41 protein-coding genes (1 of these 41 only partly in view) are annotated in these 40933 nt (G+C 69.4%); 30 read left to right on the forward strand and 11 right to left on the reverse strand.

Annotated features, from left to right (window positions below; genetic code table 11):
• From egtC to B1A74_RS04945, 7 genes are all read left to right on the forward strand, one after another.
• Positions 1-241, forward strand: partial view of an ergothioneine biosynthesis protein EgtC gene (gene egtC / locus B1A74_RS04915; protein WP_077243939.1) — the final stretch only. Its footprint begins 542 nt before the window's first position; only the last 241 of its 783 coding nucleotides appear in the window; its start codon lies beyond the left edge, outside the window; it ends in the stop codon at positions 239-241.
• Between the two features lie 15 nt (positions 242-256).
• A complete protein-coding gene (locus B1A74_RS04920; RefSeq protein ID WP_077243940.1) occupies positions 257-1438 on the forward strand; it encodes an SUMF1/EgtB/PvdO family nonheme iron enzyme in 1182 nt (393 codons plus the stop codon).
• 34 nt (positions 1439-1472) lie between these two features.
• Positions 1473-2219, forward strand: a complete 747-nt coding sequence (locus B1A74_RS04925; protein WP_077243941.1) for an SIMPL domain-containing protein — start codon at positions 1473-1475, stop codon at positions 2217-2219.
• 24 nt (positions 2220-2243) lie between these two features.
• On the forward strand, positions 2244-2564 hold the full coding sequence (locus B1A74_RS04930) for a rhodanese-like domain-containing protein (protein ID WP_024329357.1): 321 nt from the start codon (positions 2244-2246) through the stop codon (positions 2562-2564).
• Positions 2565-2661: 97 nt separating this feature from the next.
• Positions 2662-3858, forward strand: coding sequence for a succinyldiaminopimelate transaminase (gene dapC / locus B1A74_RS04935; RefSeq protein ID WP_077243942.1), 1197 nt, complete (start codon positions 2662-2664; stop codon positions 3856-3858).
• Between the two features lie 68 nt (positions 3859-3926).
• Complete coding sequence (dapD, locus tag B1A74_RS04940; RefSeq protein WP_018945604.1) at positions 3927-4748, forward strand: 2,3,4,5-tetrahydropyridine-2,6-dicarboxylate N-succinyltransferase; 822 nt, start codon at positions 3927-3929, stop codon at positions 4746-4748.
• Positions 4741-5094, forward strand: a complete 354-nt coding sequence (locus B1A74_RS04945) for an ArsC family reductase (protein WP_018945603.1) — start codon at positions 4741-4743, stop codon at positions 5092-5094. Before dapD ends, B1A74_RS04945 begins: the two co-directional genes overlap by 8 nt.
• A gap of 15 nt (positions 5095-5109) precedes the next feature.
• On the opposite strand, the gene B1A74_RS14555 is transcribed toward B1A74_RS04945, so the two are convergent.
• The 4 genes from B1A74_RS14555 to B1A74_RS04965 all read right to left on the reverse strand — a co-directional run bounded on the left by B1A74_RS14555 (position 5110) and on the right by B1A74_RS04965 (position 12946).
• On the reverse strand, positions 5110-7023 hold the full coding sequence (locus B1A74_RS14555; RefSeq protein ID WP_077243943.1) for a methyl-accepting chemotaxis protein: 1914 nt from the start codon (positions 7021-7023) through the stop codon (positions 5110-5112).
• A gap of 170 nt (positions 7024-7193) precedes the next feature.
• Positions 7194-8525, reverse strand: coding sequence for a DEAD/DEAH box helicase (locus B1A74_RS04955; RefSeq protein ID WP_018945601.1), 1332 nt, complete (start codon positions 8523-8525; stop codon positions 7194-7196).
• A 171-nt stretch (positions 8526-8696) separates the two neighbouring features.
• Positions 8697-11243 (reverse strand): EAL domain-containing protein, encoded by a 2547-nt coding sequence (locus B1A74_RS04960; protein ID WP_425274670.1) that lies wholly within the window; start codon positions 11241-11243, stop codon positions 8697-8699.
• Between the two features lie 77 nt (positions 11244-11320).
• Complete coding sequence (locus B1A74_RS04965; protein WP_077243944.1) at positions 11321-12946, reverse strand: methyl-accepting chemotaxis protein; 1626 nt, start codon at positions 12944-12946, stop codon at positions 11321-11323.
• A 268-nt stretch (positions 12947-13214) separates the two neighbouring features.
• Here B1A74_RS04965 and B1A74_RS04970 point away from each other — a divergent pair, with 268 nt between their 5' ends.
• Together B1A74_RS04970 and cysZ are read left to right on the forward strand one after the other, a co-directional pair.
• Entirely contained in the window at positions 13215-13841 is a 627-nt protein-coding gene (locus tag B1A74_RS04970) for a class I SAM-dependent methyltransferase (RefSeq protein WP_077243945.1), read from the forward strand.
• 205 nt (positions 13842-14046) lie between these two features.
• A complete protein-coding gene (gene cysZ, locus B1A74_RS04980) occupies positions 14047-14757 on the forward strand; it encodes a sulfate transporter CysZ (protein ID WP_077243947.1) in 711 nt (236 codons plus the stop codon).
• Positions 14758-14810: 53 nt separating this feature from the next.
• Here cysZ and B1A74_RS04985 read toward each other — a convergent pair whose 3' ends face one another.
• The 4 genes from B1A74_RS04985 to B1A74_RS05000 form a co-directional block, all read right to left on the reverse strand.
• Positions 14811-16034 (reverse strand): hypothetical protein, encoded by a 1224-nt coding sequence (locus B1A74_RS04985; protein WP_077243948.1) that lies wholly within the window; start codon positions 16032-16034, stop codon positions 14811-14813.
• Positions 16035-16152: 118 nt separating this feature from the next.
• Positions 16153-16599, reverse strand: a complete 447-nt coding sequence (locus B1A74_RS04990) for a YaiI/YqxD family protein (protein ID WP_028492305.1) — start codon at positions 16597-16599, stop codon at positions 16153-16155.
• Between the two features lie 187 nt (positions 16600-16786).
• A complete protein-coding gene (locus tag B1A74_RS04995; RefSeq protein ID WP_077243949.1) occupies positions 16787-17296 on the reverse strand; it encodes a CinA family protein in 510 nt (169 codons plus the stop codon).
• Complete coding sequence (locus tag B1A74_RS05000; protein WP_077243950.1) at positions 17293-17619, reverse strand: PilZ domain-containing protein; 327 nt, start codon at positions 17617-17619, stop codon at positions 17293-17295. Before B1A74_RS05000 ends, B1A74_RS04995 begins: the two co-directional genes overlap by 4 nt.
• 128 nt (positions 17620-17747) lie before the next feature.
• On the opposite strand from B1A74_RS05000, the gene B1A74_RS05005 reads away from it, so the two are divergent.
• The 3 genes from B1A74_RS05005 (at position 17748) to fdxA (ending at position 21724) form a co-directional block, all read left to right on the forward strand.
• On the forward strand, positions 17748-18485 hold the full coding sequence (locus tag B1A74_RS05005; protein WP_018945591.1) for a hypothetical protein: 738 nt from the start codon (positions 17748-17750) through the stop codon (positions 18483-18485).
• Positions 18486-18628: 143 nt separating this feature from the next.
• Complete coding sequence (gene mutS, locus B1A74_RS05010) at positions 18629-21283, forward strand: DNA mismatch repair protein MutS (RefSeq protein ID WP_077243951.1); 2655 nt, start codon at positions 18629-18631, stop codon at positions 21281-21283.
• A gap of 117 nt (positions 21284-21400) precedes the next feature.
• The gene (gene fdxA, locus B1A74_RS05015) at positions 21401-21724 is read left to right on the forward strand and encodes a ferredoxin FdxA (RefSeq protein ID WP_018870469.1); all 324 of its coding nucleotides are present in this window, start codon (positions 21401-21403) and stop codon (positions 21722-21724) included.
• A 30-nt stretch (positions 21725-21754) separates the two neighbouring features.
• Here fdxA and B1A74_RS05020 read toward each other — a convergent pair whose 3' ends face one another.
• From B1A74_RS05020 to B1A74_RS05030, 3 genes are all read right to left on the reverse strand, one after another.
• On the reverse strand, positions 21755-22108 hold the full coding sequence (locus B1A74_RS05020) for a DUF4870 family protein (RefSeq protein WP_018945588.1): 354 nt from the start codon (positions 22106-22108) through the stop codon (positions 21755-21757).
• Between the two features lie 128 nt (positions 22109-22236).
• Complete coding sequence (locus B1A74_RS05025) at positions 22237-23130, reverse strand: DMT family transporter (protein WP_077243952.1); 894 nt, start codon at positions 23128-23130, stop codon at positions 22237-22239.
• Position 23131: 1 nt separating this feature from the next.
• Positions 23132-23635 (reverse strand): hypothetical protein, encoded by a 504-nt coding sequence (locus tag B1A74_RS05030; protein WP_028492309.1) that lies wholly within the window; start codon positions 23633-23635, stop codon positions 23132-23134.
• A gap of 166 nt (positions 23636-23801) precedes the next feature.
• Here B1A74_RS05030 and B1A74_RS05035 point away from each other — a divergent pair, with 166 nt between their 5' ends.
• From B1A74_RS05035 to B1A74_RS05120, 18 genes are all read left to right on the forward strand, one after another.
• Positions 23802-24725: a UbiA prenyltransferase family protein gene (locus B1A74_RS05035; RefSeq protein WP_019589506.1), complete on the forward strand. Its 924-nt coding sequence runs from the start codon at positions 23802-23804 to the stop codon at positions 24723-24725.
• Positions 24722-25699 carry a lysylphosphatidylglycerol synthase transmembrane domain-containing protein gene (locus B1A74_RS05040; RefSeq protein WP_077243953.1) on the forward strand — a complete coding sequence of 326 codons (978 nt, stop codon included), beginning with the start codon at positions 24722-24724 and terminating at the stop codon, positions 25697-25699. Before B1A74_RS05035 ends, B1A74_RS05040 begins: the two co-directional genes overlap by 4 nt.
• Before the next feature lie 177 nt (positions 25700-25876).
• Entirely contained in the window at positions 25877-27172 is a 1296-nt protein-coding gene (locus tag B1A74_RS05045; RefSeq protein ID WP_077243954.1) for an FAD-binding oxidoreductase, read from the forward strand.
• Positions 27169-27930 (forward strand): SDR family oxidoreductase, encoded by a 762-nt coding sequence (locus tag B1A74_RS05050; RefSeq protein WP_077243955.1) that lies wholly within the window; start codon positions 27169-27171, stop codon positions 27928-27930. Before B1A74_RS05045 ends, B1A74_RS05050 begins: the two co-directional genes overlap by 4 nt.
• Positions 27927-29471: an ArnT family glycosyltransferase gene (locus tag B1A74_RS05055; protein WP_077243956.1), complete on the forward strand. Its 1545-nt coding sequence runs from the start codon at positions 27927-27929 to the stop codon at positions 29469-29471. The genes B1A74_RS05050 and B1A74_RS05055 overlap by 4 nt, the downstream gene beginning before the upstream one ends.
• Before the next feature lie 171 nt (positions 29472-29642).
• Complete coding sequence (locus B1A74_RS05060; protein WP_019591882.1) at positions 29643-30212, forward strand: putative pterin-binding protein; 570 nt, start codon at positions 29643-29645, stop codon at positions 30210-30212.
• Positions 30209-32050, forward strand: coding sequence for a sensor histidine kinase (locus B1A74_RS05065; protein WP_077243957.1), 1842 nt, complete (start codon positions 30209-30211; stop codon positions 32048-32050). The genes B1A74_RS05060 and B1A74_RS05065 overlap by 4 nt, the downstream gene beginning before the upstream one ends.
• Positions 32028-33137 (forward strand): response regulator, encoded by a 1110-nt coding sequence (locus B1A74_RS05070; protein ID WP_077243958.1) that lies wholly within the window; start codon positions 32028-32030, stop codon positions 33135-33137. The genes B1A74_RS05065 and B1A74_RS05070 overlap by 23 nt, the downstream gene beginning before the upstream one ends.
• Positions 33134-33946, forward strand: coding sequence for a lipoprotein intramolecular transacylase Lit (locus tag B1A74_RS05075; RefSeq protein WP_077243959.1), 813 nt, complete (start codon positions 33134-33136; stop codon positions 33944-33946). The genes B1A74_RS05070 and B1A74_RS05075 overlap by 4 nt, the downstream gene beginning before the upstream one ends.
• An 85-nt stretch (positions 33947-34031) precedes the next feature.
• Positions 34032-34619, forward strand: coding sequence for an invasion associated locus B family protein (locus tag B1A74_RS05080; RefSeq protein ID WP_018945576.1), 588 nt, complete (start codon positions 34032-34034; stop codon positions 34617-34619).
• 44 nt (positions 34620-34663) lie between these two features.
• Complete coding sequence (locus tag B1A74_RS05085; protein WP_077243960.1) at positions 34664-35212, forward strand: Na+/H+ antiporter subunit E; 549 nt, start codon at positions 34664-34666, stop codon at positions 35210-35212.
• Complete coding sequence (locus B1A74_RS05090; RefSeq protein WP_024329338.1) at positions 35209-35553, forward strand: MrpF/PhaF family protein; 345 nt, start codon at positions 35209-35211, stop codon at positions 35551-35553. The genes B1A74_RS05085 and B1A74_RS05090 overlap by 4 nt, the downstream gene beginning before the upstream one ends.
• Positions 35543-35839, forward strand: coding sequence for a monovalent cation/H(+) antiporter subunit G (locus B1A74_RS05095; RefSeq protein WP_077243961.1), 297 nt, complete (start codon positions 35543-35545; stop codon positions 35837-35839). The genes B1A74_RS05090 and B1A74_RS05095 overlap by 11 nt, the downstream gene beginning before the upstream one ends.
• A complete protein-coding gene (locus tag B1A74_RS05100) occupies positions 35836-36876 on the forward strand; it encodes a hydrogenase subunit MbhD domain-containing protein (RefSeq protein ID WP_018945572.1) in 1041 nt (346 codons plus the stop codon). The genes B1A74_RS05095 and B1A74_RS05100 overlap by 4 nt, the downstream gene beginning before the upstream one ends.
• Positions 36873-37220, forward strand: coding sequence for an NADH-quinone oxidoreductase subunit K (locus B1A74_RS05105; RefSeq protein WP_077243962.1), 348 nt, complete (start codon positions 36873-36875; stop codon positions 37218-37220). Before B1A74_RS05100 ends, B1A74_RS05105 begins: the two co-directional genes overlap by 4 nt.
• Positions 37217-38713: a complex I subunit 5 family protein gene (locus tag B1A74_RS05110; RefSeq protein WP_077243963.1), complete on the forward strand. Its 1497-nt coding sequence runs from the start codon at positions 37217-37219 to the stop codon at positions 38711-38713. The genes B1A74_RS05105 and B1A74_RS05110 overlap by 4 nt, the downstream gene beginning before the upstream one ends.
• A complete protein-coding gene (locus B1A74_RS05115; protein WP_077243964.1) occupies positions 38710-40248 on the forward strand; it encodes a complex I subunit 5 family protein in 1539 nt (512 codons plus the stop codon). Before B1A74_RS05110 ends, B1A74_RS05115 begins: the two co-directional genes overlap by 4 nt.
• Positions 40245-40933: proton-conducting transporter transmembrane domain-containing protein (locus tag B1A74_RS05120; protein WP_279625488.1), on the forward strand; the 689-nt coding region annotated here is incomplete at its 3' end. The genes B1A74_RS05115 and B1A74_RS05120, both read left to right, overlap by 4 nt.

The raw sequence follows: 40933 nt of genomic DNA on the forward strand, positions 1-40933 counted from the left end.
GGACGAACACGCCCTGCTCAACGTGATCATCGGCGACGGTCGGCGCATCGTGGCCAGTCGCCACGCGGTGAATGCCGACTCGCCCAGCCTTTACTACACCACCGACGACGAGGCGTTCCCCGACGGCAGCGTGGTGATCGCCTCGGAACCCCTGACCGACCGCGAGGCCTGGCGGGCGGTGCCGCCGCATCATCTGCTGTGCGTGGAGCCCGAGAGCCCGCCGGAACTTCTGGCCCTGTAACGTGCTCTTGCCGACATGTCCGCGAACCCGCCCCTCAATCTGCGTGACTGCCTGGCCACCCAGCATGCGCGCCTGAACGACGCCCTCGACGGCACCCCACCCGCCGCGGGCCGCAATCAGTACCATCGCGATCTGAGCCCGGTCGACTGGCACTACGCCCACTGCCATTTCATCGAGGCGGTCTGGCTGGGCGAGCGCCTGCCGCAGCAACCGCCCGAGGCGCAGCGCGACTGGCACGACCTGTACTTCCCCGAACTGAGTCCCAAATGGCGCCGGGGCGGCCGCCTGCCCCCGCGGGACCGGCTGCGGGCCTGGGGCAACGAGCGCCAGACCCTGCACCGCGAATGGCTGGCGGACCCCGCGATCCAGGACCATCCGCTGATGGTCGGCGACTATCTCGCGGGCTTCCTTGCCCAGCACCATGCAATGCATCTGGAAACCCTGGAACAGGTTCGCTGGTTCGCCCGGCTGCACGGCGCGCAACCCGGACAGGCGCCCGCCCCGCCGCGGCCGGGCGCGGACAAGGGCACCCCGGTGCCTGACCGGGACTGGATCCCGTTCGACGCCGCCCGCCACACCGTCGGCTACGCCGGCGTCGACGCCTTCGACAACGAACGCGGCGTCCACGAAACCACCACCGGACCCTTCGAGATCGCCGCCCGCCCGGTCAGCAACGCCGATCATGCGGCGTTCATCGAACAGGGCGGCTACCGGCGCCCCGAGTTCTGGGATCGCGCCGGCCTGGAGTGGCTCCGGCAATCGGGTACCCGCGGCCCGCTGGGATGGTGGCGGGCAGGGGATGGGCACTGGTGGCAGACCCGTCCGGATGGCGAGGCCCCGCTGGACCCGGATGCCCCGGCGATGGGCCTGTGCTGGTTCGCCGCGCGCGCCCACGCCCGCTGGGCCGGCGCCCGCCTGCCGCACGAACATGAATGGGAACGCGCCGCGCGGGAAGGTGCGTTGCAGGCCACCGGCCAGGTCTGGGAATGGTGCGACAACGCGTTCTTTCCCTATCCGGGATTCCGGGCCTATCCTTATGAAGGGTTCTCGGTGCCGTGGTTCGACGGGGAACACCGGGTCCTGCGCGGCGGCTGCGAATGGAGCGATCCGATCCTGTGCCGGCCCAGCCTGCGCAATTTCTTCACCCCGGAGAAGCGCCACGTGTTCGCCGGACTGCGCCTGGTGCGCGACCGCTAGGGAAACACTGATCAATGTCCGAGAAGGAACCGCCATGCCTGCCCCGACCTCTGTCCCGACCCGTATCACCACCCTGCTCTGCGGCCTGATCCTGGCCGGGGCCGCCACCGCCACGCCGGCCGCCGCGGGCGGCGACGGGGCCACGGTGTTCAAGCTCTCCGGCACCGCCGAGCGTCAGGTCGAGAACGACCGCATGATCGCTACCCTCGTGGCCGAGGCCCGCGCGCCCGAAGCGCGTGATGCCGCCGCCGAGGTCAACCAGCGAATGGAGGGTGCCCTGGCGCACCTCGAGGCATTCGAACACATCGACACCCGGACCCTCGACTACAGCACCCGCGCGATCCAGGACCGCAATGACCGCAGCCGGATCACCGCCTGGCAGGTCCGCCAGAGTCTGGAACTGCGCGGCGGCGACTTCGACAGCCTCACCGAGCGCGTCGGCGAGCTGCAGCAGGAACACGAGCTCACCGTCAGCGGCATCCGTTTCGGCGTGTCCGCCGAGCGCGAACGAGAAGCACGCCGCGAGATGATCGACGACGCGGTGGAGGACCTGACGGATCAGGCCCGCGCGATGGCGCGCAGCATCGGCGCCTCGCATCTGCGGCCGCTGGAGATGGAACTGACCCGCCAGCGCAGTCACGGACCGCAGCCGATGATGGCACGCTCCGAAGGAGTTGCCAGCGCCCCTGCCCTGGAAGCCGGCGAGAGCACCCTGACCATCCGTGTGGACGGTCGCATGCAGGCCCTGGGAGCGGACACCCTGCGCGTGACACCCCGATAAGCCGGGCACGACAGCGGAGACCGCATGCGCCAGATGACCGCGCCGGAACTGAACGACTACCTCGCCACGGCGGACCCGCCGCCGCTGCTGCTGGACGTGCGTGAACCCTGGGAGTTCGCGCACTGCCATATCGAGGGCTCACGCCTGCTGCCGATGGGCCAGATCCCGTCGCACCGGGACGAACTGGATCCGCAGGCCGAGATCGTCGTCATCTGCCACCATGGCGTGCGCAGCCAGCAGGTGGCGGGATTTCTCCAACGGGCCGGCTTCCCGCACGTCATCAACCTGCGCGGCGGCGTGGACGCCTGGGCCCGCGAGGTGGACGTGAACATGCCCGTCTACTGATCCCGCCCGACCCGGCCCCGGCCGGTGCGGGGAATACTGGGACCTGCCGGCCTCATTCCGTATACTGACCGGTTTTCCGGCCCACTGCGAGCAAGCGATGAATCCTGACCTCGACCGGCTCCAGCCCTATCCGTTCGAACGCCTGCGGGCGCTGTTCGCCGATCTGGAGCTGCCCGGGGGCGTGGATCCGATCGCGCTGTCCATCGGCGAACCGCGGCACCCGCTGCCGGACTTCGTCGAGCCCACGCTGCAAGCGGCGGTCAGCGGTTACAACCACTACCCGACCACGCGCGGCGCCCCGGCCCTGCGCGAGACCATCGCCCTGTGGCTGCAGCAGCGCTTCACCCTGCCCGACGGGATCGACCCGGAGCGCCAGATCCTGCCGGTGGCGGGCACCCGCGAGGCGCTGTTCGCCATCGCCCAGGCGGTGGTCGATCCACGCGCCGGGGCCCGTGTGCTGATGCCCAACCCGTTCTACCAGATCTACGAGGGCGCGGCCCTGCTGGCCGGGGCCGAACCGGCGTTCTACGACCTGGATTCCGAGCGCGGCTGCCTTCCCGACTTCTCGCAGGTACCGGAATCGCTGTGGAAATCGGTGCAGCTGGTGTATGTCTGCAACCCCGGCAATCCCGCAGGCACGGTGATCCCCGAGGACCAGCTGCAGACCCTGATCGAGCTGGCCGAGCGCCACGACTTCGTGATCGCCGCCGACGAGTGCTATTCCGAGATCTACCATCCGCGCGGGCATCCGCCGCCGGGACTGCTGGGCGCCGCCGCGCGCATGGGCAACGACACCTTCCGGCGCTGCATCGCGTTCCACAGCCTGTCCAAGCGCTCCAACCTGCCGGGGCTGCGCTCGGGCTTCGTGGCGGGCGATGCCGGGATCCTCGAACGCTTCGCGCTGTACCGCACCTATCACGGCTGCACCCTGCCGACCCCGACCCAGGCGGTCAGCCGCGCGGCCTGGGCGGACGAGGCCCACGTCGAGGCCAATCGCGACCTCTACGCCGAGAAGTTCGCCCGGGTGGTGCCAAAGCTCCAGGAGGTGATGGAGGTCAGCACGCCGGAAGCCGGGTTCTACCTGTGGCCGCGGGTGCCGGACGGCGACGACGAGGCCTTCGCCCGCCGGCTGTATGCCGAGGCCGGGGTCACCGTGCTGCCCGGGCGCTATCTCGGCCGCAGCCACGCCGACAGCGGCTACAACCCCGGCGCCGGCCATGTGCGCATGGCGCTGGTTGCCGAACCCGAGGCCTGTGTCGAGGCCGCCGAGCGCATCGTCGCGCTGTATCGCTGAGCCCGTCACGGCCCCTTTTTCGCACCACCATTTTTCCGTCCTACGATCGACCACAAGGAAACGTCACCATGTCGGACCTGCAGAACACCATCGAAACCGCCTTCGAGCGCCGCACCGAGATCAGCCCGCGCAACGTCGAGACCAGCGTGCGCGACGCCGTGAACGAGGCGCTGGACATGCTCGACAGCGGCCGCGCCCGCGTCGCCGAGAAGAACGGCGGCGAGTGGGTGGTCAACGAATGGCTGAAGAAGGCCGTGCTGCTGTCCTTCCGTATCTCGGAGAACGAGTTCATCAAGGGCGGCTTCACCAACTACTACGACAAGGTCGCCTCCAAGTACGCCGACACCTCCAGCCGCGACTTCCGTGAAGGCGGCGTACGCGTGGTGCCGCCGGCCACCGCCCGCCACGGCAGCTACATCGGCCCCAACGTGGTGCTGATGCCTTCCTACGTCAACATCGGCGCCTACGTGGACGAAGGCACCATGGTCGATACCTGGGCCACGGTCGGCTCCTGCGCGCAGATCGGCAAGAACGTGCACCTGTCGGGTGGCGTCGGCATCGGCGGCGTGCTGGAGCCACTGCAGGCGAACCCGACCATCATCGAGGACAACTGCTTCATCGGCGCACGCTCCGAGGTAGTCGAAGGCATGATCGTCGAGGAAGGCGCAGTGATCTCCATGGGCGTCTACCTCGGCCAGTCGACCCGCATCTACGACCGCGAGAACGACGAGATCATCCGTGGCCGCGTGCCCGCCGGCGCGGTGGTCGTGCCCGGAACCCTGCCGGCAGAGAACGGGAAGTACTCGCTGTACTGCGCGGTCATCGTCAAGCGCGTCGACGAGCAGACGAAGGCCAAGGTCGGCATCAACGAACTGCTGCGCGATGTCTGAGGTCGTCCTCCACGGCATCGCCAACTGCGACACCGTGCGGCGGGCACGCCGGGCGCTGGAAGCGGCCGGCGTGGAATATCGCTTCGTGGATTTCCGCAAGGACGGGCTGGATGCCGAACGCCTGCGGGAATGGGCGATGGAGCTGGGCTGGGAGGCCCTGATCAACCGCCGCGGCGCAACCTGGCGCCAGCTGCCGAAGGAACAGCGCGAGGCCCTCGACGAGGACAGCGCACTGGCCCTGATGCTGGAGAAGCCGACCCTGATCCGCCGTCCGGTGATCGAACACGCCGGCCGCGTGCGGCTGGGCTGGGGCCCGGAGAACGCCCGGGCCCTGGGCGCCGAGTAAGCGCCCGGGTTCGCCTCAGTCGCCGGACTTGCGGTAGCCGGCGACCTCCTGCTGCAGCTGTCGGGCGAGGCCCTCCAGGGCCTCCACCGCCTGCTGCATATCGGTCGCGCCGTCGGCACTCTGGGCCGCCAGATCGTTGATATGGTGCACGTTGCGGTTGATCTCCTCGGCGACCTGGCTCTGCTGCTCGGTGGCGCTGGCCACCTGCCGGGTCATGTCGTCGATGGTGCTGACCGACTGGTCGATGGCGTCCAGTGAACTGCGGGCCTCGTCCGCCTTGCCAACGCTGGATTCGGCCTGCTGCTGACTGGCATCCATGGCCTCCACCGCACGGCCGGCCGCGCCCTGCAGCCGCTCGATGATCCCGCGGATCTCCCCGGTGGAGTCGTTGGTGCGCTGCGCCAGGTGCCGGACCTCGTCCGCCACCACCGCGAAGCCGCGTCCGGCCTCCCCGGCACGTGCCGCCTCGATGGCCGCGTTCAGCGCCAGCAGGTTGGTCTTGTCGGCGATCTCCTCGATCACCTGCAGGATCGTACCGATGTTGTCGCTGTCGCCCTTGAGCTCGTCGATCACGTCGCGCGAGCGGTTAATCTCCCCGGCCAGGGCATTGATGGTCTCCTGCGTGGCGGACACCACGTCGCGCCCCCCATGCACCGCCTGAGTCGCCTGATCGGCCTGCTCCGCGGTGCTCTGGGTATTGTTCGCAACCTCCTGCACGGTGGCCGACATCTCGTTCATCGCCGTCACCACCTGCTCCACGTCACTGCGCTGCTCGCCGGTCGCCCGGCTGAGTTCCGCACTGCGCCCTTCCAGCTGACGCGCCGAGGCGGCGATGCCGTCGGCCGCGTCCGCGACCTGGCCTATCAGTCCCGACAGCCGTTCCATCACCTGGTTGAACGCACTGCCGGTGCGGCCGATCTCGTCGCGCGTGGCGATATCCACGCGATACCCCAGATCCGCCGAGCCGCTGCCCACCGCTTCCAGGCCAGTAGCCAGACGCTCCAGCGGCCGGGTCAGCACCCCGGCGTAGATCCAGCCAATGGCCAGGGCGACCAGGAAGGCCACCACCCAGAGCCCCCACAACAGCCACCACAGCATGTTCACGGGGGCATACAGCTCACCCAGGGTCTGGTCGACGATCAGGCCCCAGTGGACGTCATACTCCTGCGCCATTTCCGGGAGCATCCGGGTCAGACCCCATTTGCGGTCACCGTCGCCGCTGAGGAATTCGCCGCCCGGGTCCCCTTCGCGATGGCGCAGCGGGGCCTGCATGATGGTGTATTCGCTCATGTCGTACCCGAACCGGTCCATGTTCCGGTGCCCGATCAGCCGTCCGTCGCCGTTGAACAGTGTGGCGCGACCGGTCTCTCCGATCGCCACACGGTCAGACACCGACTTGACGGCGTCCATCGGCAGCTGTGCCGCCAGGACCCGGCCGTCATCCAGGGGTTCCAGATAGGTGATGAAGCGCCCGTCGGCGGAGTCCGCCCCGACGTCGACATCCAGCAGGCGGTCACCGGCCTGCGCCGCGCGCACCTTGCCTTCTCGGGTGGCGCCCGGGCCCGCGCCGGCGCGTTCGGCCATGCGCCCCGACTCCGCCACGACTTCCGCGGCGTCATCCAGCAGGCCGGCCCAGCGGAACCCTTCGTACTCGGCACGCAACCCTTCCAGCGCCGTTTCCGCATCCCGCGGATCGGCGAGCTCGGCCCGGGCCACGCTGCGCAGAGCCTGACCGTGTTCCACCACGCGCCGGTCGACTGCCGCCTGCACCTGCTCGCCGACGTTGATCAGCGTCTGTTCCAGGCTGGCGTTCAGCTGACCCTTCATGCTGTGGAAGGTCACCCCGCCCATGATGGACAGCGGGATGGTGCTGACCGCGATCACCAGCAGGATCAGTTTGAGGCGCAGGCCCTGTATCTTCATCGTCATCCTCCGGTTCCTGATCCCTTTGACGGCCAATCTCCAGCCGCCTTGAGCCCCACGAAAAAACGCACCCCGGGAGGTGCGTTTCGTGTACTACTTCACATTTCTTCGGGAGCGGACGGAAGACGCTCGCCCCGCATTCCCCGGTGCCGCGCCGCGACACCGGGGAAGCCGTGTCAGCGGCGCCCGGAGGCGGCCTGACCGCGACCCCGGCCTTCGGCGCCGCGGCCCTGCCCCTGCCGCGGGCCACCTCCGCCGCGTCCGGAACGATTGCCGGCGCCATTTCCGTTGCCCTTGCCACGGGGAGCACCACTGCCCTTGCCACGGCCACGGCGGGGGCGGTCATCCGCCACCGGCTGCGGCGCCGCGTAGCCGTCGGTCTCCATCCGCTCGATCGGACGCTGGATCAGCTTTTCGATCCCGGCCAGCAGCTTCAGCTCGTCGCCGCCAACCAGCGACAGCGCCGAGCCTTCACACCCCGCGCGGCCGGTGCGGCCGATGCGATGCACATAGTCCTCGGGCACGTTGGGCAGCTCGAAGTTGACCACCTGCGGCAGCTGGTCGATGTCCAGCCCGCGCGCGGCGATATCGGTGGCCACCAGCACCGGCACGCGGCCGGACTTGAACTGTTCCAGCGCCCGGGTGCGGGCGTTCTGGCTCTTGTTGCCATGGATCGCCGCCGACTGGACGCCGTCCTTCGTGAGCTTGTCCGCCAGACGATCGGCGCCGTGCTTGGTGCGCGTGAACACCAGCACCTGCTCCCAGTCGTTGCTGCGGATCAGATGGCTCAGCAGATCCCGCTTCTGATGGCTTTCCACCAGGTGGACCTTCTGCTCCACGCTCTCCGAGGCGGTGTTGCGTGCCGCCACTTCCACGCAGGCCGGGTCGGTCAGCAGGCCATCGGCCAGCTTGCGGATGTCATTGGAGAAGGTGGCCGAAAACATCAGGTTCTGCCGCTTCTTCGGCAGCATCGCGATCAGCTTGCGGATGTCGCGGATGAAGCCCATGTCGAGCATGCGATCCGCCTCGTCCAGCACCAGGATCTCCACCCCGGACAGGTCGATCGTCTTCTGGTTCGCGTGATCCAGCAGGCGCCCGGGCGTGGCTACCACCACGTCCATGCGGCTGCGCAGCGCGCGGATCTGCGGATTCATGCCCACCCCGCCGAAGATGGTCATGGAACGCTGCTCCAGATGCTGGCCGTAGGTCTTCACCGAATCGTGAACCTGGGAAGCCAGCTCCCGCGTCGGGGTCAGCACCAGGGCGCGCGGACGGCCGTTGCCGGCGCGCGCCGGCGGATTTTCCGCCAGCTTCTGCAGGATCGGCAGGGTGAAGCCGGCGGTCTTGCCGGTTCCGGTCTGGGCCGCGGCCAGCAGGTCGCGACCGGCCAGCACTTCGGGGATGGCCCCGGCCTGGATCGGCGTGGGATGGGTGTAGCCGGCGGCGGAAAGCGCGCGCAGCAGGGGTTCGGCCAGATTCAGGCCGGCAAAAGTCGGTTGGTCAGACATGAGTGCTCCAGCGCAACCCGCCGCTCAACGCTCGGCCAAGGGGCACCCATCGGGGAAGACGACATCGGGGGGATCGAAACGATCAAGTGAACGGACGCTGACGGGCGAGGCGTTCGGTAATCCGCCACCATACGGCCTTCCCGGCCCCATTACAAGCCAGCGCGGGCTGGCTCAGTCACGGCAGGGGCACTGCTCGGCCGGCACCGGAGGGGACCACAGATACCCCTGCCCCTCGCGACACCCGACCTGCAGCAGGAAATCACGCTGCGCTTCGGTCTCGATACCCTCGCCAATCACTTCAAGATCCAGGGTCCGCGCAAGCGCGAGGATCGCACGAATGATGTCCTCGTTGGAGCGGGAACGCCCGATATCCTGCACCAGCGACTGGTCCAGCTTGAGGCGGTTCAGCGGCATGCGATGCAGCAGGGCCAGATTGGAATAGCCGGTGCCGAAATCGTCCATTGCCAGCTCGACTCCCAGCTCCTTGAGCCGCCCCAGCTCGGCCAGTGCGTTCTCCGGAGTACGCATCAGCATGGTCTCGGTCACTTCCAGTTCCAGGCGATGCGGTTGCAGGCCGTAGCGGTCCAGGACCGACTGCACCATTCGGGTCAGATGCCCGTCTTCCAGCTCCATCACCGACAGGTTCACCGCCATGCGGGGGACATGAAGCCCCTGCGCATCCCGCTCCGCCAGGTGGGCGCAGGCCTGGTCCAGCACCCACTGATCGATCGCCATGACCAGCCCGGTTTCCTCGGCCAGCGGGATGAATTCGCCCGGGGACACCCGGCCCCGTTCCGGGTGGTTCCAGCGTACCAGTGCCTCGACCCCGGTCAGGACGAACGGGTCCAGGCCATATTGGGGCTGCAGAAACAGCTCGAACTCCTCGCGCACCAGCGCCTCGCGAAGGTCGCTTTCCAGCAGGGTGCGCCACGATGTGCGTTCCCCCAGACCGGAGACGTAGGCTTCCCGGCGGTTGCCTCCTCCGCGCCGCGCCTCGTCCAGCGCCAGTTCCGCCGCGGTCACCAGTTCTTCGGTGGTGGCCCCGTCCACCGGGAATTCCGCATAGCCCGCGCTTACGGTAACCCGCAGGGACCGTCCCGCCAGCCGGAACGGTTCGCGCAGCACGTCCAGGAGTCCGTCGAGCCACTGCTCGCGGGCCTCCCCCGCTGGCGGCCCTTCCAGCAGCAGGGCAAACTCGTCCGCGCCGGAGCGCGCCACCGTGTCCTGCGGGCCGGCATACTGTGACAGACGCTGGGCGACGCCGAGGAGGACCTGGTCCGCCAGCGCCGTGCCCAGCGTCTCGTTCAGCCCCTTGAAGCGGTCGACATCCAGCAGGACGATCAGCCGTCGCGACTCGTCCTGCCCCATCGCCATCTCGATGCTGTGTCCGATCCGGTCGTGCAGCAGGGTCCGATTGGGCAGCCCGGTCCGGCTGTCGTAATGGCTCAGAAGGCGCAGCTGCTCACGCTGTTCAAAGCTCTGGGTCAGGTCGGTCCAGCTGCCGATGATCTCGCCCACTCCACTACGGGTGGGCGCGGGACTCCACTGCATCTCGTCCCGCACGCGGCGCACCCGGCCCCGGGCGTCATACAATCGGTATTCGATCACCGCATGTCCCTGCTCCCGCGCCTGTTCACGCGCCCGCCGGGCCAGGGTTCGGTCCTCCGGATGCAGACGTTCACGCCACCAGCCGGGTCGCAGCGCTTCCTCGGGGGAGTAGCCGAACAGCGGATGGAGGTTGCCACTGACCCAGTGCAGCGGGTCCCCGGCGGAGGACAGCGAGTAGATCACCACCGGCGAGCTGTCGAGCAGATGCCGAAAGCGGCGGTTGGCCCGTTTCAGTTCCCGCGCGCGCCACCGCACCTGCCAGCGCAGGACCAGTGCCAGCACGCCGAACAGAAGCACCAGCCCGCCCGCGCTCGCAAGGACCGGCGCCGCCCAGCGGGGCAGTACCCCCCGGACTTCCGGGGTCAGCGTCTCGGCCATGGCACGGTGATACGGTGAATCGGGCGTGCCCCTCCACGAAGCCAGATGACGATCCACGGCCTCCAGGATGGCCGGGTCCAGCGCGGGCGAGGCGGCGAAATACAGCCCCGTGTGGTCGAAGGAGACCGGCGTTTCGAACAGTCCGGAGCGCTCCGCGTGACGCCCGCCGTGGAAATTGTTGGTCACCGCGACGTCCGCAGCCCCCGCGTCCACCGCCTCCAGCACCCGGTCCAGAGACTGGCGGCTTGCCAGGCGCGGCTCACCATCCCCCGACGGCTCCATCTCCCGGGTCAGCCAGTCCTCGTGCACCGAACCCTCCAGCACCGCGATCCGCTGGTCCGTCAGGTCCGCCAGCGAGCGCACCGACGCCTCGCGCGGGGCATAGACCTGGCTCCATGACTGCGCGACCGGGATTTCGTGGAAACGAAATCGATGCTCGCGCTCCCCGGTCAGGGCCACATCCGGCATCAGGTCCAGTTCGCCCCCCTCCAGTTGCGCCAGGCATTCGGCCCACTGGCAGTCCCGGTACTCCAGGCGCCACCCTTCCCGCTCGGCCAGGGCCTCCAGCAGGACCGGGAACAGCCCGGCCGGGCGTCCGTCTTCCCGTGTGTAGATCTTGGGCTCGTTCTCGTACAGCCCCACCCGCAGCATCGTCGGGTCGTCCCGCGAAGTATCGCCACCACATCCGGCGAGCACAAAAAAGCCCGCGACCACCAGCGTGGGCGCAGGCATTCGCCATAGCCGATCTACGGCGTTCCTTGCTGTGGACATGCGGGCCTCCGGCCTTCCACCGTTCGACCCGTCTTATCCTACACCCGAAAACGCTCCACGCGCTGGCGCAATTCGGACGCCAGTCGCGAAAGCTGCTCGCTGGCGGTCGCCACCTGGCTGGAAGCGCTGAGGCTCTCGTCCGCGACGGTGCTGATGTTCTGCACGTTACGGTTGATCTCCTCGGAGACGGTGCTCTGCTCCTCGGCCGCGCTGGCGATCTGGGTGGTCATCTCGTCAATCGTGCGGATGGACTGGCTCAGCTGCTCCAGGCGATCGCGCACACCGTGGACTTCCTCGACCACGCTGCGGGCACTGTTCTCGTTGGTCTCCATCGCGCCCACCGCGTTCTTCACGCCCTTCTGCAGGCCGGTAATGATGGAACCAATCCGCTCGGTGGACTCGTGGGTACGCCCGGCCAGCACCCGCACCTCGTCGGCCACCACCGCAAAGCCACGGCCGGCCTCGCCGGCCCGCGCCGCCTCGATCGCCGCGTTCAGGGCCAGCAGGTTGGTCTGCTCGGTGATCTCCTGGATCATGTTCAGGATCTGGCCGATCTCTTCGCTCTTCTCGGCCACCTCGCGCACCGCATCCGACGAAGAGTGGATCTCGGAAGACAGCCGGTCGACCGCCTCGGCGGTCTGGCGCGTGGTCGCGTTGGCCTCGGTGGCCGCCTGATCGCCGGCGCCGGCCGCGTCCGCCGCGGACTGGGTATTGCTCGCCACCTCGGCCACGGTCGCGGACATCTCGTTCATCGCGGTGGCCACCTGATCGGTCTCATCCTTCTGGCGCGCCACGCCATTGCGGGTCTGCTCGGCCACCGCCGCCAGCTGATCCGTCGCCGAGGCGACCTGCTCCCCGGAATCCACCACCTGGCGCACCAGGCTCTGCATGTCCTGTTCCATGGTGTTGAAGGCGTCGGTCGCCACGCCGATCTCGTCGCAGCCACGCACCGGCAGCGGCTCTCCGCGCAGGTCGCCGTCCGCCATTTCCACCGCCCGGGCACGCAGGGCGTCGATCGCGCGCACCAGATAGCCGGCCAGCAGTATCGCCATCAGCACCCCGGCGAGGATCGCCACGCCGGAGGTACCGAGCATGATCCCCGCCGCCCGGAACTGTGCGCCGCGCGCGGCTTCGCTCATGGCCACGCTTTCGGCCGTCAGCAATTCCTGCATGCGCTGCAGACCCTGCTCCATGGTTTCCAGATGCGCGAGTGTCTGCCGACTGTAGGTCGCCTCCGCTTCGCCGTCATTGCCGTCCCGCACGGCCCCCGTAATGGCATGTGCGCTGGCGTGCAGGTTGTAATGCGGCTGTTCCAGACGGTCGAACGCCCGGCGAAATTCCGGGCTGGCCATTTCGTAGGCTTCGGATTCCTGGAAATCGTAATACCACTGCCCGAAATTGCACTGGGTATGGTCCAGCTCGCCGGTGAATTCATTGCCGGTCAGCAGCGACTGCGACAGATCCAGCGCCCATTTGACGTGCTGGGTCTCCATCTGGATCTGGAACTGCACGTCCTCCATGCGTTCCATCGCCGCCTCGTACTGCGCCGTGGTGTACCGGTCCCCGGTCAGGCTGGTCACCGCCATGGCCACCATCAGGAGCAGGACCACGCCGAAGGCCAGGGCCAGCTTGCTGCGAAGCTTGAGGTTAGCGAGCCATTGCATCGGGATCCCCTTTGAAAACTCTGTGAACTGTTTAACGCCACAAAGTCCCGAAACTTAAACCACATTGACAACGGCGTCGTCCAAGACCGAGCCCTTCACTCGGGCATCAACCAACCCTGCAGACCGATAAGCCGGACCCCATGCGGCGAACCTGCGCCACCTCAATGCCGCGCGTGCCCTCGCCCGGGCATGCACGGATGCACGCACGCGGGCACGATCCGGTATCCTGCGTGTTCGTCCCGGCCGCCCCCCGCGAACCGCCCAGCACATGCTCCGAAGCCGCATCTACGACAGCCTGATCCTGCGCATGACCGCGCGCTGGTACACCGAAGTCCTGGAGCGCCTGCCGCCCCGGGTGGCCCTGCTGGACGTCGGGATCGGCACCGCCGGCGCACTGCTGGCAAACGCCGAGGCCGTCACACGCAAGGAGCTCGCGATCACGGGGATCGACATCGACCCCGACTACGTCGAACGCGCGCAGCAGCGGCTGGCGGCATCGTCGGTGGCCGAACGGGTCACGGTGCACCGGCAATCGGTCTACGAGCACGCCGGTGGTCCCTACGACGCGGTGTATTTCTCCGCCAGTTTCATGCTGCTGCCGGATCCCGGGGCGGCCCTGCGCCACTGTGCCGGCCTGCTGCGCCCCGGCGGCCGGAGCTACTTCACCCAGACCATCCAGCAGCGCCCGTCACCGGTGCTGGAGCGTCTCAAGCCCGCCCTGCGCCGGGTCACCAGCATCGACTTCGGCCGCGTCACCTACGAGGACGAGTTCCGCACCCACCTGCGAGCCGCCGGTCTGCGGCTGGACGAATGGACCGTGCTCGAACGCCACGGCGCCCGGGCCGCCTGCCTCGCGGTGGCATCGCCGGAGAGTGTTACGCTGGATTCATGCTGAACGTCGCACCAAAACCTTTACCGGAGCGATTGCGCAAGCACCACCCCTGCCCTCCACCACACGGCCTGAAGCGGGACACAAGCGCCCCCTTCGAGCAGGGCGAGCGCCTGCGGGAACTCGGCTGCGAGGTCGTCCAGGGCTACGGCATCGCACGCCCGATGCCGGCCACAGAGATTCCCCGATGGCTGGCCCAGTGGCAGGCGGGATGAACGCCCTGTTCGCCTTCCTCGCGCCGTTTCGCGGGCTGGCGCGCGTATTCGACCCGGGCCTGCGCGGCCTGGTGATCGGTCCGCTGCTGATCAACATCGGGGTCATCATCGGGGTCGGTGTCGCCGCCGGATTCGGCTTCGAGATCCTGCTGGACACCTGGCTGCCGGCCGGCTGGGACTGGCTCGCCTGGCTGCTCTGGCCGCTGTTCGTGCTGACCCTGCTGGTAGGCTTCGGGGTCTCCGCGGTGGCCCTGGCCGCGATCATCGCCAGTCCTTTCTCCGGACCGCTGGCCTACCGCACCGCCCGGGGCCTCGGCCACGAACCGCGCCAGCCCGCACGCTCGCTGGCGGGCGAGATGGGCCACGCCACGGCCACCGCCCTGCGCAAGTTCGGCTACTACGCGCTGCTGTTCATCCCGGTGCTGCTGATTACCGTGATCCCCGGCATCAACCTGCTGGCCTCGCTCGCCTGGTTCGTCTTCGGCAGCTGGGTTCTGGCGGTGGAGTTCCAGGAGCCGCCGCTGGCCAACGACGGCCTGACCTTCGCCGAAATCCGCAAGGGTCTGGGCCGACGGCGTCCGGAGACCCTCGCGTTCGGCGCCGGAACGACCCTCCTGGCGATGGTGCCCGTGGTCAACCTGCTGCTGGTCCCGGCGGCAGTGATCGGCGCCACCCACCTGTGGGCGCGCCAGCAGTCGCGAGGCTGAGAGGACGGGGCAGGGTCAGGACCCGTTGCGCGCCGGGGAGGTCTTCCTGCCGTTCACCGTTCCAGCCGTTCGGTCAGACGGCGGAATTCCTCGCGGATCTTGTCGTTGCGGAATTCCGCGGTCTCCGGGACCTGCAGTTCGGACAGGGTCTCGAAGGTGTCCAGGCCATCGCGGATCAGATCCGCCACGTTGGCGCTGAGCTGCACGGTGCGGTAGGTGTTGACCGCTACCTGCTTCTCGTAACGGCTGATCTCCAGCGCCTCGGCCACCTGTTCGCGCTGGCCGGTCACCACCTCCAGGTACAAATCGATCGCCTGACGGGTCAGCTCGTTGGCCGCGATGTTGGACTCCAGGCTGTCCCGGTGCCCGCCCTCGCGGATCAGTTCCCGGGACTGGGCGATGATCTCGTCGGCCTCTTCACGGTAGGCCTCCAGGCGCGGGACGATCTCCCCGTCCACCCGCTCGACGAAGCGCTCCTGCATGGTCACCACCAGCCGATGCAGGATCACCACCATGCCGTAGTAACGACCGGCCACATTGAGGTTTTCTCCGCTCTCGCGGGTGAGCTCCTCGAGGCGCTGCGTCAGCGTACGGATGCTGCGGAACACCACCGCCATGGACACCACGTCGTCGCCGATCGCCGAGCTCATCCACAGCTCCAGCTGGTCCGGCGGCATGGACAGCCCCACGCCTTCCAGCGCCGTGGCCATCTCGCCCTTGAGCGCCTCCAGTTCCTCCTCGTAGGCGGCGATGTTGCGCTCGCGTGCCTCGATCAGGCGGTCGAAGTCGCCGCGCGTGCGGGCGGTCATCTCGCGCAGGGTCTCGGTGGGCGTGAAGCGGGCCAGGGTACTGGCGTCGGTATCCGGCGCGAACATCCGCTCCTCGCGCAGATCGGCCCGGCGTTCCTGCTCGGTCATGATCCGGTCTTCCAGCTCCCGGTACTGGCGACGCATGGACACGATCTCGGGCACGTCCATGACCTCCAGCGCGTCATCGATCAGGTCGTCGATGTCCTCCCGGGCGCTCTGCTGATCGCGCCGCAGCCAGCGGCTTTCCGGCAGCTCGGTCAGCTCGTCGAAGTGCCGGCTCGCTTCGCCCAGCAACTCCACCGCCCGACGCTGGTCGAACGACAGCGCGTCCTCCTCGCCGTCATCCTCCTCCACCACCTCGTCGATGGCGACCCCGTCGAGCGCCGCCGGATCCTCGCGGTCCGAGGCCGCCACCGGGGCGCAGACCAGCGCCAGGCCCGCGAACACCGCCAGTACTTGCCACTTCATCGCATGCCCTCCAACACTCGGCTGGTTCTGCACCGGAACGAGGACGCCCTGGAGAACCCTTCGAGTTCGACGACGACAAGATCGTCGAACACCGACCATACACCCAGCTGGAACTGCCCTAGGTGTTACGCGCCAGCCAGCGGTCCAGGGCATTGCCGAAGGCCTGACGGTCGCGCGGGCCCAGTGCCGCCGGCCCGCCGGTGTCGACCCCGCTGGAGCGCAGGGTGTCCATGAAGTCGCGCATGCTCAGCCGCTCGCGGATATTGTCGCGGGTATAAAGCTCGCCCCGCGGGTTGAGCGCCTCGCCGCCCTTTTCGATCACCTCGGCCGCCAGCGGGATATCCGCGGTGATCACCAGATCACCCGCCTCGAGCCGCCGCACGATCTCGTTATCCGCCACGTCGAAGCCACTGCCCACCCGGATCGAGTCGATCAGCTTCGACGGCGGCGTGCGCACCGGCTGATTCGCCACCAGGGTCATCGCCACCCCGGTGCGCTTCGCGGCCCGGAACAGGATCTCCTTGATGACCGCCGGACAGGCGTCCGCGTCCACCCAGATCTTCATACGGATGCCCCCGCATGCCCCGACATCCGACGGACAGGCACGCGGGACCCGCGGTCGGGCACTGACCCCTTTCTCATGGTTCCCTCTCGGAAGTTCGGACGGCTCAGTCCGGATCGATTCCCGGGTCCGCGGCCACCGCAAGCCAGTAGGGCTCCGCGCACCGCGGTCCGCTCGCCGGGCGCGTGCTTCAGCCCAGTTCGTGCTCCAGCAGCGAGGCCAGGGCATGCAGCATGGCCTGGCGACGGACCTCGTGGCGCTCGCCGTCGAAGTGCCGCGTCTCGGTGCGCACGGCTCCGTCGCGCGCCTGCCAGCCGAAGCACACCATGCCCACCGGCTTGTCCGGCGAACCGCCGCCCGGCCCGGCGACGCCGGTGACCGACAGGGACAGGTCGGCGCCACTGTGCGTCAGGCCGCCCGTGGCCATCGCGGCCGCCACCTCTTCGCTCACGGCGCCATGAGCCTCCAGCGACGCCGGGTCCACGCCCACCAGACGGGTCTTGGCCGCGTTGCTGTAGGTCACCCAGCCACACTCGAACCAGGCCGAACTGCCGGGCACATCGGTCAGTGCCTGGGCAATCCCGCCCCCGGTGCAGGATTCCACCGTGGCCATGACCAGCCCGCGCGCAGTCATCCGCTCGCCCAGGTCATAGACCAGGGCCGACAGCCCGGTGACATCCGCCTTGCGCAATTCGGTCATGGTGTCGCGTCTCCCGTGGGTTCTTCTTCAAAGGCCACCGCGAGGCGCCATCGACGCCGGCCCTCACGGTCGGGATCCGCGCTGTCACAGCGCAGCACCCGCCCCCGCCGCTGCAGATTCTCGATGCGCGGATCGGGGCTGGGCACCGTCACCATAACCACCACCCCGGCATCCACCTCGAAGCCGGTCATCAGCGCACAGCCGCCGGCGGCCAGGTCATGGATTTCCACTCGCGTGGTCTGCCCCGAACCGGTCCAGTACACCTCCCCGGTCACGCCCACGGGGATGCGACGATCCCGCCGCCGGTCCTCCTCGCCAAACATGTCTCCATCCTTGCCCCTGGGGATTCGGACTCCGAGTCTGACACATTCCGGTTCGTTTGCAGCAGGGGCTGCCCCGACGGGACGGAATGGCATACGATGGATCCACCACCTCCAGAAACGCGCCCGCCATGCTTGCACGCCTGTTCCAGCCCGATCCGGTCCTTGATGTCGACACCCGCGAGTGGATCCGCGCGGTGTTTGCGTGGGTGGACCGTCAGCCCGCCGCCGACCGGCCCTTCGACCCGCCGACCCTGGTGCAGCCCATCCGCGAGCATTTCCCGGGCGAGGCGGACAGCCCGCACGGCATGGCCGAGCAGGTGTTCGCCAGCGTCCGCCGGCATGCGGGCCTGGAGCAGCGCGCGGCCCGCCTGGCGGAACCCGGAGGACTGGCACCGCAGCCGGTCACCGCGCTGGGCGCGGCCAGCACCGGCGGCGAGCGCATCTTCCATTACGACCCGCAGCTGATCGGGAATCGTCAGGCCCTGGTCGGCACCTTCGCGCAGGAACTGGCGGCCTGGTGGGTGGAGGGCATCCGCGAACCCGCCCCGGCCGCCGAGGGCAATGCCGACGCCATTGCCGAGCTGGTGGCCACGCGCATGGGCTTCGGCATCTTTCTGGCCAACACCGCGTTCCGCGTGCGGGTCAACGGCTGCGGGGCGTGCAAGGGCCCGTCGGCCGATCGCGACGCCGACCTCGGCCGCGACGAACTCGCCTGGGCCCTGGCCCTGTTCTGCCGCGACCACGGGATCGCCCCGGCACGCGCCCGCGCGCATCTCGAATCGCCCCTGCGCACCACCTTCCGCAAGGCCTGGCGCTACACCGGGTCGCGCGAGGGCCGCGAAGAACGCCCCGCCGCCACCGCCTGAAACGCGGCCGCCGGGAGAATGCCCCGTCCGACCGGGAAGCACCGCAGCCACGGTCATTCCCGGGATCGCGCCACGCAGTCCAATGGCCCCGCCGGACCCGTTACAATCCGGCCACCGACGCCCCCGAACAGCAGGAACGGCCAGTGAGCGACGCGGACGCCCTGTCAAAACACACCCCCATGATGCAGCAATACCTGCGGATCAAGGCGGAGTATCCGCAGACCCTGCTGCTCTACCGCATGGGGGACTTCTACGAGCTGTTCTACGACGACGCCGAGCGCGCCGCCGGGCTGCTGGACATCACCCTCACCCGCCGCGGCGAGTCGGCCGGCGAGCCGATCCCGATGGCCGGGATCCCGGTGCACACCCTGGAGAGCTACCTCGCGCGGCTGCTGAAGCTGGGCGAGAGTGCGGCGATCTGCGAGCAGACCGGACAGGTGGGCGAGAACAAGGGCCCGGTACAGCGCGAGGTGGTGCGCATCGTGACCCCGGGCACGGTCACCGAGGACGCCCTGCTGGAGGCGCGCCAGGTCAATCGCATGGTCGCCGTGTGCCCGGCCGCCTGCGCTGCCGTGCGCGGCCGCAACGAAGGCTACGGCATCGCCAGCCTGGAGTTCGCCAGCGGCCGTTTCCGGGTGCTGGAGGTCGCCGACGCGACCGAACTGGAGGCCGAACTGGCGCGTCTCGACCCGGTGGAATGCCTGGTCCCCGACCCGGCCCCGGCGATCCCCGGGATCGAGGCCTGGGCCCCGCGACATCATGCCGACTGGCATTTCGACGCGATCTCCGCGAAGCGCACCCTGACCCGGCATTTCGGCACCACCGACCTGGCCGGCTTCGGCTGCGACGACCTGGTGCTGGGCCTGGCCGCCGCGGGCGCGCTGCTGGCCTACGTGCAGGCGCAGCATCGCGGCAACCTTGCCCATATCACCGGGCTCGGGCGCGAACACCGCGGCCAGATGCTGATGCTGGACCCGGCGACCCGGCGCAACCTGGAGCTGACCCGCACCCTGAGCGGGGAGCGCCGCGGCTCGCTGTTCGACCTGCTGGACACCAGCCGCACACCCATGGGGGCCCGGCTGCTGTCGCAATGGCTGCACCAGCCGCTGGCCGACCGGGCCCTGCTGCGGGAACGCCAGCAGGGCATCGCCACGCTGCTGGACCACGCGGCCGAACAAGGCCTGCGCGAGGCCCTGACCGGCATGGCCGACGTCGAACGCATCGTCTCGCGCATCAGCCTGGGCTCCGCACGGCCGCGCGATCTGGTCGCGCTGCAGGCGGCGCTGGAACGCCTGCCCGGCCTGCACGCGGCACTGGAGCCCGCCGCAGGCGAGGCCGACACCCTCGCCGCCCTGCGCGACGAACTCGCGCCGGAGACGGAACTGAGCGAAACCCTGGCCCGCGCGCTGGTCGACGAACCGCCGATCCGGGTCACCGACGGCGGGCTGATCCGCCCCGGCTTCGACCCCGAACTCGACCGCCTGCGCGATCTGGAACACAACGCCGACGGCTTCCTGCGCGACCTGGAGGCGCGCGAACGCGAGGCCACCGGCATCGCCACGCTCAAGGTCGCCTACAACCGGGTGCACGGCTACTACGTCGAGGTGGGCCGCTCGCGTTCGGAGGAGCTGCCCGGGCGCTTCATGCGCCGGCAGACCCTGAAGAACGCCGAACGCTACACCACCGAGGAACTCAAGCGCTTCGAGGACGAGATCCTGTCCGCACGGGAACAGGCGCTGGCGCGCGAACGCCAGCTGTTCGACGACCTGCTCGCCGGCCTGCAGGGGCGCGCCGACCGCCTGCGGGCGATCGCCGACGCGGTGGCCCGGCTGGACGTGCTGGCCACTCTGGCCGAACGCGCCCGACGGCTCGACTGGAGCCGCCCCGAACTGGTGCCCGAGACCGGCGTCCACATCGAGCAGGGTCGCCACCCGGTGGTGGAGGCCAGCCTGGACACCCCGTTCGTGGCCAACGACACCCGGCTGGATCCCGAAAGCCGCCGGCTGCTGGTCATCACCGGGCCCAACATGGGGGGCAAGTCCACCTACATGCGCCAGACCGCACTGATCGTGCTGCTGGCCTGCATGGGCAGTTTCGTGCCCGCGGACGTGGCCCGCATCGGTCCGGTGGACCGCATCTTCACCCGCATCGGCGCCTCCGACGATCTGACCTCCGGGCGCTCGACCTTCATGGTGGAGATGACCGAGGCCGCCAGCATCCTGCACAACGCCGGCGAGCGCAGCCTGGTGCTGATGGACGAGATCGGGCGCGGCACCTCCACCTTCGACGGCCTGGCGCTGGCGCTGGCCTGTGCCGAACGCCTGGCGCGGGAGAACCGCGCGCTGACCCTGTTCGCCACGCACTACTTCGAGCTGACCGCGCTGGCCGAACGCGAACCGGCGGTGGCCAACATCCACACCGACGCGGTGGAACACGGCCACGACATCGTGTTCCTGCATCAGGTCCGCGAGGGGCCGGCCAACCAGAGCTACGGGCTGCAGGTGGCCTCGCTGGCGGGAGTACCCGCCGACGTGCTGCAGCGCGCCCGCACCCATCTGGCCGATCTGGAAAGCCGTGCCCGGGACAGCGACTCGCCCCAGCTGGGGCTGTTCCCGCCGGAGCCGCCCGCACCCGCGGCGCCGGAAGAACCCGCCCCGCCGGCACCCGAAGTACCCGAGCCGGCGCGGGACGTCGCGCGGGCCCTGGCGGAACTCGATCCGGACGGCCTGACCCCGCGCGAGGCGCTGGACGCGCTCTACCGGCTCAAGGACACGCTGGAACGGGGAGTCGCGGAATAACAGCCGCAGCAGCCGGGATTCCCGGCCGCTCGGGAGGAGCGGTTACAATACGCCGAACGGACCGAGCGGCGGCACACAGGAGCCGTGGCGTCGCAACACGACCAATGGAGAAGCGCAATGGCTTTCATCGTTCTGGAGAACTGCATCCGGTGCAAGTACACCGATTGCGTCGAAGTCTGCCCGGTGGACTGCTTCCACGAGGGGCCCAACTTCCTCACCATCGACCCCGACGAATGCATCGACTGCACCCTGTGCGAGCCGGAGTGCCCGGCCGAGGCGATCGTCCCCGAGGATGACGTGCCCGAGGATCAGGTGCACATGATCGAGCTCAATGCCGAACTGGCGCGCACCTGGCCGGTGATCACCGCGCGCAAGGACCCGCCGGAAGACGCGGAAGAGTGGGACGGCGTCGAGGGCAAGCTGCAGTACCTGGAGCGCTGAGACCCCGCCCGGAGCCCCGCACTACGGGGCTTACCAGAGCCAGGTGGCCGGGTCCTCGATGGCCCGGTCGTCGCTGTTGCGGATCACGCCCTTGATGCACCGCACCAGCACCCACACCAGGAACAGCAGCCCGATGATCAGCCCGATCCCGATCGCCGCGGTCAGGGTCGCCAGCACGGCCATCAGCAGACCGATCCAGAAGGTCCGGATCTGATACTGCAGGTGGGTCTCGCTGATCGCATCCGCATCGCTGCGCTTCACATGCGCCATGATCACCCCGACCAGGGCCGTGATGGCGACAAAGAAGCCAACGAAGTACAGCACGTAGATGATCGTCACGAACGTGCGCTCGGTGCGGGGTTCATTCGCCAGTTCCGTTTCCATACCTCTCTCCTTCTACGATTGCTGCATTCGCGCGCGAGCGCGCTCCTACGGGTCATCCCGGTGCCTGATTGTGGGAGCGTGCTTGCACGCGAATACGGCGCTTGCCGAAGCCCCCATGCCTTCCCGGCTCACCCCGCCCCGCCCAGCACGATCAGCACGATGCCGACCAGCGCAAAGCCGAAGCCCGCGAGCTGCAGCCGGCTCATGCGCTCGGCCTGAAAGAACCGCGCCAGCAGTGCGGTGGGCGCCGGCGACAGGGCCCCGGCCACCGCGATCACCGACAACAGCCCGATGCGCACGGCCACCACGAAGGCCAGGGTGGCGAGCCCCTGCAGCAGGCCCGCCAGCGCAACCAGCACCAGCGTGCTGCGGGCCATGTGTCGCTCGGGGCGATGCAGCAGCATCACGCCCAGCAGCACCAGCCCGCCCACGCCGCCGGCCATCACCACCGGCCACAGGGCCGAGCCTTCGCTGGCCTGGTCAAGGAACACGAACACCAGGCCGAAGGCGACCCCGGCAAGCACGCCGTCGAACACCCCCAGCAGCGGATGCGGCCCGCGGTGACCGTGGCCGTCCGCCCCCCGCACCGGCGCGTCCGGGTCACGCGGACTGGCCTCCCGGGCCCCGCCCGAGACCAGCGCGATCGCCACCACGATGGCCACGATCCCCGCCAGCGAGAACCATCCCGGGCGTTCGCCAAGAGCCAGCCCCGCCGCCAGCGGCACCAGCGCCGACAGCACCCCGGTCACCGCCGCGACCAGCCCCATGTAGCCTTCGGCCAGCCCGCGGTAGTAGGCCAGCAGGCCCAGCGCCATCGCCACGCCCGAGGCACCGCCCCACAGCAGGGCCGCCTCCCCGGGCAGCCCCGCCATCAGCAATGCCAGCATCAGCAGCGGTGCGGTGACCAGCAGCTGCGAATAGCAGGCCACCACCAGCGCCGAAACCCGCCGCGAGGCCAGGCCGCCGAGAAAATCCCCCGCGCCGTAGCCCAGCGCGGTCAGCAGGCCCAGCAGGAAGGCCATGTCAGTCGCCGGCGCCCTCCAGCATCTGCCGCAGGGCGGCCTCGCTGGCGGCCGCGCCGGTGCCGGTCACCGTACCCTCGCCATCCAGGAACACCACGCTCACATGATCGCGCTGATGCGGCATGAAGCCCATGTCCCCGGGGCCTTCGGTCACCCCGGTGCGATAGGGGCGCTCCTGCATGCGCGGCATGACCACGTTCTCGAGCACGAACGGCGGCATGCCGTGGGTATCGGCCACGTAGCGGATGCCGGCCTCCTCGATCGCCTCGGGCCCCATGTCCCCGAGGACATCATTGGTGATGTCGGCCGGGGCCATCTCCACGGTCATCAGCACCACGCGCGCATCGCCGGGTAGCTCCAGCGGCTCCCCGTGCTGGTCGTTGAGGGTGACGTCGGGGAAGGCGTCGCCCTCGGACAGATCGGCGGCCGCCGGCGCGGCGGCCAGCAGCAGGCCCAGGCCGGCAGACAGGACGACGGTTTTCTTCAGGACGGACAGTGCTTGCATGACAGACTCCCGGTGACAGCGGATTGATCGGAGAAACGTCCCGGATGGTAACCGATCGCACCCGCGCACACTGCGAAACCGGGCACGTGCCCATCTTCGCGGGTGCACCGGCCGGCGCATTTGCCTACACTGCCAGCCCGTTCCGCCGGCCTTTCCGCACGCACCGATGCTCCAGCCGATTTTCAAACTGCTGCGTCCGCACCAGTACATCAAGAACGGGTTCGTGTTCCTTGGACCGGTGTTCGCGCATGCCTGGGAGGGCGAGACCCTGCTGGCGGCCACGCTCGCCTTCCTCGCCTTCTGCGCGATGGCGAGCGCGGTTTACGTGCTCAACGACATTCTCGACGTCGAAGCCGACCGCCGGCACCCGACCAAGTGCCGCCGCCCGCTGGCCAGCGGGGCCATCGGCATCCCGGCCGCGCGGATCATCCTGAGCGTGCTGGTGGTGCTGGCGCTGGCCCTCGGCCTGCTGGTCAGCGCCTGGGTCACCGGGCTGCTGGCGGGCTATCTGGTGCTGAACATCGCCTATTCGCTGGCGCTCAAGCATGTCGTCATCCTGGATGTGTTCAGCATCGCCGGCGGTTTCATGCTGCGCATCCTGGCCGGAACCCTGGGGCTGGGCATCGAACCCTCGCAGTGGCTGCTGCTGTGCGGCCTGATGCTGACCCTGTTCCTGGGCTTCGCCAAGCGCCGCTCGGAGCTGGCGGAAACCGCCGTGACCGCCGGCCCGGCACCCGCGGACCCCGCACCCGAATCCCGGGACGACAGCCGGGGTGACACTCGGGGCGACACCCGGCGCGTGCTGGACGACTATTCCACCGCGCTGCTGGACCAGTTCATCGCCATCAGCGCGGCCTGCACGGTGATCGCCTACGGGCTGTACACCGTCAGCCCGGAGGTCATCGCCCTGCACGGCACCGATGAGCTGATCTACACCCTGCCGTTCGTGATCTACGGGATCTTCCGCTACCTGTACCTGCTGCATTTTCGCGGGCGCGGCGGCGACACCTCGCGCGACCTGTTCACCGACGCCCATCTGCTGGTGACGGTGGTGGCCTGGCTGGGCGTGACCCTCGCGGTGCTGTCGTGAGCGGGAACCCGGTCCTGACCGGCTGGCGCCTGCGCGGGCTGATCCTGTCGGTGATCGTTGCCGCCGCGGCGTATCTGGGCATCGCCATCTGGGCCGGTGCGGAAGAGGTCTGGCACGCGCTGGTGCAGGTCGGCCCGTTCGGCCTGCTGCTGGCCCTGTCGTTGTCGCTGGTCAACTACAGCCTGCGATTCGCCCGCTGGCAGCTGTACCTGCGGGCGCTGGCACATCGCATCGCCGCGCCCGCCAGCCTGCACATCTACCTGGCCGGCTTTGCCCTGACCACCACCCCGGGCAAGGCCGGCGAGGCCCTGCGCGGGGTGCTGCTCAAGCGCCGGGACGTCCCCTATCCGGACAGCTTCGCCGCGTTCGTCAGCGAGCGCCTGTCGGATCTGGTGGCGGTCGTGCTGCTGTCGCTGCTGGGGCTCACGCTGGTGACTCAAGGGACCTCGCTGATCCTGGCCGGCGTCGCGGCCGTGGCCGCCGGCCTGCTGGTGCTGTCGCAACGGCGACCGCTGGAGGCCCTGCAACGCCACGCGGACCGTCCCGGCCGGCGACTGTGGCGCGGCCTGCATCACGCCGCCACCATCCTGCTGCAGGCGCGGCGCTGCCACACCCCGAACCTGCTCGCCGGCGCCACGGCCCTCAGCGTGGTGGCCTGGAGCGCCGAGGCCCTGGCCTTCTGGTGGATCCTCAACGCGATGGGCTTCGAGGCCGGATTCGCGTTCGCCGCCTTCGTGTTCGCCCTGGCCATGCTGGCCGGGGCGCTGAGCTTCCTGCCCGGCGGGCTGGGCGGCACCGAGGCGGTGATGATCGGCCTGCTCCTGCTGCACGACATGCCGGCGGCGGACGCGGTGGCGGCGACCACGCTGATCCGCCTGACCACCCTGTGGTTCGCGGTGCTGCTGGGCCTGATCGCGCTGAGCACCAACCCCGAAGCCCGTGGCCGCGAACTCCCGGACGAGCACCATGCGTAGGCGTTCCATGCCCGACCCGCACAACAACACATCACACAACACCCCGTCATTGCGAGCGCAGCGAAGCAATCTCGCGACCCAGCCGCACGCTCCGAACCCCGGGCGGCCCTCGGCGATTGCCACGCCCCCTGCGGGGCCTCGCAATGACGAGGACGGAAAGGGCACCGGGGGTCCGGCATGACGACCAGCGGCTGGAACCGCATCCCGCGGGTGGAACACGCCGCGCACAGCGCGCCGGCGTTCCGCCCGGACCGGCTGCCGGACGGGCCGCTGCTGGCCCACGGCATGGGGCGTTCCTATGGCGACTGCTGCCTCAACGCCGGCGGCCATCTGCTGCATACCCGCGGGCTGGACCGCTTCGTCGAGTTCGACCCCGCGACCGGCATCCTCACCACCGAGGCCGGGGTCACCCTCGACGAACTGCTGGAACTGAGCGTGCCGCGCGGCTGGTTCCCGCCGGTGGTCCCGGGGACCCGCTTCGTGACCCTGGGCGGCGCGGTGGCCAACGACGTACACGGCAAGAACCATCACGTCGCCGGCAGCTTCGGTGCGCACGTAAAGCGCCTGACCCTGCACCGCAGCGATGCCGGCCGCGTCGAGGTCAGCCCCGAGCACAATCCGCGCTGGTTCGCCGCCACCATCGGCGGGCTGGGCCTGACCGGGCTGATCGAGACCGTGACCCTGCAGCTCGTGCCGGTATCCTCGGCCTGGATGTCGGTGTGGTCGGAACGCTTCCACAGCCTGGACGATTTCTGGGCGCTGGATGCCCGCGCGCGCCGCGAATGGCCCTACACCGTGGCCTGGATCGACTGCCTGGCCGATGGTCGGCGCCATCCCCCGGGCCGCGGGATCTATTCCGCAGGCCGCCACGCGGTTACCCCGCCCCCGCGCGCCCGCTTCCGCGAACCCCGGCGGCGGGTGCCGGTGGATCCGCCGTTCTCGCTGGTCAACGGTCCCGGCCTGCGCGCGTTCAACGAGCTGTATTTCCACCAGCCGCTGCGCCGCAGCCCGCATCCGGCGCATCATCGCGGCTGGCTGTTCCCGCTGGACGGGATCCGCGACTGGAACCGCATCTACGGCCGCCGAGGCTTCTACCAGTACCAGTGCGTGCTCCCCGAACGCACCGCGCGCGACGCCGTCGCCGAGCTGCTGCGCCAGATCGCGCGCAGCGGCCAGGGCTCGTTCCTCGCGGTGCTCAAGACCTTCGGCCGCCAGTCGCCGGCCGGGATGCTGTCGTTCCCGCGCCCGGGCACCACCCTGGCGCTGGATTTCCCTGATCGCGGGGCGGCGACCCATGCGCTGTTCGAGCGCCTCGACCGTGTGGTGCGCGAGGCGCACGGGGCGCTCTACCCGGCCAAGGACGCCCGCATGTCCGGCGCGATGTTCCGTGCCGGGTTTCCTGAATGGATCGAGTTCGCTAAGTTGACCGACCCTCAATTCTCCTCCAGCTTCTGGCGCCGGGTGACCGCATGAATCCGCTGAACAACGTCGTGATCTTCGGCGCGACCTCCGCCATCGCCAGTGCCGTCGCCCGCCGTCTGGCCAGCTCCGGCGCCCGCCTGTTCTGCGTCGCCCGCAATCCGGAGCGTCTGGAAAGCCTGCTGGCGGATCTGCGCGTGCGCGGCGACGACGCCGCCGGCGAGCGCATCCGCGGGCTGGCCGCCGATCCCGCCGACCCGGCCACCCACGCCGACGCCTGGGCCGCCGCCCGCGAACACCTGGGCGAGGTGGATGCCGCGCTGCTGGCCTGGGGCAGCCTGCCCGATCCCGCCGCCTGCCACGACTCGGTGGAGGCCACCGAAGAGGCGCTGCGCATCAACGGCACCAGCGCCGTCGCCCTGCTCACCCGCATCGCCCCCGACTTCGAGGCGCAGGGCCATGGCGTGATCGGCGCCATCGGCTCGGTCGCCGGGGACCGCGGCCGCCAGAGCAACTACGTCTACGGCACCGCCAAGGGCATGCTCGCGACCTTCCTGCAGGGCCTGCGGCATCGCCTCGCGCCGGCGGGCGTGGATGTGGTGACCATCAAGCCGGGCTTTGTCCGCACCCCAATGACCGAGGGCTTCAATCGCGCCGGGGCCCTGTGGGCGGAACCCGACCGTGTCGCCGGTGGCATCCTTCGCGCACTGCGCCGAGGCCATGCGGTGGCCTATGTGCCGTGGTTCTGGCGGATCATCATGCTGATCATCCGCAACTTCCCCGACTGGCTGTTCCGCCACCTGCGGCTGTGAGCCTGCCCGCTGACGCCCCCTGGCCCGCCCGCCACTACCCGGCGGTACTGCTCGCGGTGATCGCGCTGAAGGCGCTGATCGCCGCGCTGCTGCCGATCACCGGCGACGAGGCCTATTTCCTGATCTGGGCCGCCCATCCGGATCTCGGCTACTACGACCATCCGCCGATGATCGGCTGGTGGCTGAGCGCGGTCACCGCAGTGTCCGAACACCCGCTGGTGATCCGCATCCCGGGCATCCTGGTCTCCGTGGCCCCGGCGCTGCTGATCCTCGCCCTGTGGCACCGGCACGACCCGGTGCGCGCCCGCCTGGTCTCGCTGCTGGCGCTGTTCATGCCGCTGCTGTTCATCGCCGTGCTGGTGGCCACCGACACCCCGCTGATCCTGTTCGGCCTGCTGGCCACCGGGCTGGTGTGGTACGCGCTGCGGGAACCGCGCCCGGGGGTGGCGGCGCTGGCCTTTTTCCTCGGCGGGGTCGCGCTGGGGCTGGCGTTCCTGTCGAAATACTTCGCCGTGCTGCTGGGCGTGGCCATCGGCCTGCACATCATGCTGTTCGCCCGCGAGCACTGGCGCGGCCTGCTGCTGATCATCCTCGGCGTGCTGCCGGCGGTGGCCCTCAACCTGTACTGGAACTGGGACAACTGCTGGTACAACGTGATGTTCAACGTGGTGAACCGCCACGGCGGCGACGGCTTCGACCCCGGCGGCACCCTGACCTATGCCGCCCTGCTGGTGTACCTGTTCACGCCCTGGCTGCTGTGGTTCCTCGCGCGCCAGCGCCGGGCCGTGGTGCAGGGCGTGCGCGAACACCGCCTCGGGGTGTTCGTCTCCGCCGGGCTGATCCCGCTGGGCCTGTTCGCCCTGCTGTCGCCGTTCACCGGGATCGGGCTGCACTGGCTGGCGGTGTTCGCCCCGCTGCTGCTGGTGCCCGCGCTGTTCCTCACCACCCGCGCCCTGCGGATCTCGGTCTGGCTCTCCGGCCTGCTGGCCCTGCTGCACGCCCTGTTGCTGCTGGCCATCGCCACTCTGCCGGTGGACTGGCTGCGCGGCCACGGCGACCACGCCAGCGCCGTGTTCTACCTCGCCCCCGAGGAAGTCGCCGCGCTGACCGAGCCCTACTCCGACGCGGATCGGGCCGACGAGGACTGGCATTTCTTCACCCGAAGTTACTCGCGTTCGGCCATGCTGAGCCATTACTCCGAACACTACTTCGGGGTCTTCGGCGAAGGCTCGCACTACGGCCGCCAGGACGACCTGATCACCGATTTCCGCGCCCTCGACGGCGAGGACTTCGTGTTCATCCCGCGCCGTGGCGAGGTCGACCGCGAAGACCTGGAACCGTTCTTCGACCGCGTCGAGATCCGCACCGGCGAGGCCGGCGGCATCCCCTGGCAGGTCGCCGAAGGCCACGGCTTCGACTACGCCGCCTACCACGAGGACGTCCTGCGCCCGACCCTCGAACGCTACTACGACATCCCCGCCTGGCTCCCCGACGGCCGCTGCGCCTTCCGCGAGCGTTACGCCGAGACCGCGGATTACTGACGTTGGGCCGTCCGATGCAGGCCCGGACACCCCCCTCCATCCGGAGGGGGTGTCCCGAATCACGTTCCGGCACACTGTTTTCAGCGCGCGATTTCCCCCTTCTTCCATAGGGCAGGATTTCGCGCGACACTGCCTTCGAACTGGTGGTTGCCATCCGTCCGGAGGTTTGTCATGTCCGTCGTCCGAATTCATCCGCCCGGCGCGCATGCGCCCGGCCTTCTTGCAGCCCTGGTGGCCATGCTTCTGTTCCTGCCCTTCAGTGCGACTGCTGCGGATCCCGGGGACTCCGCTCCGGGGTTCGATCCGGGAGCCGAACCCGAGGGCGAGGTGATTCTGCGGGTCGAGGGGGCCATCGAACATGCGAACGACGGAGACCGGGCCCTGCTGGACCGGGCGATGCTGGACCGCCTCCCGGAGCGTGAACTGGAGACCTCCACGGTGGTCACCGACGGGGTCAACCACTTCGAGGGCTTTTTGATGCGCGACCTGCTGGAGGCTCTCGGTGCGGAAGGTGACGAGGTGGTGGCCACGGCCCTGAACGACTACATCGTCGACATCCCGATGGAGGACTTCCACGACTATGACGTGGTCGTCGCGCATACCCGGGATGGCGAGGCCCTGACCCCGCGCGACAAGGGTCCGCTGTGGATCGTCTACCCGCGCGACGATCACGCCGAGCTGGACGACATCCGTTACGACTACCGCTGGGTCTGGCAGCTGGAGCACCTGGAGGTGCGATGATCGCGCGCCCGGCCCGCGAGCCCGCACCCGATCGGGGCCATGCCCCGGATCCCTCGGCCGTCCCCAGCCTGCGCCGTGTCTCGACGTATGTGCTGCCGGTGCTCGCGGTCCTTACCTTCGCGATCTTCCTGACGGTGTCGCTGATGCGCCTGCACGACGTGGAGCAGGACATGCGCAGCAATGTGGACGAGAACATGCTGTGGGTCACCGCCCAGGCGCAGGTCGCCAGTCACCGTCTGGACGAGGAAGTCCACCGACGGACCCTGGGGGACGCGGATGCCCGACCCGGCCTGCGTTACGACGTGCTCACCAGCCGCCTGGTCCTGCTGGATGCCGGGCCACAGCGGCGCTACGTCAAGGACATCGGGCTGGAAGAAACACTGGACGGCACCTTCGAGCATCTGGAGCGCATCGAGCCGATGATCGACGACGTCGCCCCCGACAACGTCGAGGCGGCCCACGCGATCCATGCCGAACTCAAGCCCCTGATGTCGGCACTCAACCGCATCGCCAACGCGGTGATGATCGAGGAATGGGAGAGCACGGGGGAACGCCTGGATCAACACCGCGCCAGCCTGATCCAGGCCATCGTGATGATGATCGGCATCCTGGTCACCGGGATCCTGCTGACCGCCCTCCTGATGAACGCCCTGCGGCAGCGGCGCCATGCACAGGAGGCGCTGGCCGCACACCGCGACCGGCTGGAGATCGAGGTGCGCAACCGCACCCGCGACCTGGAGGCCGAACGCCGCCGGGTGGTGGACGCCATCGACACCGCGCCGGACGGCTTTGCCGCGTTCGACCCCGATGACCGCCTGATCCTGGTCAACCCGCAGTTCGCCAGCCTGCTGCCGCTGCCGGACGGGGCCCTGGACGAGGGGCAGACACTGGACACCCTGCTCGAGAGCATCCGCGCCGTCACCCGGCCGGACACCGAACACGGCGACCCGGCCGACATCACCGCGGACGACGGTGCGCAGTACGACCTGGAAGTCCCCGGTCGCGGCTGGGTCCAGATGACCCTGCGCCGCACCGATGACGGTGGCCAGGTGCTGCGTCTGGCCGACATCACCAGCTACAAGGACGCCGCGCGCAGCCTCGAGCATTCGCTGGAGCGCGAACGCGGCGTCAGCGAGTTCTACCGCAGCTTTGCGGCGATGGCCTCGCACCAGTTCCGCACCCCGCTGGCGATCATCGATTCGGGCCTGCAGCGCCTGCTGAGGCGCGGGGAGTCCATGGACCGCGAAACCCGCGAGGCGCGCTACCGTCAGCTGCGCGACACTGTCGCCCACATGACCCGGCTGATCGAGAACGCCCTCACCTCCGCGCGTCTGGAGGGCGGTCATGTCGCCGCCACAACCACGCCCTGCGACCTGCGCCCGCTGGCGGAGCAGGCGATCGAAACCCAGCGGCAGATCACCCCGGACAATCCGGTACATCTGAACGTCACCCCGGATGGACCGGTGATGGCGCGCTGTGATCGCGCGCTGGTCGAGCAGATCCTCGCCAACCTGCTGTCGAATGCGGGAAAATACTCGCCCGAGACCGCGTCCATCGAGGTTGAGCTGCGCGCCGAACCGGAGAAGATCACCTGCCACGTCACGGACCACGGGATCGGCATCCCCGAGGAAGACCAGGCGCGGCTGTTCGACCGCTTCTTCCGTGCCCGCAATGCCGCCCGCCATACCGGCATCGGTCTGGGCCTGGGCATCGCCCGCCAGCTCGCGCGCACCCAGGGCGGCGACCTGACCGTCCGTTCCCGCGAAGGGGAAGGGTCTACATTCACGCTGGAACTCCCGCGAGGACAGGATCCGGATGAACCACAGCACACCGAATGATGCCGCCGTCCCGGGCGCACGCATCCTCTGCGCCGAGGATGAAGCCCTGCTGCGCCGGGACATCTGCGAAGAACTGAGCGAGGCGGGTCATGTCGCCATCGAGGCGGCGCACGGCGACGAGGCCCTGGAGCAGATCGACGCCGTACACCCCGATCTGATCCTGTGCGACATCAACATGCCGGGCATGAACGGCTACGAACTGCTGGCCGCGGTGCGCGAACGCGGCCCGGAACTGGCGGACACCCCGTTCGTGTTCCTCACCGCGCTGTCCGACCCGCGCGAGGTGGTCGATGGCAAGCGCGCGGGCGCCGACGACTATCTGGTCAAGCCGGTGGATTTCGACCTCCTGCTGGCGACCGTGGAGGCCCGCCTGCGCCAGGTGCGGCGCATGCGCCAGAAGAAAGAGGACGAGTTCGCCGAACTGCGCCGTACCCTCGGTGGACTCGGCCAGAGCCGGGATCAGGGACGCCGCAGCCTGGAGTTCGCGGCGCGCGCCCTGGATCCGGTCGCTCCCGGGGTCGTCCTGCTCGACCGCGGCAACCGTGTGCTGCTGGCCAATCGCGCGGCGCGGCGCATGGCCGGCGACGCGCTGACTTTGCAGGAAGGACGCCCGCCGGAGCCGGTACACTCCGAGGACGACCGGCGCCTGCGCGAGGCCCTGCGCCGGGTCCTCGCCGAAGAACCGGCCGCCGATGACGCCATTGAGTGCATGCGCCTGCCGCGCGACGGCCACCGGCGCGAGCTCCTGGCCATGATCTATCCCCTGCCCGGGAGCGGCGATCAGGCCGGGTGGGAGGCCGGGGAGGAGGAACCCGCGGCCGTGATCCTCCTGTCCGACCCCGAACGGCGCGCCCGCCTGCCGGAAGACGTCCTGGCCCGCCTGTTCGACCTGACCCCCACCGAGGCCCGCATCGCCCTGGCCCTGGCCGACGGCTGGCGCACCGCCGACATCGCCCGGCGCATGGACGTGTCGAATACCACCGTCACCTTCCACCTGCGCAACCTGTTCCAGAAGACCGACACCCATCGCCAGGCCGAGCTCGTCGCCCTGGTGCTGGCCGGCTCCATGACCCTCGCCGTGGAATGAGCCCGGAGCGCCCCCGAGAGCCGCACGATCCGGCCCCCGCCAGCCAGCGCTGGTCCGGTCGGCTCACCGGCGTCATCGAGGCGCTGCGATGGGCCGCCATGCTCGTCGGCCTCGCGGTCGCCGCGCTGTTTTTGTCCTGGCACGCGCTCGCGTCCGTCGATTTTGGCTACGGCGTCTGGTACGACGTACTCGAGATCGACGAGACCATCGCCACTTACGGACCCGAGAACCACCACAGGCCCGGCTTTCACCACACCGACCGCGCCGAACGGGAGCGCCTGTTCGGCGCCATCGTCGATGCCATCCATCGCAATGGCGCGGGACTTGAAGAACTGACCTACCACCTCCCCGACGGCCGCGCCGTTGCCCCTCTTCTGACACCCCCCGAGATCATCCACCTGGAGGACGTCGCGCGGCTGGTCAACGCCCTGAATATCGCCGGGGTGGCCGGCACCGTCACTTTCCTGCTACTGGCAGCCCATGCGGGGTGGCGACATGCCCGACCGCCCTCCGGAATCCGCATCGCCGCCGTCACCGGGGGCGTTCTCGTCACCGGCACCGCGGTGATCCTTCTGATCGGCCCGGTGCGGGTGTTCTACGGGCTGCACGAGGTGATATTCCCGGCCGACAACCCCTGGTTTTTCTATTACGAAGATTCCCTGATGTCGATGATGATGCAGGCTCCCAACCTGTTCGGACCCATCGCCGCCGTCTGGGTGCTGCTCGCCCTTCTGCCGGGGGCCATCATCTGGTTCACCCTCGCGCGTTTCCTTTGCCGACGGTCAGGGGCATCCGGGGCCGGCATCTGACGGTGAACTCACGCAACCACCTGCGATCGGGGCGTCGGGGCGCTATGCTATGGGGTTGCCGACCGACACGGACCAGGAGCACTGCATGAACCATCCATCGCTTCCTTCGTTCTTCGCCGTTCTTCGCCCTGCGGTGATGCTCGGCGCGCTGGTAGCACTGGCGCCGACCATCGCCTCGGGGCAGCAGGCCCAGCAGCCGGCCCCGGCGCCGGGCCAGGCACCGGCCCAGGCGCCGCAGCCGGTACAGCAGGAACCGGAGGTGACGACCCACCAGGACTGGGAAAGCCTTTGCTGGGAGCTGGATGACGGCAGCGAGTTCTGCCAGATGCAGCAGACCCTCCAGGTGGAAAACCAGGGCCAGCAGGGGCCCTATCTGCAGACCACGGTACGGAGCGAAGGTGACCGACACGTGATGGAACTGCTGCTGCCGCTGGGCGTGGATCTGCGTCCGGGCATCGTCATGCAGGTCGACGAGGGCGAAGAACGCAATGCCGGCTTCGTCACCTGCATCCAGCAGGGCTGCGTGGCGGCCACCGAGCTGACCGACGAGATGCTGGGTGAACTGCGCGGGGGCCGCGAACTCAACGTGGGCTTCCGCCCGCTGCAGTCGGAACAGGTGCTGGTCTTTGACGTCTCCCTGATGGGCTTCACTGCGGCCAGTAATCGGCTCTGAGACGACCTTCTGGCGGTGCCGCCCTGCGCCGTTACAATGACGGCGTGAACGACACGCGCCAGTCCAGTTCGAACCCGCCCGTACGGCGCGCCCGCCGGCCCGGGTGGCTGCGTGCGCTGCTGGCGATGCTTGCCGCGGCCGCGCTGTGGGCGGTGCTGGCCGGGGGCGCAGCGCTGGCGCACCCGTTCGCCTGGCTCGCCATCGCGCTGACCGGGGGGGCCGTGCTCGCGCTGCCCGCGGGGCGCGCCCTGCGCCTGAACCCGACCGCCCTGCCCGGCCTGCTCGGGTTCTTCCTGCGCACTTCCGTGCTCGGCGGGATCGATGTGGCCTGGCGGGCCGTGCATCCGCGCCTGCCGCTGGCCCCCGCGTTCGAGCCATATTATGTGCGCCTGCCGCACGGACCGCCGCTGACCCTGTTCATGTCCATGCTCAGCCTGCTGCCGGGCACCCTGGCGGTCCGCCTGGAGGGCCGCCGCATGACCCTGCACGTGCTGGACGGCCGCAGCGACAATGCAGCCACGCTGATGGAACTCGAGCGGCGCATCGCACGGCTCTACGGGCTCGACTCTGACCCTCCGGGGAGCGCCCGATGAACCTGCTGCTGGTCACCGCCGCCGGGTTCCTGCTGCTGACCATCCTGTTCGGGCTGATCCGCGTGCTGCGTGGCCCGGGCTCAGGTGATCGGATGCTCACTGCCCAGCTGTTCGGCACCTCGGGGGTCGGCATCCTGCTGCTGCTCGGCTTTGCCCTGGACCAGCCGGCGCTGGTGGACGTGGCGCTGGTGTTCGCGCTGCTGGCGGTGGTGGCGGCCGTCGCGTTCGTGCGCCAGCACGGGCTGCCGGAGCCGGCGGGCACGCCGATGCACGAAAACCCGGTAGAAGAAGACCCGCACGACCCGGGGCATAACCCGACGGAGAAGACGCATGATCGCTGATCTGCTGACCGCCGTGCTGGTCCTCGCGGGGCTCGTGTTCTTCGCCGCCGGCACCCTGGGGCTGCTGCGCTTTCCCGATGTCTATACCCGCCTGCATGCGCTGACCAAGGCCGACAACCTCGGCCTGGGCCTGGTGGTGCTGGGGCTGATGCCGCAGGCCGACGGGCCGGCAATGATCCTCAAGCTGGTGCTGATCTGGGTGCTGGTACTCGCCGCCGGGGCCACGGCCGCGCACATGGTCGCCCAGCGGACCTGGACCCACGGCGAGTTCGAGCGGCGCGAATGAACGCAGCGCTGCTGGCCTTCGACGTCGTCCTGCTGGCCGGACTGCTGGGGGTGGCCTGGCGCTGTCTGGCCAGCACCGACCTGTTCCGCGCGGTGGTTCTGTTCATCACCTTCGGCCTGCTGCTGGCCATCGCCTGGGTCCGGCTCGAGGCCCCGGACATCGCCCTGGCGGAGGCGGCCATCGGGGCCGGCATCACCGGGGCGCTGCTGCTGGTCACGCTGGAACGCCTGAAGCACATCATGAACCCGCACCGCGGGGACGCGGGCCCGAGCCCGCCCCCGGATCCGGTGGCATCCGACACGGGCAACGCGGATGCGGAGGCCCGCGACGCCCGCGACCCGGGTGCCGGCAATGTCGCGCTGAGCTGTGCCCCGACCCCGGCACGCGGACGCTGGAGCGCGGTCGCGGTGAGTGGCGGACTGGCCCTGCTGCTGATGGCAACGCTGGCCACGCAGGACCACGGCCCCGGCCTGCAGCCCGCGGTGGCCGCACACATGGACGTCTCCGGGGTGGACCACGGCATCACTGCGGTGCTGCTGAATTTCCGCGCCTGGGACACCCTGCTGGAACTGGCCATGGTCCTGCTGGCCGGGCTGGGGGCCTGGTCGCTGGGGCGCCATGACGCGCTGCCCGCCCGCCCGGCGCCGGGCCCGGTCCTGCCGGGGGCGGTACGCCTGCTGCTGCCGGTGGCCATCGTCACGGGGGTATATCTGCTGTGGGCCGGGAGCCATGCCCCGGGCGGCGCCTTTCAGGCCGGCGCGGTGCTGGGCGCGGCGGGGATACTGATGAGCCTCGCGCGTCCGCACTCGCTGCCCGACCCGGACCCGCGGCTGCTGCGCATCGGCGTGACGGCCGGGGCGCTGCTGTTCCTCGCCCTCGGCTTGTGGGGGCTGTTCGCCGGTCCTGCGCTGCTGACCTGGCCGCGCAATCTGGCCTACCCCCTGATCCTGATCATCGAGACCGGCGCGACGCTGTCCATAGCCCTCACGCTCGTCGCCCTGTTCGTTGGCGGACGCTCCCCGCGGGAGGATGCATGATCGAATCCCTGGATCCCGGAACCCTGTATCCCTTCGGCGGCGCCGCGCTGTTCGCGCTGGGCCTGCACGGACTGATCCGCCGGCGTCACCTGATCCTGCGCATCCTGGCAGTGAACATAATGGGCTCCGGGGTGTTCATGGTGTTCCTGGGCATCGCCGCGCGTGGCGATGCCCCGCCGGATCCGGTAGCCCAGGCCCTGACCCTGACCGGCATCGTGGTGGCGGTGAGCGCCACCGCGTTCGCCCTCGCGCTGACGGTGCATCTGGCACGCCTGACCGGCCATGCAGTGCTGCTGCCCGGGCCGCTGAGAACCCACCGCGGCAATCGCCCCGAAGACCCGTGAGCGCCACCATCCCCGAGTCCCTGGTGTTCGCGACCGGGGCCCTGGCCGCGGTGTCGCTGGGGCTGCCGCTGCTGGCTTCCGCCTGGCCGTGGCAGGCCCGGCGCATCGGCCTGCTGGGCCTGTCGCTGTCGATCCTCGGGCTGCTGGCGACCATCGGGCTGTTCCTCGATGCCGCGCCGGGGATGGACGCACCCGCGGTGCGGGTGGGGCTGGGTGGCTGGGAGGCACCGCTGGGAGTCACCCTGCATCTCGACGGCCTGACACTGGCGATGCTGCTGCTCAATGCGCTGGTGGCGCTGGCGGGCAGCCTGTACGCCCGCGGCTATATCCGCGGGAGCGCCGAACAGCGACAGTTCTGGCCGCTGTGGCTGTGGCTGTGGGGCGGGCTCAACCTGCTGGTGCTATCGGGCGATGCCTTCAACCTGTACATCACCCTGGAGATCGCCAGCCTGTCCGCGGTGGCGCTGGTGGCCCTCACCGGCGATACCGACGCGGTCACCGGCGCGATGCGCTATCTGCTGATCAACCTGCTCGGCTCGCTGTCGTTCCTGCTGGGTGCCGCGCTGCTGTACGGGGAGTTCGGCGTGCTGGACCTGACCCTGCTGGGCGAGCTGGCCGGCGACGGCCCCACCGAACGCATGGCCGCCGCGCTGATGCTGGGCGGACTGCTGATGAAGGCGGCAGTATTCCCGCTGCACGTATGGCTGGCCACCGCGCATGCCAGCGCGCCGGCGCCGGTCAGCGGCATGCTGTCGGGCATGGTGGTGGCGGCGATGTTCTACCTGATCCTGCGGCTGTGGCTGCTGATCTTCGCGCCGCTGGGCACCCCCGCGCTGGCCGTGCTGCTGGGGCTGCTGGGCAGCGCGGCCCTCGTCTGGGGCTCGCTCCAGGCGCTGCGCGCGCCCCGGCTCAAGATCGTCGCGGCCTACTCCACGGTGGCGCAGATGGGCTACATCGCGCTGGCCTTCCCCATCCTGATCCTGCAGCCGGCGGCCTGGCCGGTGGTGGTGTTCTTCGCCTTCGCCCACGGCCTGGCCAAGGCCGCGGTGCTGATGGGCGCCGGCACGCTCCAGAAGGCTGCGGGACACGACCGCATGAATGCCCTGGGACCGGTGCTGCGGGCGCGCGGGCGCACGGTGTTCGCCCTGGGCCTGGGCGGCATCTCGCTCATGGGACTGCCACTGACCGGCGGCTTTCTGGCCAAATATCTGCTGCTGGAGGCGGGGATGCACGGCGCGGCGGATGCCCCGCCGGTCATGCAGGCCTGGACGTGGCTGTGGGTGGTCATGGTCGCGCTGGGTTCCCTGCTGGCCACTGCGTACATCCTGCGCATGGTGGCACCGGCTTTCGCCCGCGGTGAGCGTGATCCCGGCGTCCCGGTCTCCGCCGGCATGGAATGGATGCCACTGGCACTGGCCGCGGGCGCCGCGGCCATGGGCCTGGCCGGGGCACCGCTGATGCACCTGCTGGAGCACACGGCGGGGGTGTCATGAACGCCGACGGCGGCCTGCTCCTGCTCGCGATCCTCGCCAGCTCGCTGGTACCGGGACTGCTGATCTTCTTCCTGCCGGAAGAACGCCACGGGCTGCGCACCCTGCTGAACCTGAGCGCGGCGGGGATCAAGCTCGTACTGGTGGGGGTGCTGCTCCTCGGGGTGCAGCGGGGCGAGACCTTCGAGTTCGGCCTGACGCTGCTGCCGGGCGTGGACTTCGTGCTCGCCGCCGATGCCCTGTCACTGCTGTTCGCGACCCTGTCCTCGATCCTGTGGTTCGTGACCACTCTGTATGCGATCGGCTATCTGGAGGGGTCGCCGCGGCGCAGCCGCTTCTTCGGTTTTTTCTCGCTGTGCGTGAGCGCGACGGTCGGCATCGCCCTGTCGGGCAACCTGATCACCTTCGTGATCTTCTACGAGATCCTGACCCTGGCCACCTGGCCACTGGTGGTCCACCGCGGCACACCGGAGGCGCTGCGCGCGGGACGGCTGTATCTCGCCTACACCATCACCAGCGGGCTGGTGCTGCTGGTCGCGGTGATCGCGCTGAACCTGCTGGCGGGTTCGCAGCCATTCGAGTCGGGAGGGTACCTCCGGCATCTGTCGCCGGACACGCATGGCCTTCTGCAGGTCATCGGTCTGGCCCTGATTGCCGGCTTTGCGGTGAAGGCCGCGCTGATCCCGCTGCATTCCTGGCTGCCGCGGGCGATGGTCGCGCCGGCCCCGGTCAGCGCCCTGCTGCACGCGGTGGCGGTGGTCAAGGCCGGGGCCTTCGGTCTCGTGCGCACGTTCAACGACGTGTTCGGCCTGGAGCTGGCCGCGACCCTGCATCTGACCGACGTGCTGCTGGTGCTGGCCGCGCTGACTATCCTCTACGGCTCCATCCAGGCCCTGCGTGCCCACGACATCAAGCAGCGCCTGGCCTTCTCCACCGTCAGCCAGGTGTCTTACATCGCCCTGGGCCTGGCACTGGCCGGGCCACTCGGGGTGGTCGGCGGACTGGTGCATCTGGTGCACCAGGGCCTGACCAAGATCACTCTGTTCTTCTGTGCCGGCAACTTCGCCGAAACCCTGGGCATCCACGAGATCCGCGAGATGCGCGGGGTCGGCCGGCGCATGCCGCTGACCATGGCGGCGTTCACCGTGGGCGGGCTGGGCATGATCGGGCTGCCGCCGCTGGCCGGGTTCATCTCCAAGTGGTACCTGGGGCTGGGCGCGCTGGAGGGGGATGCGGTCTGGATCCTGGGCGTGCTGGCGCTGAGCAGCCTCCTCAACGCGGCGTATTTCCTGCCGCCCATCATCGCCGGATGGATGGCCGAACCGGAGGTGACCCGGCCACCAGCGCACAAGACGCGCTTCGAGAGCCACTGGATGTTGCTGTTCCCGACCCTGTTCGTGGCCGTGCTGGCGCTGCTGCCGGGCCTGCTGGCCGGGCTGGAACTGAGCCCGCTGGGCTGGGTGGAACGGATCGTCGAACGCGGATATGTCCTGGTGCCGGGCAGTGACATGGAGAACGGCACGGGGGTAGCCCCATGAACGCGTTCATCCTGCTCGGTGTTCCGCTGCTCCCGCTGCTGCTGGCCGCGGCGCTGTCACTGCGGCCGGGACACGCGCCGCTGCGTCTGGTGCCCTGGGCGGCGCTGCCTGCCCTGCTGCTGGCCGCGCTGGGCCCGGAGGGCAAGCAGGCCTCGCTGCCATGGCTGATGACCGGAGTCGAGCTCGGGCTGGACCCGCTCGGCCGGATCTTCCTCGTCCTGACCGCCGGCCTGTGGCTGGCCGCCGGGCTGCACGCGCTGCACGAACGCGCGGACGATCCCGCCCGGCGGCGATTCTTCGTGTTCTTCCTGCTGTCGATGGCGGGCAACCTGGGGCTGATCCTGGCGCAGGACGCCGCGTCGTTCTACCTGTTCTTCTCGCTGATGAGCCTGTCGGCCTGGGGTCTGGTGGTGCACAAGCGCAGTGCCGAGGCGTGGATGGCCGCGCGGCTGTATCTGGTGCTGTCGGTGTTCGGCGAGGTCGCACTGTTCGCCGGTCTTATGCTCGCCATCCACCAGGCGGGCGGCGAGACCACGCTGGCGGCCATCGCTGCGGCACGGCCCGAGGGCGCGGCGATGGTGCTGCTGGTGCTGGGACTGGGCATCAAGGCCGGCATGCTCGGGGTGCACTTCTGGCTGCCACTGGCCCATCCTGCCGCACCGATACCCGCCAGCGCGGTGCTTTC

The sequence above is a fragment of the Thioalkalivibrio halophilus genome, assembly GCF_001995255.1.
GTDB classification, from domain to species: Bacteria; Pseudomonadota; Gammaproteobacteria; order Ectothiorhodospirales; family Ectothiorhodospiraceae; genus Thioalkalivibrio; species Thioalkalivibrio halophilus.

What these genes read in the sequence shown, in the direction of transcription:
- B1A74_RS04970 (WP_077243945.1), top strand. Translation starts at nt 13,215, where the DNA reads ATGCTCCGAAGCCGCATCTACGACAGCCTGATCCTGCGCATGACCGCG.
- B1A74_RS05075 (WP_077243959.1), top strand. Translation starts at nt 33,134, where the DNA reads ATGAGCCCGGAGCGCCCCCGAGAGCCGCACGATCCGGCCCCCGCCAGC.
- B1A74_RS14555 (WP_077243943.1), bottom strand. Translation starts at nt 7,023, where the DNA reads ATGACGATGAAGATACAGGGCCTGCGCCTCAAACTGATCCTGCTGGTG.
- B1A74_RS04945 (WP_018945603.1), top strand. Translation starts at nt 4,741, where the DNA reads ATGTCTGAGGTCGTCCTCCACGGCATCGCCAACTGCGACACCGTGCGG.
- B1A74_RS04955 (WP_018945601.1), bottom strand. Translation starts at nt 8,525, where the DNA reads ATGTCTGACCAACCGACTTTTGCCGGCCTGAATCTGGCCGAACCCCTG.
- B1A74_RS05105 (WP_077243962.1), top strand. Translation starts at nt 36,873, where the DNA reads ATGATCGAATCCCTGGATCCCGGAACCCTGTATCCCTTCGGCGGCGCC.
- B1A74_RS05100 (WP_018945572.1), top strand. Translation starts at nt 35,836, where the DNA reads ATGAACGCAGCGCTGCTGGCCTTCGACGTCGTCCTGCTGGCCGGACTG.
- B1A74_RS04965 (WP_077243944.1), bottom strand. Translation starts at nt 12,946, where the DNA reads ATGCAATGGCTCGCTAACCTCAAGCTTCGCAGCAAGCTGGCCCTGGCC.
- cysZ (WP_077243947.1), top strand. Translation starts at nt 14,047, where the DNA reads ATGAACGCCCTGTTCGCCTTCCTCGCGCCGTTTCGCGGGCTGGCGCGC.
- B1A74_RS05060 (WP_019591882.1), top strand. Translation starts at nt 29,643, where the DNA reads ATGTCCGTCGTCCGAATTCATCCGCCCGGCGCGCATGCGCCCGGCCTT.
- B1A74_RS05090 (WP_024329338.1), top strand. Translation starts at nt 35,209, where the DNA reads ATGAACCTGCTGCTGGTCACCGCCGCCGGGTTCCTGCTGCTGACCATC.
- B1A74_RS05025 (WP_077243952.1), bottom strand. Translation starts at nt 23,130, where the DNA reads ATGGCCTTCCTGCTGGGCCTGCTGACCGCGCTGGGCTACGGCGCGGGG.
- B1A74_RS04920 (WP_077243940.1), top strand. Translation starts at nt 257, where the DNA reads ATGTCCGCGAACCCGCCCCTCAATCTGCGTGACTGCCTGGCCACCCAG.
- B1A74_RS05045 (WP_077243954.1), top strand. Translation starts at nt 25,877, where the DNA reads ATGACGACCAGCGGCTGGAACCGCATCCCGCGGGTGGAACACGCCGCG.
- B1A74_RS04995 (WP_077243949.1), bottom strand. Translation starts at nt 17,296, where the DNA reads ATGACCGAATTGCGCAAGGCGGATGTCACCGGGCTGTCGGCCCTGGTC.
- B1A74_RS04985 (WP_077243948.1), bottom strand. Translation starts at nt 16,034, where the DNA reads ATGAAGTGGCAAGTACTGGCGGTGTTCGCGGGCCTGGCGCTGGTCTGC.
- B1A74_RS04990 (WP_028492305.1), bottom strand. Translation starts at nt 16,599, where the DNA reads ATGAAGATCTGGGTGGACGCGGACGCCTGTCCGGCGGTCATCAAGGAG.
- B1A74_RS05070 (WP_077243958.1), top strand. Translation starts at nt 32,028, where the DNA reads ATGAACCACAGCACACCGAATGATGCCGCCGTCCCGGGCGCACGCATC.
- B1A74_RS05080 (WP_018945576.1), top strand. Translation starts at nt 34,032, where the DNA reads ATGAACCATCCATCGCTTCCTTCGTTCTTCGCCGTTCTTCGCCCTGCG.
- B1A74_RS05030 (WP_028492309.1), bottom strand. Translation starts at nt 23,635, where the DNA reads ATGCAAGCACTGTCCGTCCTGAAGAAAACCGTCGTCCTGTCTGCCGGC.
- dapC (WP_077243942.1), top strand. Translation starts at nt 2,662, where the DNA reads ATGAATCCTGACCTCGACCGGCTCCAGCCCTATCCGTTCGAACGCCTG.
- B1A74_RS04960 (WP_425274670.1), bottom strand. Translation starts at nt 11,243, where the DNA reads ATGCCTGCGCCCACGCTGGTGGTCGCGGGCTTTTTTGTGCTCGCCGGA.
- fdxA (WP_018870469.1), top strand. Translation starts at nt 21,401, where the DNA reads ATGGCTTTCATCGTTCTGGAGAACTGCATCCGGTGCAAGTACACCGAT.
- B1A74_RS05000 (WP_077243950.1), bottom strand. Translation starts at nt 17,619, where the DNA reads ATGTTTGGCGAGGAGGACCGGCGGCGGGATCGTCGCATCCCCGTGGGC.
- dapD (WP_018945604.1), top strand. Translation starts at nt 3,927, where the DNA reads ATGTCGGACCTGCAGAACACCATCGAAACCGCCTTCGAGCGCCGCACC.
- B1A74_RS05035 (WP_019589506.1), top strand. Translation starts at nt 23,802, where the DNA reads ATGCTCCAGCCGATTTTCAAACTGCTGCGTCCGCACCAGTACATCAAG.
- B1A74_RS05115 (WP_077243964.1), top strand. Translation starts at nt 38,710, where the DNA reads ATGAACGCCGACGGCGGCCTGCTCCTGCTCGCGATCCTCGCCAGCTCG.
- B1A74_RS05005 (WP_018945591.1), top strand. Translation starts at nt 17,748, where the DNA reads ATGCTTGCACGCCTGTTCCAGCCCGATCCGGTCCTTGATGTCGACACC.
- B1A74_RS04925 (WP_077243941.1), top strand. Translation starts at nt 1,473, where the DNA reads ATGCCTGCCCCGACCTCTGTCCCGACCCGTATCACCACCCTGCTCTGC.
- B1A74_RS05020 (WP_018945588.1), bottom strand. Translation starts at nt 22,108, where the DNA reads ATGGAAACGGAACTGGCGAATGAACCCCGCACCGAGCGCACGTTCGTG.
- B1A74_RS05050 (WP_077243955.1), top strand. Translation starts at nt 27,169, where the DNA reads ATGAATCCGCTGAACAACGTCGTGATCTTCGGCGCGACCTCCGCCATC.
- B1A74_RS05095 (WP_077243961.1), top strand. Translation starts at nt 35,543, where the DNA reads ATGATCGCTGATCTGCTGACCGCCGTGCTGGTCCTCGCGGGGCTCGTG.
- B1A74_RS04930 (WP_024329357.1), top strand. Translation starts at nt 2,244, where the DNA reads ATGCGCCAGATGACCGCGCCGGAACTGAACGACTACCTCGCCACGGCG.
- B1A74_RS05065 (WP_077243957.1), top strand. Translation starts at nt 30,209, where the DNA reads ATGATCGCGCGCCCGGCCCGCGAGCCCGCACCCGATCGGGGCCATGCC.